The sequence below is a fragment of the Pseudomonas sp. LRP2-20 genome (assembly GCF_024349685.1).
Taxonomy (GTDB): Bacteria; Pseudomonadota; Gammaproteobacteria; order Pseudomonadales; family Pseudomonadaceae; genus Aquipseudomonas.
This window is the reverse complement of sequence record NZ_AP025944.1, coordinates 5,904,856-5,959,512: the sequence shown is the minus strand read 5'-3', so window position 1 is coordinate 5,959,512 and position 54,657 is coordinate 5,904,856. Positions and strand designations below refer to the sequence as shown.

At 63.5% G+C, this 54,657-nt stretch carries 57 protein-coding genes and 1 pseudogene (2 of these 58 cut by a window edge); 28 read left to right on the top strand and 30 right to left on the bottom strand.

From position 1 onward, the window contains the following. From pstB to OCX61_RS26815, 4 genes are all read left to right on the top strand, one after another. Window positions 1–594, top strand: the 3' portion of a protein-coding gene (gene pstB / locus OCX61_RS26830; RefSeq protein ID WP_054884758.1) for a phosphate ABC transporter ATP-binding protein PstB. The gene continues 240 nt to the left of window position 1, outside the view; only the last 594 of its 834 coding nucleotides appear in the window; its start codon lies off the left edge, out of view; it ends in the stop codon at window positions 592–594. Between the two features lie 139 nt (window positions 595–733). Then, window positions 734–1,504, top strand: a complete 771-nt coding sequence (gene phoU, locus OCX61_RS26825; RefSeq protein WP_261942069.1) for a phosphate signaling complex protein PhoU — start codon at window positions 734–736, stop codon at window positions 1,502–1,504. A gap of 164 nt (window positions 1,505–1,668) precedes the next feature. Continuing rightward, window positions 1,669–2,571, top strand: a complete 903-nt coding sequence (locus tag OCX61_RS26820; protein WP_261942068.1) for a response regulator — start codon at window positions 1,669–1,671, stop codon at window positions 2,569–2,571. A 394-nt stretch (window positions 2,572–2,965) separates the two neighbouring features. Beyond that, entirely contained in the window at window positions 2,966–3,868 is a 903-nt protein-coding gene (locus OCX61_RS26815; protein ID WP_261942067.1) for a M23 family metallopeptidase, read from the top strand. A gap of 2 nt (window positions 3,869–3,870) precedes the next feature. Here OCX61_RS26815 and OCX61_RS26810 read toward each other — a convergent pair whose 3' ends face one another. The 3 genes from OCX61_RS26810 to phoB form a co-directional block, all read right to left on the bottom strand. Beyond that, entirely contained in the window at window positions 3,871–5,211 is a 1,341-nt protein-coding gene (locus OCX61_RS26810) for a hemolysin family protein (RefSeq protein ID WP_027917047.1), read from the bottom strand. 128 nt (window positions 5,212–5,339) lie between these two features. Continuing rightward, window positions 5,340–6,647: a phosphate regulon sensor histidine kinase PhoR gene (gene phoR / locus OCX61_RS26805; protein ID WP_261942066.1), complete on the bottom strand. Its 1,308-nt coding sequence runs from the start codon at window positions 6,645–6,647 to the stop codon at window positions 5,340–5,342. 48 nt (window positions 6,648–6,695) lie between these two features. After that, window positions 6,696–7,385, bottom strand: coding sequence for a phosphate regulon transcriptional regulator PhoB (gene phoB / locus OCX61_RS26800; RefSeq protein WP_003253341.1), 690 nt, complete (start codon window positions 7,383–7,385; stop codon window positions 6,696–6,698). 174 nt (window positions 7,386–7,559) lie between these two features. Between phoB and OCX61_RS26795 the strand changes: the two genes are divergently transcribed. Beyond that, entirely contained in the window at window positions 7,560–7,928 is a 369-nt protein-coding gene (locus OCX61_RS26795) for a COG4315 family predicted lipoprotein (RefSeq protein WP_027917045.1), read from the top strand. Window positions 7,929–8,031: 103 nt separating this feature from the next. On the opposite strand, the gene ubiA is transcribed toward OCX61_RS26795, so the two are convergent. Both ubiA and OCX61_RS26785 read right to left on the bottom strand, forming a co-directional pair. Continuing rightward, a complete protein-coding gene (ubiA, locus tag OCX61_RS26790; RefSeq protein WP_261942065.1) occupies window positions 8,032–8,922 on the bottom strand; it encodes a 4-hydroxybenzoate octaprenyltransferase in 891 nt (296 codons plus the stop codon). After that, a complete protein-coding gene (locus tag OCX61_RS26785) occupies window positions 8,922–9,479 on the bottom strand; it encodes a chorismate--pyruvate lyase family protein (protein ID WP_261942064.1) in 558 nt (185 codons plus the stop codon). The genes ubiA and OCX61_RS26785 overlap by 1 nt, the downstream gene beginning before the upstream one ends. Before the next feature lie 113 nt (window positions 9,480–9,592). On the opposite strand from OCX61_RS26785, the gene OCX61_RS26780 reads away from it, so the two are divergent. From OCX61_RS26780 to OCX61_RS26765, 4 genes are all read left to right on the top strand, one after another. Beyond that, window positions 9,593–9,760 carry a rubredoxin gene (locus tag OCX61_RS26780; RefSeq protein WP_054884848.1) on the top strand — a complete coding sequence of 56 codons (168 nt, stop codon included), beginning with the start codon at window positions 9,593–9,595 and terminating at the stop codon, window positions 9,758–9,760. Between the two features lie 16 nt (window positions 9,761–9,776). Beyond that, window positions 9,777–10,925 (top strand): NAD(P)/FAD-dependent oxidoreductase, encoded by a 1,149-nt coding sequence (locus OCX61_RS26775; protein WP_261942063.1) that lies wholly within the window; start codon window positions 9,777–9,779, stop codon window positions 10,923–10,925. 187 nt (window positions 10,926–11,112) lie between these two features. Next, complete coding sequence (locus OCX61_RS26770; protein ID WP_050707543.1) at window positions 11,113–11,409, top strand: HU family DNA-binding protein; 297 nt, start codon at window positions 11,113–11,115, stop codon at window positions 11,407–11,409. 145 nt (window positions 11,410–11,554) lie between these two features. Continuing rightward, window positions 11,555–11,929 carry a helicase gene (locus OCX61_RS26765; RefSeq protein WP_027917039.1) on the top strand — a complete coding sequence of 125 codons (375 nt, stop codon included), beginning with the start codon at window positions 11,555–11,557 and terminating at the stop codon, window positions 11,927–11,929. A gap of 45 nt (window positions 11,930–11,974) precedes the next feature. Here the strand turns inward: OCX61_RS26765 and OCX61_RS26760 are convergent, their stop codons facing one another. The 6 genes from OCX61_RS26760 to exbB form a co-directional block, all read right to left on the bottom strand. Further along, a complete protein-coding gene (locus OCX61_RS26760; RefSeq protein WP_261942062.1) occupies window positions 11,975–13,378 on the bottom strand; it encodes an aminoacyl-tRNA deacylase and HDOD domain-containing protein in 1,404 nt (467 codons plus the stop codon). Window positions 13,379–13,456: 78 nt separating this feature from the next. Further along, window positions 13,457–15,535 (bottom strand): ATP-dependent DNA helicase RecG, encoded by a 2,079-nt coding sequence (gene recG / locus OCX61_RS26755; RefSeq protein WP_261942061.1) that lies wholly within the window; start codon window positions 15,533–15,535, stop codon window positions 13,457–13,459. 3 nt (window positions 15,536–15,538) lie between these two features. Beyond that, window positions 15,539–16,465: a hydrogen peroxide-inducible genes activator gene (locus tag OCX61_RS26750; protein ID WP_261942060.1), complete on the bottom strand. Its 927-nt coding sequence runs from the start codon at window positions 16,463–16,465 to the stop codon at window positions 15,539–15,541. 94 nt (window positions 16,466–16,559) lie between these two features. Beyond that, on the bottom strand, window positions 16,560–17,291 hold the full coding sequence (locus OCX61_RS26745) for an energy transducer TonB (RefSeq protein ID WP_261942059.1): 732 nt from the start codon (window positions 17,289–17,291) through the stop codon (window positions 16,560–16,562). Then, on the bottom strand, window positions 17,288–17,716 hold the full coding sequence (gene exbD, locus OCX61_RS26740; protein WP_012274837.1) for a TonB system transport protein ExbD: 429 nt from the start codon (window positions 17,714–17,716) through the stop codon (window positions 17,288–17,290). The genes OCX61_RS26745 and exbD overlap by 4 nt, the downstream gene beginning before the upstream one ends. A gap of 3 nt (window positions 17,717–17,719) precedes the next feature. Further along, window positions 17,720–18,673, bottom strand: coding sequence for a tonB-system energizer ExbB (exbB, locus tag OCX61_RS26735; protein ID WP_261942058.1), 954 nt, complete (start codon window positions 18,671–18,673; stop codon window positions 17,720–17,722). Window positions 18,674–18,864: 191 nt separating this feature from the next. Here exbB and OCX61_RS26730 point away from each other — a divergent pair, with 191 nt between their 5' ends. Next, window positions 18,865–19,722: an SDR family oxidoreductase gene (locus OCX61_RS26730; protein WP_261942057.1), complete on the top strand. Its 858-nt coding sequence runs from the start codon at window positions 18,865–18,867 to the stop codon at window positions 19,720–19,722. 148 nt (window positions 19,723–19,870) lie between these two features. Here OCX61_RS26730 and OCX61_RS26725 read toward each other — a convergent pair whose 3' ends face one another. The 5 genes from OCX61_RS26725 to OCX61_RS26705 form a co-directional block, all read right to left on the bottom strand. Then, complete coding sequence (locus tag OCX61_RS26725; protein WP_261942056.1) at window positions 19,871–20,596, bottom strand: hypothetical protein; 726 nt, start codon at window positions 20,594–20,596, stop codon at window positions 19,871–19,873. A gap of 55 nt (window positions 20,597–20,651) precedes the next feature. Beyond that, a complete protein-coding gene (gene ridA, locus OCX61_RS26720) occupies window positions 20,652–21,032 on the bottom strand; it encodes a deaminase RidA (protein ID WP_009684531.1) in 381 nt (126 codons plus the stop codon). A 23-nt stretch (window positions 21,033–21,055) separates the two neighbouring features. Further along, entirely contained in the window at window positions 21,056–23,164 is a 2,109-nt protein-coding gene (spoT, locus tag OCX61_RS26715) for a bifunctional GTP diphosphokinase/guanosine-3',5'-bis pyrophosphate 3'-pyrophosphohydrolase (RefSeq protein WP_103448468.1), read from the bottom strand. 59 nt (window positions 23,165–23,223) lie between these two features. Continuing rightward, window positions 23,224–23,487 carry a DNA-directed RNA polymerase subunit omega gene (gene rpoZ, locus OCX61_RS26710; RefSeq protein WP_016394025.1) on the bottom strand — a complete coding sequence of 88 codons (264 nt, stop codon included), beginning with the start codon at window positions 23,485–23,487 and terminating at the stop codon, window positions 23,224–23,226. A gap of 261 nt (window positions 23,488–23,748) precedes the next feature. Beyond that, window positions 23,749–24,621, bottom strand: coding sequence for a LysR family transcriptional regulator (locus OCX61_RS26705; RefSeq protein ID WP_261942055.1), 873 nt, complete (start codon window positions 24,619–24,621; stop codon window positions 23,749–23,751). A gap of 206 nt (window positions 24,622–24,827) precedes the next feature. Here OCX61_RS26705 and OCX61_RS26700 point away from each other — a divergent pair, with 206 nt between their 5' ends. From OCX61_RS26700 to OCX61_RS26690, 3 genes are all read left to right on the top strand, one after another. Beyond that, complete coding sequence (locus OCX61_RS26700; RefSeq protein WP_261942054.1) at window positions 24,828–26,210, top strand: glutamine synthetase family protein; 1,383 nt, start codon at window positions 24,828–24,830, stop codon at window positions 26,208–26,210. A gap of 4 nt (window positions 26,211–26,214) precedes the next feature. Then, the gene (locus OCX61_RS26695; protein WP_261942053.1) at window positions 26,215–26,970 is read left to right on the top strand and encodes a gamma-glutamyl-gamma-aminobutyrate hydrolase family protein; all 756 of its coding nucleotides are present in this window, start codon (window positions 26,215–26,217) and stop codon (window positions 26,968–26,970) included. A 118-nt stretch (window positions 26,971–27,088) separates the two neighbouring features. Next, entirely contained in the window at window positions 27,089–28,627 is a 1,539-nt protein-coding gene (locus tag OCX61_RS26690; RefSeq protein WP_261942052.1) for an APC family permease, read from the top strand. 133 nt (window positions 28,628–28,760) lie between these two features. Here OCX61_RS26690 and gmk read toward each other — a convergent pair whose 3' ends face one another. After that, entirely contained in the window at window positions 28,761–29,417 is a 657-nt protein-coding gene (gene gmk, locus OCX61_RS26685) for a guanylate kinase (protein WP_261942051.1), read from the bottom strand. Window positions 29,418–29,430: 13 nt separating this feature from the next. Beyond that, entirely contained in the window at window positions 29,431–30,294 is an 864-nt protein-coding gene (locus OCX61_RS26680; RefSeq protein WP_085676482.1) for a YicC/YloC family endoribonuclease, read from the bottom strand. Window positions 30,295–30,499: 205 nt separating this feature from the next. On the opposite strand from OCX61_RS26680, the gene rph reads away from it, so the two are divergent. Both rph and OCX61_RS26670 read left to right on the top strand, forming a co-directional pair. Continuing rightward, window positions 30,500–31,222, top strand: coding sequence for a ribonuclease PH (rph, locus tag OCX61_RS26675; RefSeq protein WP_085621521.1), 723 nt, complete (start codon window positions 30,500–30,502; stop codon window positions 31,220–31,222). 23 nt (window positions 31,223–31,245) lie between these two features. Continuing rightward, entirely contained in the window at window positions 31,246–31,614 is a 369-nt protein-coding gene (locus OCX61_RS26670; RefSeq protein WP_261942050.1) for a DUF4870 domain-containing protein, read from the top strand. Between the two features lie 27 nt (window positions 31,615–31,641). Here OCX61_RS26670 and crc read toward each other — a convergent pair whose 3' ends face one another. Continuing rightward, window positions 31,642–32,421, bottom strand: coding sequence for a catabolite repression control protein Crc (crc, locus tag OCX61_RS26665; protein ID WP_008091582.1), 780 nt, complete (start codon window positions 32,419–32,421; stop codon window positions 31,642–31,644). Window positions 32,422–32,501: 80 nt separating this feature from the next. Here crc and pyrE point away from each other — a divergent pair, with 80 nt between their 5' ends. Next, window positions 32,502–33,143 (top strand): orotate phosphoribosyltransferase, encoded by a 642-nt coding sequence (pyrE, locus tag OCX61_RS26660; RefSeq protein ID WP_103448476.1) that lies wholly within the window; start codon window positions 32,502–32,504, stop codon window positions 33,141–33,143. 167 nt (window positions 33,144–33,310) lie between these two features. Here the strand turns inward: pyrE and argB are convergent, their stop codons facing one another. The 4 genes and pseudogenes from argB to coaBC form a co-directional block, all read right to left on the bottom strand. Beyond that, a complete protein-coding gene (argB, locus tag OCX61_RS26655; protein ID WP_261942049.1) occupies window positions 33,311–34,219 on the bottom strand; it encodes an acetylglutamate kinase in 909 nt (302 codons plus the stop codon). A gap of 30 nt (window positions 34,220–34,249) precedes the next feature. Further along, window positions 34,250–35,623: pseudogene (locus OCX61_RS26650) on the bottom strand (phosphomannomutase/phosphoglucomutase); the annotation flags it as partial. A 137-nt stretch (window positions 35,624–35,760) separates the two neighbouring features. After that, entirely contained in the window at window positions 35,761–36,216 is a 456-nt protein-coding gene (gene dut / locus OCX61_RS26645) for a dUTP diphosphatase (protein WP_261942048.1), read from the bottom strand. 5 nt (window positions 36,217–36,221) lie between these two features. Then, window positions 36,222–37,433 carry a bifunctional phosphopantothenoylcysteine decarboxylase/phosphopantothenate--cysteine ligase CoaBC gene (coaBC, locus tag OCX61_RS26640; RefSeq protein WP_027917018.1) on the bottom strand — a complete coding sequence of 404 codons (1,212 nt, stop codon included), beginning with the start codon at window positions 37,431–37,433 and terminating at the stop codon, window positions 36,222–36,224. Between the two features lie 128 nt (window positions 37,434–37,561). On the opposite strand from coaBC, the gene radC reads away from it, so the two are divergent. Then, window positions 37,562–38,242, top strand: a complete 681-nt coding sequence (gene radC / locus OCX61_RS26635; protein ID WP_261942047.1) for a RadC family protein — start codon at window positions 37,562–37,564, stop codon at window positions 38,240–38,242. Window positions 38,243–38,535: 293 nt separating this feature from the next. Here radC and OCX61_RS26630 read toward each other — a convergent pair whose 3' ends face one another. Continuing rightward, window positions 38,536–40,125 (bottom strand): ABC transporter substrate-binding protein, encoded by a 1,590-nt coding sequence (locus OCX61_RS26630; RefSeq protein WP_261942046.1) that lies wholly within the window; start codon window positions 40,123–40,125, stop codon window positions 38,536–38,538. Between the two features lie 361 nt (window positions 40,126–40,486). Between OCX61_RS26630 and rpmB the strand changes: the two genes are divergently transcribed. Together rpmB and rpmG are read left to right on the top strand one after the other, a co-directional pair. Next, entirely contained in the window at window positions 40,487–40,723 is a 237-nt protein-coding gene (gene rpmB / locus OCX61_RS26625; protein ID WP_003258972.1) for a 50S ribosomal protein L28, read from the top strand. Window positions 40,724–40,733: 10 nt separating this feature from the next. Then, complete coding sequence (rpmG, locus tag OCX61_RS26620) at window positions 40,734–40,889, top strand: 50S ribosomal protein L33 (protein WP_003253507.1); 156 nt, start codon at window positions 40,734–40,736, stop codon at window positions 40,887–40,889. 67 nt (window positions 40,890–40,956) lie between these two features. Here the strand turns inward: rpmG and OCX61_RS26615 are convergent, their stop codons facing one another. Together OCX61_RS26615 and OCX61_RS26610 are read right to left on the bottom strand one after the other, a co-directional pair. Further along, window positions 40,957–41,160, bottom strand: coding sequence for a hypothetical protein (locus OCX61_RS26615; protein WP_261942045.1), 204 nt, complete (start codon window positions 41,158–41,160; stop codon window positions 40,957–40,959). A gap of 82 nt (window positions 41,161–41,242) precedes the next feature. Continuing rightward, window positions 41,243–41,602 (bottom strand): cupin domain-containing protein, encoded by a 360-nt coding sequence (locus OCX61_RS26610; RefSeq protein WP_085676472.1) that lies wholly within the window; start codon window positions 41,600–41,602, stop codon window positions 41,243–41,245. A gap of 195 nt (window positions 41,603–41,797) precedes the next feature. Here OCX61_RS26610 and OCX61_RS26605 point away from each other — a divergent pair, with 195 nt between their 5' ends. After that, the gene (locus OCX61_RS26605) at window positions 41,798–43,291 is read left to right on the top strand and encodes an aldehyde dehydrogenase (protein ID WP_085676471.1); all 1,494 of its coding nucleotides are present in this window, start codon (window positions 41,798–41,800) and stop codon (window positions 43,289–43,291) included. A gap of 128 nt (window positions 43,292–43,419) precedes the next feature. Further along, entirely contained in the window at window positions 43,420–44,559 is a 1,140-nt protein-coding gene (locus OCX61_RS26600) for an MFS transporter (RefSeq protein WP_261942044.1), read from the top strand. Between the two features lie 2 nt (window positions 44,560–44,561). On the opposite strand, the gene OCX61_RS26595 is transcribed toward OCX61_RS26600, so the two are convergent. Both OCX61_RS26595 and OCX61_RS26590 read right to left on the bottom strand, forming a co-directional pair. Then, entirely contained in the window at window positions 44,562–46,118 is a 1,557-nt protein-coding gene (locus tag OCX61_RS26595; protein WP_261942043.1) for a phospholipase D family protein, read from the bottom strand. Between the two features lie 60 nt (window positions 46,119–46,178). Then, entirely contained in the window at window positions 46,179–47,609 is a 1,431-nt protein-coding gene (locus tag OCX61_RS26590) for an aminotransferase-like domain-containing protein (protein WP_261942042.1), read from the bottom strand. 179 nt (window positions 47,610–47,788) lie between these two features. Between OCX61_RS26590 and OCX61_RS26585 the strand changes: the two genes are divergently transcribed. Next, complete coding sequence (locus OCX61_RS26585) at window positions 47,789–48,019, top strand: DUF1127 domain-containing protein (protein WP_060507671.1); 231 nt, start codon at window positions 47,789–47,791, stop codon at window positions 48,017–48,019. Between the two features lie 197 nt (window positions 48,020–48,216). On the opposite strand, the gene OCX61_RS26580 is transcribed toward OCX61_RS26585, so the two are convergent. Next, window positions 48,217–49,509 (bottom strand): NAD(P)/FAD-dependent oxidoreductase, encoded by a 1,293-nt coding sequence (locus tag OCX61_RS26580; RefSeq protein ID WP_261942041.1) that lies wholly within the window; start codon window positions 49,507–49,509, stop codon window positions 48,217–48,219. A gap of 102 nt (window positions 49,510–49,611) precedes the next feature. Here OCX61_RS26580 and OCX61_RS26575 point away from each other — a divergent pair, with 102 nt between their 5' ends. After that, complete coding sequence (locus OCX61_RS26575; protein WP_261942040.1) at window positions 49,612–49,965, top strand: YkgJ family cysteine cluster protein; 354 nt, start codon at window positions 49,612–49,614, stop codon at window positions 49,963–49,965. Window positions 49,966–49,967: 2 nt separating this feature from the next. On the opposite strand, the gene dadR is transcribed toward OCX61_RS26575, so the two are convergent. Next, complete coding sequence (gene dadR / locus OCX61_RS26570; protein ID WP_003258963.1) at window positions 49,968–50,456, bottom strand: transcriptional regulator DadR; 489 nt, start codon at window positions 50,454–50,456, stop codon at window positions 49,968–49,970. A 153-nt stretch (window positions 50,457–50,609) separates the two neighbouring features. Between dadR and dadA the strand changes: the two genes are divergently transcribed. The 5 genes from dadA to OCX61_RS26545 form a co-directional block, all read left to right on the top strand. Beyond that, window positions 50,610–51,914 (top strand): D-amino acid dehydrogenase, encoded by a 1,305-nt coding sequence (dadA, locus tag OCX61_RS26565; protein WP_085676465.1) that lies wholly within the window; start codon window positions 50,610–50,612, stop codon window positions 51,912–51,914. 148 nt (window positions 51,915–52,062) lie between these two features. Further along, on the top strand, window positions 52,063–53,136 hold the full coding sequence (alr, locus tag OCX61_RS26560) for an alanine racemase (RefSeq protein ID WP_261942039.1): 1,074 nt from the start codon (window positions 52,063–52,065) through the stop codon (window positions 53,134–53,136). Between the two features lie 110 nt (window positions 53,137–53,246). Then, window positions 53,247–53,795 (top strand): type II toxin-antitoxin system RelB family anti-toxin, encoded by a 549-nt coding sequence (gene relB, locus OCX61_RS26555; RefSeq protein ID WP_261942038.1) that lies wholly within the window; start codon window positions 53,247–53,249, stop codon window positions 53,793–53,795. 136 nt (window positions 53,796–53,931) lie between these two features. Then, a complete protein-coding gene (locus OCX61_RS26550; protein WP_261942037.1) occupies window positions 53,932–54,354 on the top strand; it encodes a c-type cytochrome in 423 nt (140 codons plus the stop codon). Window positions 54,355–54,579: 225 nt separating this feature from the next. After that, a protein-coding gene (locus tag OCX61_RS26545) for an acetyl-CoA hydrolase/transferase C-terminal domain-containing protein (RefSeq protein ID WP_261942036.1) crosses the window boundary here: on the top strand, window positions 54,580–54,657 show its 5' portion. 1,779 nt of this gene lie beyond the right edge of the window; only the first 78 of its 1,857 coding nucleotides appear in the window; the start codon lies at window positions 54,580–54,582; the stop codon falls past the right edge of the window.

Genomic DNA, 54,657 nt, shown 5'->3' with positions numbered 1-54,657 from the left:
GACCTGGTCGACGGCTGCCGCGTGGAAGGCGCCATCAACCTGTATGGCAACAACATCTACCGCAAGGGCGAAGACGTGGCCGAGCTGCGTCGCCGGGTGGGCATGGTGTTCCAGAAACCCAACCCGTTCCCCAAGACCATCTACGAGAACGTGGTGTACGGCCTGCGTATCCAGGGCATCAACAAAAAGCGCGTGCTCGACGAAGCCGTGGAATGGGCACTGAAGGGCGCTGCCCTGTGGGACGAGGTCAAGGACCGCCTGCACGAGTCCGCCCTGGGCCTGTCCGGCGGCCAGCAGCAGCGTCTGGTGATCGCCCGTACCATCGCCGTCGAGCCGGAAGTGCTGCTGCTCGACGAGCCGTGCTCGGCACTGGACCCGATCTCGACGCTGAAGGTCGAAGAGCTGATCTACGAACTGAAATCCAAGTACACCATCGTCATCGTGACCCACAACATGCAGCAGGCGGCCCGTGTTTCGGACTACACCGCGTTCATGTACATGGGCAAACTGGTCGAATTCGGTGATACCGACACCCTGTTCACCAACCCGGCGAAGAAGCAGACCGAAGACTACATCACCGGTCGTTACGGCTAAGCGCTGCTCGTGATGAGCACCTGGCTTCTGTAGGAGCGGGTTTACCCGCGAAGCAGACGCCTCGGTGCCTGGCACCGGCTTCGCCGGTGATCGCGGGTAAACCCGCTCCTACACGGACGCGCTACCAAAGGACAAAACGATGATCAACAAAGAAAGCCTGACGCACCATATTTCCCAGCAGTTCAACGCCGAACTCGAAGAGGTGCGCAGCCACTTGCTGGCCATGGGTGGCCTGGTCGAGAAGCAGGTGAACGATGCCGTTACCGCACTGATCGAAGCCGACTCGGGCCTGGCCCAGCAGGTGCGGGAAGTCGACGAGCAGATCAACCAGATGGAGCGCAACATCGACGAGGAATGCCTGCGCATTCTCGCCCGCCGCCAGCCGGCGGCCTCCGACCTGCGCCTGATCATCAGCATCTCCAAGTCGGTGATCGACCTTGAGCGCATTGGCGACGAATCGACCAAGATCGCCCGCCGCGCCATCCAGCTGTGCGAGGAAGGCGAGTCGCCGCGTGGCTACGTCGAGGTGCGCCATATCGGCGACCAGGTGCGCAACATGGTGCGCGACGCCCTCGATGCCTTCGCCCGCTTCGACGCCGACCTGGCGCTGGCGGTGGCCCAGTACGACAAGACCATCGACCGCGAATACAAGACCGCCCTGCGCGAACTGGTCACCTACATGATGGAAGACCCGCGTTCGATCTCGCGTGTGCTCAGCGTGATCTGGGTGCTGCGTTCGCTGGAGCGGATCGGCGACCACGCGCGCAACATCTCGGAGCTGGTGATCTACCTGGTGCGCGGTACCGATGTACGCCACATGGGCCTCAAGCGCATGAAGGCAGAAGTCGAAGGCACTGCGCAAGAGGCGGCCGAAAACGCTAATGTTCCGGGCAAACCTGACGATAAATAAGATTGCTCGCGAGCATCGACGCCCGGCCTGTGCCGGGCGTTTTCGTGTGTGGCAGAGCAATCAGCAGGCACCCGCGAACGATGCGAAGAAGTCCCGGCGTGACCCTAGAGTTGGCAAGTGGCCACCATTGCGCGGTAGGCTAGTCGGGTTCAAGAGGAGTATCGATGAGTAAAGTCAATGTGCTGGTCGTGGATGACGCGCCGTTCATTCGTGACCTGGTAAGGAAGTGCCTGCGCAATGCCTTCCCGGGCATGGTCATCGAAGACGCGGTCAACGGCCGCAAGGCCATGGCCATGCTGGCCAAGGAGCCGTTCGACCTGGTCCTGTGCGACTGGGAGATGCCGGAGATGTCCGGCCTTGAGTTGCTGACCTGGTGTCGTCAGCAGCCCGAAATGAAGGACCTGCAGTTCATCATGGTGACCAGCCGTGGTGACAAGGAGAACGTGATCCAGGCCATCCAGGCCGGCGTCTCCGATTTCGTCGGCAAGCCGTTCACCAACGAGCAGCTGCTGACCAAGGTGAAGAAAGCCCTGAGCAAGATCGGCAAGCTGGAAAGCCTGGTGGCCGGTGCGCCAGCACGGGTGAATTCGGCATTCGCCAACGACTCGCTGAGTGCGCTGACCGGCGGCAAGCCTGAAGCGGCCAAGGTGGCGGCGCCTGCTGCCACAGCTGCCAAGCCGTTGCTCAATGCACCCAAGCCGCAGACTGCTGCGGCGGCTGCGGCCCAGGCCGGACGGGGGCAGGGCCAGCTGCGCCTGTCCAGCGGTACCCAGCCCTGCGTGATCAAGGCGCTGAGCCTCAAGGAAGCCTTGCTGGTGGTGCGTCGCAGCGCGGCGCTGCCACAGGTGCTGGAGGGTGCGGTGCTTGATCTGGAGCAGGGTGAGAACGCCGAAGTGGCGCGCCTGAACGGCTACCTGCACGCCATCGCCGCGCTGGAACCCAAACCGGAAAGCGACTGGCTGCAGCTGACCTTCAAGTTCGTCGACCAGGATGCGCAGAAACTCGACTACCTGTCACGCCTGATTGCCCGCGGTACCCAGCAGAAGCACTTCACCCCCGGCGCCTGATCAAGGCCACACACACAGGATTATCACCAGCTCCCAGGCATGCGCTGTACTTGTGGGAGCCGCGCTTGTCGTGGCGACGAACCGCGTCGATGGGCCGCGAAGCGGCCCCGGCAATTTATGCAACAACCTTGAAATCATGGGGCCGCTTCGCGGCCCATCGACGCGGTTCGTCGCCACGACAAGCGCGGCTCCCACAGGGATCGCGTCAGCTTCAGGCAATTGAGCAAAGACAGAATCTCCCACAGGGATCGCGTCAGCTTCAGGCAATTGAGCAAAGACAGAATCTCCCACAAGGTCCGCATCAACCTGCCGGGTTCTTCCGACCAGCTGCAATACCCCCCGCCAATCCCGCTGCTAGTCTTCGACAGACCAAACCTGTCAAAAAGCCACCATCATGCCAGCCGCCGCCCGCTTGCTGCTGTTCTGTGCCTTGCTTTCGGCCTCGGCGTCGAGCATGGGCATGACTATCTACAAGACCGTCGACAACACCGGCGTGGTCTCGTACTCGGATCGCTACAGCCCGGGGGCGAAAACCTTCGAGCTCAGCGAGCCGATCCTCGATCGCATTGATGGCAAGGTGCGCCTGCAGGCCGAAACCTTCCCAGGCGGCGTGCGCTTCATGGTGCGCAACGAATTGTACGTGCCGATGCAGGTCGAGCTGCGAATCGACAAGCTGAGCAACGCCTTTGGCGGCAACCAGCCGCGCAGCATCCGCACCGTGGTGGGGCCGCGCTCCAGCAAGGTGTTGAGTTCAGTGCTGGCTGCGCCTGGTGGCCAGCTGCAATATGCCACCCGTTTCCAGTACGCCATGGGCGATCCTGGTCAGCGCTCATTGGCTTACCGCTACCCGTTTCCCTGGAAGGGTGGGCCATTTCGCCTGACCCAGGGCCCCAACGGCCGTTTCAGCCACTTCGGCCCCAGAAGCCGCTATGCGATGGACATCGCCATGCCGGAGGGCACGCCGATCATTGCCGCGCGCGGCGGGATGGTGGTGAAGATCGAGAATGGCCAGAGTGGTCGGGGCACCAACCCGGGGGGTAATTTCGTACGGATCCTGCACCCCGACGGCACCATGGGTGTGTACCTGCACCTGATGCGTGGTTCGGTCTTGGTGCGCGAGGGGCAACAGGTGGTGGTCGGGCAGGCCCTGGCCAAGTCTGGCAATACCGGTAACAGCACCGGGCCCCACCTGCATTTCGTGGTTCAGCGCAATGTGGGGCTGGCGCTGGAGTCGATACCGTTCCAGTTCGACCGGCCGCTTGGCGGGTTGCCGGACTTCACCGCCGGCAACCCGTAGGGTCAGTCGAGTTTGAGCACCTTTGCCAGGACGATCTTCGGCCCTTTCATCTTCTTGATGATGATGCGCAGGCCTTCGACCTCCAGCACTTCCTCTTCTTCAGGCACGCGCTTGAGGGTCTCGTAGACCAGGCCGGCGAGGGTTTCTGCCTCGATGTGGTCGAGGTCGACACCGAGCAGGCGCTCGACCTTGAACAGCGGCGTATCGCCCCGTACCAGCAACTTGCCCGGCTGGTAGGCGAGGATGCCGCGTTCGGTCTTGCGATGTTCGTCCTGGATGTCGCCCACCAGCACTTCCAGCACGTCTTCCATGGTCAGGTAGCCGATCACCTTGCCGTCGGCTTCCTCCACCAGCACGAAGTGCGCGCCACCCTTGCGGAACTGCTCCAACAGCTGCGACAGCGGCATGTGCCGCGATACGCGCTCCAGCGGGCGGGCCAGGTCGTCCAGGTCGATGGTCTCGGGCAGGTGTTCGAGTTCGGCCAGCTCCAGCAGCAAGTCCTTGATGTGCAGCAGGCCGGTGAACTCCTCGCGCTCGGCGTCGTACACCGGGTAGCGGCTGAACTTGTGCCGGCGCACCAGCGCCAGGATCTCTTTGAGCGGCGCGTGGGCGTCGATGCTGACCATGTCCTCACGGGAGTTGGCCCAGTCCACCACTTCCAGTTCGCCCATCTCCACGGCCGAGGCAAGCACGCGCATGCCCTGGTCGCTCGGGTCCTGGCCACGGCTGGAGTGCAGGATCAGCTTGAGCTCTTCGCGGCTGTAGTGGTGCTCATGGTGCGGGCCGGGCTCACCTTGGCCGGCGATGCGCAGGATGGTGTTGGCGCTGGCGTTGAGCAGGTAGATGGCGGGGTACATGGTCCAGTAGAACAGGTACAGCGGCACGGCGGTCCACAGCGACAGCAGTTCGGGTTTGCGGATCGCCCAAGACTTGGGCGCCAGTTCGCCGACCACGATGTGCAGGTACGAAATGACGAAGAAAGCGACAAAGAACGAGACCGCTTTGACCAGCTCAGCGCTTTCCACGCCCAGGTAGGCCAGTAGTGGCTCGAGCAGGTGGGCGAAGGCAGGCTCACCGACCCAGCCAAGGCCCAGCGAGGCGAGGGTGATGCCGAGCTGGCAGGCCGACAGGTAGGCGTCGAGCTGGTTGTGCACCTTGCGCAGGATGCTGCCGCGCCAGCCATGCAGTTCGGCGATGGACTCGACGCGGGTGGCGCGCAGCTTGACCATGGCGAACTCGGCGGCAACGAAGAAGCCGTTGAGCAGCACCAGCAGGAAGGCAAAGATGATCATGCCGAAATCGGCGAATAACGAGGTGAGGCTGATACCAGGGGAAGGGTCCATGATGGAGTTTTTACGGGGTCCGTCTTTGAGATAGAGAGAAAAAAAGTGCCAGCTCTTGCTGGCACAGGGGATCCAATGTAGCGGCTGGTGCCACAAAAGCAAAGGGCTGCAAAGCAGCCCTCGGTACTTCAGGCCTTGCCGTTGGCCAATTGTGCCGGCCCAAAGTGACAGGTAAAGGTACTGCCATGCCCCGGCACGCTGCTGATTTCCAGCTTGCCGCGGTGGCGCATCAGCACGTGCTTGACGATCGCCAGCCCCAGGCCGGTGCCCCCGGTATTCGACGCGCGGCTGGAATCGACCCGGTAGAAGCGTTCGGTCAGCCGCGGCAGGTGCTTGGCGTCGATGCCGACCCCGGAATCCTGCACAGACAGGTGCGCGCCGTGTTCGTCGCCCCACCAGCGGATGCGGATGCTGCCTTCATCCTGGGTGTACTTGACCGCGTTGAACACCAGGTTGGAGAAGGCGCTGCGCAGTTCCGACTCGCTGCCTTTCAGGCGCAGGCCCGGCGCGGCATCCAGGGTGATTTTCTGCTTCCGCGGACCGGACAGTGCCTGGGCATCGTTCTTGATCGCGGCGAGCAAGGCATCGACCGCCACGGGCTGGTTGTCCGACGGGTAGTCGGTGGCTTCCAGCTTGGCCAGCAGCAGCAGGTCGTTGAGCAAGGTCTGCATGCGCGAGCCTTGCTGGGTCATCTGCTGCAGCGCCCGGGCCCAGCGCGGGTTCACGTCCTCGACGTTGTCCAGCAAGGTTTCCAGGTAGCCGGTGATCACCGTCAGTGGCGTGCGCAACTCGTGGGAGACGTTGGCGACGAAGTCCTTGCGCATTTGCTCGAGCTGGTGGATACGGGTGACATCGCGCACCAGCATCAGGTGCTCGTTGTTGCCGTAGCGGGTGATGTGCAGTTGCACGCGCAGGCGGTCGTTGATCGGTGAGGGGATTTCCAGCGGTTCGACGTAGTTCCCCGCCTCGAAGTATTCCTTGAAGCGCGGGTGGCGCACCAGGTTGGTCACCGGCTGGCCGCCGTCCTGTGGGGTCTTGAAGCCCAGCAGCGTTTCTGCGGCGCGGTTCCACCACTCCAGGTTGCCGTCGCTGTCGAGCATGATCACCGCATCTCGCAGTGCTGCGGTGGATTCCTGGACGCGGTCGATGACTGCCTGCAGGCGACCGCGCACGCGCTGGTCGCGGCGTTGCAGGTGGTAGATGCTGTCGAACACCTCGCCCCACAGGCCGTAGCCATCGGGCGGTGCTTCGTCGGGTTGGTGGTTGCGCAGCCAGTCGTGCAGGCGCAGCAGCTGCTTGAGGGTCCAGCCCAGGTAGAGCGCCAGGCCGATGGCCAGGCTCCAGCCGTAATAGCCGCTGACCAGGCCGCCGATCAGGCAGACGGTGATCAGCAGCAACAGGTGGCGAATCAGGGTCGCGTGCCAGTTCTGGTTCAATTGACGGTCCTTGTACAACGACTTGCAGCTTGGCGCTTGTAGGCTCGATCAGCTCTTGGTCGAGAAGCGGTAGCCAGTGCCCCGGACGGTTTGTACCAGATTTTCGTAGGCTTCACCCAGTGCCTTGCGCAGGCGGCGGATGTGCACGTCGACGGTGCGCTCCTCGACATAGACGTTGCCGCCCCACACTTGGTCGAGCAGCTGGCCGCGGGTGTAGGCACGCTCCTGGTGAGTCATGAAGAACTGCAGCAGGCGGTATTCGGTAGGGCCCATTTCGGCTGGTTTGCCGTCGATGGTCACGCGGTGGCTGATCGGATCGAGCAGCAGGCCGCCAACTTCGATCGGCGCTTCGCTGTCGCTCGGGCCGGTGCGACGCAGCACGGCCTTCAGGCGGGCGACCAGCTCGCGGGGCGAGAACGGCTTGGTGATGTAGTCGTCGGCGCCGACTTCCAGGCCCTGGATTTTGTTGTCCTCTTCACCCTTGGCGGTGAGCATGATGATCGGAATGTCGCCGGTCAGCTCGTCGCGCTTGAGGCGGCGTGCCAGCTCGATGCCAGAGGTGCCAGGGAGCATCCAGTCGAGCAGGATCAGGTCCGGTTTGCGGTCGACGATGATCGCGTGGGCCTGCTGGGAATTCTCCGCTTCGAGGCAGTCATAGCCGGCCATTTCCAGGGCAACGGCGATCATCTCGCGAATAGGTGCTTCGTCGTCGACGATCAGAATGTTTCTGCCAACCATGCTCAAAACCTCTCCCAGGAATCGTGTCTTGGCCCGCATTAGATAACGGAATTATTGCAGCTGTGTGACAGGGTGTTGGCCGTTCTGGCGACATTGCGTGACTGGGCTAGGCTTCACAGGGCCGCTGCGGCGGTAAACAGAATGCATTCCACCCCCGAATTCATGGTGATTCCAATGACACGACATACGCTGAGCTGGATGGCCCTTTTCGCTGCACTGGCGCTGCCGGGGGTGGCGTCTGCCCACCATGCCATGGAAAAAGACGGCATGTGGGTCGATCATGCCGGGATGACGTTGTACACCTTCGACAAGGACGCCAACGGCAAGTCGATGTGCAACGGCGATTGTGCGACGAACTGGCCTCCACTGATGGTCAAGGACGGTGAGAAGGCCGAAGGCAAGTGGACGCAGATCAAGCGTGACGACGGCAAGATGCAGTGGGCCTATGACGGCAAGCCGCTGTACACCTTCGTCAAGGACAAGAAGGCCGGGGACATGACCGGTGACGGCATGAAGGACGTCTGGCACGTCGCCAAGCCGTAAAGGCTGACACTTGACCCTGTGGGAGCGGGCTCACCCGCGAATGCTGCGGTGGAGCCACCCTCGCATTCGCGGGTGAACCCGCTCCCACGGGGGGAGGCAAGGGTCAGCGCAAGGCGTAATCCAGCACCACCCCGATGAACACCAGCATCCCCGCCCAGTGATTGTGCAGAAACGCCTTGAAGCATGACTCGCGGTCCAGCTTGCGCGTTGACCAGTATTCCCAGGCAAAGCACGCCGCAGCCCCCAGCAAGCCCAGGTGGAACCAGCCACCCAGCTCGAAACGGCTGCCCGCCAGCAGCAGGCAGCCCAGCGACAGCAGCTGCAAGGTCAGGATGATTGCCCGGTCCGCGTCGCCGAACAGGATCGCAGTCGATTTCACCCCGATCTTCAGGTCGTCATCGCGGTCGACCATGGCGTAGTAGGTGTCGTAACCCACCGTCCACAGCAGGTTGGCGATGTACAGCAGCCAGGCACTGGCCGGCAGCTCGCCGCCGGCCGCGGTGAAGGCCATGGGAATGCCCCAGGAATACGCCGCACCCAGCACCACCTGCGGGTAGTAGGTGTAGCGCTTCATGAACGGGTAGCAGGACGCCAGCGCCACCGCGCCGAACGACAGCCACACGGTACGGCTGTTGGTGCACAGCACCAGCAGGAAGCTGACACCCACCAGGATGGCGAACAACGCCAGCGCCTCGCGCGATCTGACCCGGCCACTGGCAAGCGGGCGGTCGGCGGTACGTTTGACGTGGCCATCGACCTTGCGGTCGGCAAAATCGTTGATGCAACAGCCGGCGGCGCGCATCAGCACCACGCCCAGGCCGAAGATCAGCACGTTGGCCAGGGTCGGCGAGCCGTGCCCGGCGATCCATACCGCTGACAGAGTCGGCCACAGCAGCAGATAGATGCCGATCGGCCGGTCCATGCGGCTGAGTTGGACGAAGTCCCAGGCCCGAGGGTGCAGGCGATTGAGCGACTTGAGCAGTTGCAGGTACATCAGCGGTTCTCCTCCTTGGCCGCTTGCCACAGTGTAGGCAGGAAAACCTCGGCCACCAGCAGGTCGAGGCCGTCACGCGCGAAGCGCGAGCGGCGCCCCCACAGACCGTCTTGCGCGGCATGGGCGGGCAGCCACGCCTGTGGGTAACGGCACACTTCGATCGGGTGGCGGATGAACGCCTGGTCGCAGAACAGCAATTCACCCAGCGAGCGGCTGCCCAGGGTTTCCAGGTCCAGGCCACCTCGTTCCAGGGCGCTGCGGCTGGCCACGCTGCGGGCGAACACCCAAGGTTCACCATGCCCACGCAGGAACACTTCGCGCACCCAGCCTTCGGCGCCTGGGGCGATGTTCAGGGCCAGGCATTCATCTTCGCGCAGCGGTTGCCAGCCTTCGAACAGGGGGGTGACACTGAAGTGGTGCTGGGACAGCTGGGTGAGGCGGCGAGTCAGGGAGCCTTCGTCGAACAGCCAGCCCAGGGTTGGCTGGTCGATTTCAGTGGTCAGCTGTGAATACGGCAGCCACGCGACAGCGGCTGCTTGCGGGGATTCGTACGACACGTCGGTATGCTTGATTACAGCCAGAGAGGCGGCGAGCTTAGCATGATTGCCCCGACTGCTTGCATAATGCCGGGCTACAACAAAACCTGTGCGACACCGAGGAAAATGACCTGATGAAAAAGTGGCAGTGTATTGTCTGTGGCCTGATCTATGACGAAGCCGAAGGTTGGCCGGACGATGGCATCCCGCCGGGTACCCGCTGGGAAGACGTGCCGGCAGACTGGCTATGCCCTGATTGCGGTGTGGGCAAGAGCGACTTCGAAATGATCGCCATCGGCTAAAAGAGGAAAGCAGCGCATGACGCTCCCCGTGGTGATTATCGGTACCGGCCTGGCCGGCTATAACCTGGCCCGTGAATTTCGCAAGCTCGATGGCGACACGCCGCTGCTGCTGATTACCGCCGATGACGGCCGCTCCTACTCCAAACCCATGCTCTCCACCGGCTTTGCCAAACAGAAGGACGCCGATGGCCTGTGCATGGCCGAACCTGGCGTGATGGCCGAGCAGCTCAAGGCCGAGATCCGCACCCATACCCGCATCAGCGGCATCGATCCGGGCCACAGGCGCCTGTGGGTCGGTGAAGAGGCGATCGAGTATCGCGACCTGGTGCTGGCCTGGGGCGCGCAGACCGTGCAGGTGCCGATCGAAGGCGAGGGTGCCGAGCGGGTGTTCCCGATCAACGACCTGGAAGACTATGCGCGCTTTCGTGCCGCTGCCGAGGGCAAGCAGCGGGTGCTGATTCTCGGTGCCGGGCTGATCGGCTGCGAGTTTGCCAACGACATGCGCCTGGGCGGCTTCCAGGTCGATGTGGTGGCACCTTGCGAACAGGTCATGCCGACCTTGTTGCACCCGGCTGCCGCCGCAGCCGTGCAAGCCGGCCTGGAAGGGCTGGGCGTGCGTTTCCACCTCGGCCCGGTGCTGACTCGCCTGCAACAGGCGGGTGAAGGGCTTGAGGCCCACCTGTCCGATGGGCAAGTGATCGCCTGCGACCTGGTGGTGTCAGCCATCGGCCTGCGTCCACGGACCGACCTCGCTGCCGCCGCCGGGTTGCAGACCAACCGCGGCGTGGTGGTGGACCGCCAGCTGCGCACCTCGCACAGCAACATCTTCGCCCTGGGCGACTGCGCCGAAGTCGACGGCATCAACCTGTTGTACGTGATGCCGCTGATGGCCTGCGCCCGTGCCTTGGCCCAGACCCTGGCCGGCAACCCGACCCAGGTCAGCTATGGGCCGATGCCGATCACTGTGAAGACCCCGGCTTGCCCGCTGGTGGTTTCACCGCCGCCAGCAGGCCGCGAAGGCAATTGGCAGGTCGAAGGGCAGGGTAGCGACCTGAAAGTGCTCTGCCACGCCGCCGACGGGCAGTTGCTCGGCTATGCCCTGACCGGCAGCGCGGTCATGGAAAAACTCGCGCTCAATCGGCAGTTACCCGCCCTGATGGCGTGAATGGCGGGCGTTCTGTCGGATTTATCCTGTTGTTGCCAACACAATGGCCGCCCAGATACTGGCGCGGCCTCGGTGGGCGTGCCATTCTCAGTTCCGTCTGCCGCAGATTAGAGCCTGCGGTGCCTTGAACGCTGCTTCAATGGCAGCACGGCATAACAACAAGAAATCCCGTCAAAGAGGCTTCACTATGCGTAAACCAGAACTCGCCGCTGTCATCGCCGAAAAGGCCGACCTGACCAAGGAAAAGGCCAACCAGGTGCTGAACGCCATTCTCGACAGCATCACCGGTGCCCTGGACAAGGACACGGTCACCCTGGTCGGCTTCGGTACCTTTGAAAAACGCCATCGTGGTGCCCGCACTGGCAAGAACCCGCAAACCGGTCAGCCGGTGAAGATCAAGGCCAGTAACACGGTTGCCTTCAAGCCTGGCAAGAACCTGCGCGACAGCGTCAACGCTCCCGCCAAGCCTGCCAAGAAAAAGTGATCGACTGCTGTCCCCCAGTACATCCAAGCGGGCGCCCCAGGGCGCCCGTTATGCATTCTGGAGGGGAAGTGTTGCGAACTTGCGTAATTAGTTCAGGAAAAGGATAAACTGCGCGCTTCAGTCATTTTTCATTCGAGGCGCGTTGATGAAGTTTCGCTTTCTTCTCTGGGCCATGGGGCTGCTGATGGCCAGGGCCAGCCGCAACAACCCGGCGTTCCAGCAGCAACTCAAGGACAAGGACCTGGTGTTCCAGATGCAGACGCTGGACGGCAAGGTGGCGCGGCACTTCATCGTCAGCGGCGAGCGCATCAGCAGCAAGGGTGGCAGCCATCCGCAGCCGGCCTTTGCCATTGCCTTCAAGGACGCGGCTTACGGCTTTGCCACGATGCAGGCGGGCAACAAGCAGCTGGCATTCATGCAGGGCATTCAGGACAAGAACATCCAGATCAAGGGCAATCCGGCACTGGTGATGTGGTTCCAGGGGCTGATGAAGTACCTGAAACCCAAGAAGAAAGGCTGATGCATTCCCTGGGTTGATCCGGGACCTTGTGGGAGCGGGGCCGCCTTAATGGGGGGCGTTGAGCTGCGAAGCCAGGTCCCGCAGCAAGGCCTCGGCCTCGAGCACTTTGTTCACCACATCCTCGGCCTTGTCCCGGGTGATCCCCACACGCTCCAGCAACTCATCCGGAATCTGCTCCTGTGGCCCCGAGCCGATACCGCGCGAGCGCAGCAGGCGGGTCGCCAGGCATACCAGGTTGGGGTAGGCCGAAAACTCACCGTCATACGCCGGATCATGCTGGAAGCGCAGTGCGGTCGACAGTTCTTCGGGCATGTCCCACAGCTTCATCAGCCAGGCGCCGATCTGCTCGCGGCTGATGCCCAGCAGGTGCTGTTCCACGTAGGTATGGCACAGGTGCGGGTTGACCTCCAGATGGCGGCAGATCAGCGAGAAGTGTGGCGGGAATACATGCGCCAGCAGCAGGTAGCCGAAGTTGTGCAGCAGCCCGGCCAGGTAGGTCAGGCCTGCCTCCGGGCGTTCGGCACGGGGCATGGCGCGGGTCAGGCCTTCGATGATGGCGGCGGTGTAGATCGACTGCTGCCAGTACGGCGTGGCCTGCTGCGGATGGTCCTTGGGCAGGCTCAGGGTCTTGCCCAGCGCCAGGCCCAGGGCCAGGTTGATCACCAGGTCGAAGCCCAGTACGCGGACGATGGCATCTTCCACCGAGCGGATCTTGCCGGGTGAGGCGTAGTAGGGCGAAGCGGCCCAGCTGACCACCTGGGCGGCCAGGGCCGGGTCGGTTTCGACCACGCCGGTGATGTCGTCGATGCTGGCGTTTGGGTCGACCCGCAGCTTGATGATCTTCTGCGCGGTGTCAGCCAGTGGCGGAATCTCGATGGTCTCTTCCAGGCGTTTCTGGATACGCCGGGCCGTGAAGGCCTGGACCGCCTGGGTGATCTCCTTGGGGTCGTCATCCGGGCGATCGAGGTTGGGGCGGATGTCGCGCACGGGCTGGCCGAAACTGCCGGCGCTGGCCTTGGCGAGCATGCGTTTGAAATCATCTCGGTGCACTTTCAGCAGCAGGCCGGCTTCGCCGGACTGGATGTGCAGGTGTTCGGCCTCCAGCAGCTTGCCTTCGTACAGGCAGGGCGAGCTGGTCAGCGCCGGAATGGCCGGCAAGGCCTTCAACTGGTGCTTGTCGAGCATTTGCTTGAGGCGGGGCAACGGCACGGCCTTGAGCTTGCGACCGGTTAGCTCTTCGAGGCGGTTGAGGTCCAGTAGCTTGCTCTGCGGGAACAGCACCAGCAGGGCGCCGATCTCGTCATCGAGCAGGATCGCCTGCACCCGAGACGCGGCTGGCAGCTCTGGATGTTCCACCACCTCTTCAAAGGCAACATGCAGTTTTTCAAGCAACAGCCGGATGACAGACGGTGCGTGTGGGGTTGCGGTGTCCAGGGCAACTTCAGTCATGGTCTGTATCCACAAGTTCTTTTAAACGCGAAGTATAACCAGTCTGGTGGCAAGACTGGATCCGTTCTGGGACTAACGTCACACTTGGCCATATTGCTGGCCATGACGCAGCCATCGATCGAGCAGCGGGCTGACATGATCCGGCCAGCGTGCCAGCAGTGCCTGTGCCGCATCGCGTACCGCGGGCAGCAGGTCGGCATCGCGCATCAGGTCGGCGACCTTGAATTGCAGCAGGCCGGTCTGGCGCGTGCCGAGCATTTCCCCAGGCCCGCGCAGCTCCAGGTCTTTTTCGGCAATGATGAAGCCATCGTTGGTTTCTCGCATGATCCCCAGGCGTTCCCGGCCGATCTGCGACAGGGGGGGGTGATACAGCAGCACGCAGTGGCTCACAGCGCTGCCCCGGCCAACCCGGCCACGCAGCTGGTGCAGCTGGGCCAGGCCCAGGCGCTCGGGGTTCTCGATGATCATCAGGCTGGCGTTGGGCACGTCCACGCCGACTTCGATCACCGTGGTGGCAACCAGCAGCTGCAGGTTGCCTTGCTTGAACTCGGCCATGACCTCGGCCTTTTCTGCAGGCTTCATGCGGCCGTGGATCAGGCCCACGCGCAGTTCGCCGAGCGCGCTGCCAAGCTCTTCGAAGGTGCTCTCGGCCGCCTGGCAGGTCAGCTCTTCGGATTCTTCGATCAGCGTGCACACCCAATAGGCCTGGCGCCCCTCGGCGCAGGCGGCGCGGACCCGCTCGACCACTTCGAAGCGGCGGCTGTCGGCGACCAGCACGGTATTCACCGGCGTGCGCCCTGGCGGCAGCTCGTCGAGCACTGAGGTATCGAGGTCGGCATAGGCGCTCATGGCCAGGGTGCGCGGGATCGGCGTGGCAGTCATGATCAGCTGGTGCGGGCACAGCTCGCCGGCCACGCCTTTCTTGCGCAGGGCCAGGCGTTGCTGCACGCCGAAGCGGTGCTGTTCGTCGATGATCGCCAGGGCCAGGTGCTTGAAGCGGACTTCTTCCTGGAACAGCGCGTGGGTACCAACCACCATGGGCGCGCCGCCGGCGATCTGCTCCAGGGCGCTGGCGCGGGCCTTGCCCTTGAGCTTGCCGGCCAGCCAGGCGACTTCGATGCCCAGCGGCTCCAGCCAGCGCTTGAAGGTGATGTAGTGCTGTTCGGCAAGGATCTCGGTAGGCGCCATCAGCGCCACCTGGTAGCCGGCTTCCAGGGCCTGCAGTGCGGCAAGGGCGGCGACCACGGTCTTGCCGGCGCCGACATCGCCCTGCACCAGGCGCATCATGGGCTCGTGCTGGCTGAGGTCATAGGCGATTTCGTTGGCCACCCGCTGCTGCGCCCCGGTCGGCTGGAAACCCAGGTTGGCCAGGTATTGCGCCTGCAGGCGCCTGGCCTTGGGCAGCACCGGCGCCCGCAGGCTGCGCAGGCTCTCGCGCAGGCGTTGCTGCGACAACTGGTGGGTCAGCAGCTCTTCGAAGGCCAGGCGGTGCTGGGCCCAGTGATGGCCTTCGGCGAGCTCGTCGAGGTCTGCGTCGGCTGGCGGGTTGTGCAGGTAACGGATGGCATCGTCCAGCGGCGCCAGCTGGTAGTCGCGGGCCAGCTCGTCGGGCAGCCAGTCTGGCAGGCTGCGCGGGCCAAGCATGCCCAGGCTCTGCTGGCAGAGCAGGCGCAAGCGTTGTTGGGTAAGGCCCTCGGTGGACGGGTAGATCGGTGTCAGGGTCTGCTCGACCGGAGGCGCCGGTTCGTCGCCATTCAGCGCACGGTATTCCGGGTGGTAGATCTCCAGGCCCGAAGCGCCGGGGCGGGCTTCGCCGTAGCAGCGCAGGTGGGTGCCTCGCTTGAGGCCTTCCTTCTGCGCATTGCTGAAATGATAGAAACGCAGGCTCAGCACGCCGGTGCCGTCACCCAGGCGTACCACCAGGCTGCGGCGCTTGCCCATGGTCACGTCGGCACCGCTGACCACGCCCTCGATCACGGCGTCCTGGCCCGGGCGCAGCTGGCCTATCGGTACCACACGGGTACGGTCCTGGTAGCGCAGGGGCAGGTGGAACAGCACGTCCTGGAGGTTCTCCAGGCCGACCTTGGCGAGCTTTTCCGCCATGGCATCGCCTACGCCCTTGAGCGCCGTGACCGAGACCTTCGACAGCTCAGTCATGGATCAGGCCGGTTGTTCCACGGCCGGCTTGGCCACCGAGCAGAGGCGGATCGAGTCGGCAAGGATCTCGATCGCCTTCGGCCGCGGGAAGCTGGCGCGCCAGGCAATGGCCACGGTGCGGAACGGTGCAGGCGGGGTCAGCGGACGCACTTCGATGACCCCTGGCGCATAGTGATGGCTGTGCACGGCCGACAGCGGCAGGATCGACACACCCAGGCCGGACGCGACCATGTGACGGATGGTTTCCAGCGAGCTGGATTCGACCGTGGTGTGCTTGGAGCCTTCGCCGCCCTTGTTCAGCGTCGGGCAGGCTTCCAGCACCTGGTCACGGAAGCAGTGGCCCTCGCCGAGCAGCAGCAGGCTCTTGTCGTTGAGCATGGCGGTGTCGATGGTCTTCTTCGCCGTCCACGGGTGGTCGGCCGGCATCAAGGCACAGAAGGGCTCGTCATACAGCGGCAGGGTCAGCACGTCGGCTTCGTTGAACGGCAGGGCGATGATCACCGCGTCCAGTTCGCCGTTGCGCAGTTTTTCGCGCAGCACGTGGGTGAAGTTTTCTTCGATGTACAGCGGCATCTGCGGCGCCACCCGATGCAACTGCGGGATCAGGTGCGGGAACAGATACGGGCCGACGGTATAGATGGCGCCGACCTTGAGCGGGGCGGTCAGCTGGTTCTTGCCGGCCTGGGCCAGTTCGCGAATGCCCTGGGCCTGCTCCAGTACCTTCTGCGCCTGAGCCACGATGCTTTCGCCGACCGGGGTCAGGCGCACCGCGCTCTTGCTGCGCTCGAAGATCAGCACGCCAAGCTCGTCCTCAAGCTTCTTCACCCCGACCGACAGGGTCGGCTGGCTGACGTGGCAGCGCTCGGCGGCATGGCCGAAGTGCTGCTCCTGGGCGAGCGTGACGATGTAGCGTAATTCTGTGAGGGTCATAACGTGCGTCCATGAAGTTGCGGGCCCAGCATAGCGGCTGCAATCGATAGACGCACGTTATCAGACTTGCCGATTTGTGACAGAAACAAAAGTATCAGCGACGGTCCAGCGAGTAGACGAACGGTGCCACTACTTCGATCGTGCCATTGGTCAGCAACTCGGCTGGCGGCTTAGGTACCGTACCGGCGCGGCGGATCATTTCCATGGTCGCGCGGTCCAGGGCCGCGCTGCCGGAGCCGCCTGCCATGGAGTAGGACACCACCTTGCCCTCGGCATCGACCACGAAGCGCAGGCGGTTGATACCTTGCAGGCCACGGCGGCGAGCGTCCTCCGGGTAGCGCTTGTACTTCGCCAGGTGGCGCAGCAGGTCGCTCTGCCAGGTTGGCAGCGCCTGGCTGTTGGCGGCGATGCTTGGCGCCGGTGCCGCCGACTTCTGCGGTGGCGTGTTGCTTGGTGGCGTGTCGGCTACCTGTTCCTTGGCCGGCTCATCCTTCGGCGGCTCAGGCTTCTTCTCAGGCTTCGGAGGCTGAGGCTTGGGCTTGGGCTTGGGCGGCTTGGCGATGGCGATCTTCGGTTTCGGTGCCTCGACCAGCTTCGGCAGCGGCGGTTCTTCGACCGGTGCCGGTGGCTGTGGGGCCGCTTTCGGTGGTGGTGGCGGCGCGGGCTCGGGCAGTGGTGCCAGCTCGACCATCATGGCTGCCGGGGGCAGTTCGATGGCCTGCGGTACCGACCAGTTGAGCGTCAGCAGCACGGCGACCACGTGCACGCCCAGCACGATCGCCAGGCTGCCACCGTAGCGCGCCACATTTGAGCGCGTTTTCGTCATTTCTTGGCTGCCGTCTCGAGACCTACCAGACCGACCTTGAGGTAGCCGGCCGCGCGCATGTTGTTCATCACTTCCATCAGGTCACCGTAATCCACGCCCTTGTCGGCCTGGAAGAAGATGGTGGTTTCCTTGTCGCCCTTGGTCTTGGCGTCGAGCATCGGGCCAAGCTGTTCAGGGGCCGCTACCTGATCGTCGCCGACATACAGCTTCTGGTCGGCCTTGACGCTGACGAACACCGGCTTCTCGGGCCTCGGTGCCGGCTTGGCAGTCGAGGCCGGCAGGTCGACCTTGATGTCGACCGTGGCCAGCGGGGCTGCGACCATGAAGATGATCAGCAGCACCAGCATCACGTCGATGAACGGCGTCACGTTGATTTCGTGGTTCTCGGCGAGGTCGTCGCCACCTTCGTTGAGATGCAGGCCCATGGTTTACCCCACTTTCACCATGTGCGGGGCGGCGCGGTCGCTGCCCTGGTGGTCCAGATCACGGCTGACCAGCAGCAGTACCTGGGCGGAGGCGTCGGACACCTGTGCCTTGTAACCGGCGATGGAGCGGGCGAAGACGTTGTAGATGACCACGGCCGGGATTGCCGCGACCAGGCCCAGGGCGGTGGCCAGCAGAGCCTCGGCGATGCCCGGGGCAACCACGGCCAGGTTGGTGGTCTGGGTCTTGGCGATGCCGATGAAGCTGTTCATGATGCCCCAGACGGTACCGAACAGGCCCACGAACGGCGCTGTCGAACCGATGGTGGCGAGCACGCCGGTGCCACTGCTCATGGTACGGCCGCTGGCGGCCACCAGGCGCTCCAGGCGGAAGCTGACGCGTTCCTTGATGCCTTCTTTCTCGCGGGTATTGGCCGACAGGCGCATCTCTTCGAGGGCATCGTGAACCAGGGTGTGGGCCAGGGTGCCTTCTTTATTGGAGACGGCGCTGGCTTCTTTCAGGCTGACCGACTTCTTCAGCGCGGCGATTTCGCCACGCAGGCGGCGCTTGGCGCCCATCAGCTCGAAGCCTTTGGCGATCCAGATGGTCCAGGTGATGATCGAGGCGATGGCCAGGCCGATCATCACGATTTTGACGACGATGTCGGCGTTCTTGTACATGCCCCACGGGGACAGGTCGTGGGCCATGCCCAGCGAGGTGTCTTCAACCAGTGCCTGAACAGCCGGATCGGCGGCGGCAGGTGCATCAACCGGGGCAGCGGCTTGGCCTTGGGCAGCAGCCGGGGTGGCCGGAGCGGCGGCAGCAGCCGGGGTGGCGGCTTGGGCGTTAGGCTCATCGGCCATGGCCACCGGGGCCAGCACCAGGCTGAACACCAGCGCGGCGATGGCGCGCCAGGCGCGCGACGGGTTTGGCGAAGCGGAAGGTTGAGTACGTGTCATGCTGGCCGGACCTGATGAAGAAGAAAGTGAGCGTTCTCCAAGGCCTCGAGATAGGCCGAGAACAGATAGGGGTGCCATTATTGCAAGTAATTCTTGTTAACAAAAGTAATCTTGTTGCTTTTTTCACCTACGGTCTAGCCGCCTATCGTGTAATACGGCTAGCCTGATCCTTTGGTCTAGGGAGTTTTGTGATGTCAGACCTTTCCGCAATTATCGTGGGATGTGGTGATGTAGGCGGCCGTTTGGCTCGCCAGCTGCTGGCTAAAGGCTGGCAAGTCAGCGGCCTGCGTCGCTCGACCGGGCAGTTGCCCGAGGGGGTCGCGCCCATCGCTGCCGACCTGTCCGACCCCGCCATGCCACAGGCCTGGCCACAGCGCTCGCCGGACTATCTGGTGTACTGCGTAGCCGCCAGCCAGCATGACGAGGCGGGCTATCAGGCCGCCTACGTCGACGGTTTGCGCCATGTGCTGGCGTGGCTTGCCGAGCGCGGCCAGCGTCCGCGGCGTTTGCTGTTCGTCTCCAGCAGTAGCGTGTTCGCGCAAAAGGATGGTGAATGGATCGACGAAACCGCCGTCACCGAGCCTGAAGGTTATTCCGGGAAGGTGATGCTGGAGGCCGAAAGGCTGGCGCTGGCGAGTGGCCTACCTGCCAGCGTGATTCGCCTGACCGGCATCTATGGCCCTGGTCGCGAGTGGCTGCTGAGCCAGGTGCGCCAAGGCTATCGGGTGGCCGAGGAGCCGCCGTTGTATGGCAACCGGATTCATGCCGAGGATGCTGCAAGCCTGATGGCGTTCCTGCTGCAGGCCGATGCCGATGGCGTGGCGCTGGAAGATTGCTATATCGGCGTCGATGACGACCCGGCGCCGCTGGCCGATGTGGTGGCCTGGCTGCGGGGGTACATGGGCGTTACCGAGTGGTCCGAAGATCAGCGGGTACGCCGTACCGGCAGCAAGCGTTGCAGCAACGCCAGGGTGCGGGCGTTGGGTTGGGCTCCGGAGTATCCGAGCTACAAGGAAGGCTATGCGGCCATCCTGGCAGGCAAGCACTGATTTCCGTGCCTTGAATGGATCACCTGTGGGAACTGTCTTGCTCAGTTTCTTGAAGCTGGCGCGTTACCTGTGGGAGCCACGACAAGCGCGGCTCCCACAAGTACAGCGCAGGCCCGGAAACCGGTGATAATCCCGTGGGGAGCGGGCTTCAGTCCCGCTCCAGCACCCACTGCTGGGTACCTGCCGCCAACTGCGGAATCTCGTCTGCCTGGGCAGTGTTTACCGCCTGGAAGATCGCCAGCTTGTCGCCATCACGCTTGAAGATGAACGGCGCGCCGCGCTGGTTGCGCTCAAGCCACAGGCTGTCGTTGTTGCCACCCATGCTGGCACAGTCGCCGGCCAGGCACAGGGCGAAACGGTCCGGGCCCGGCAGGCCGGTGACGTTGCCGGTATCGCTGAAGCGTACGATGGCGCCTTTGCCCTGGCCTTCGATGATCTTCCAGTCGCCACCCAGGTAAGCCTGGTACAGCGCCTTCTCGAAGCTACCGCCCAATGGCGCATTGCCGGGCTGCTTGGCGCGGACGAAGGTCTGCTCGACACCGCTCTGGGTGGTGGCTTTCAGTTCATCGCCATCAAGTTCGAGCTGTTCGGTCTGGCCGCCCTGGAAGTTGGCTTGCCATTGTTTCTGGTTGGCGCTCAGCTGGCCGTCGGCCGCTTCGAAGCCATTACTGTAGCTGGCCTGCTGGTTGGCGACATCGAGCTTCCACTCGAACACCGGACCATGCTCGTTCAGGGCCTGGCGCAGGCTGCCGCCTTTGCTGGCGGCCTTGATGGCGGCCTGGTTGATCCAGGTGCCGTTGAAATCTTCGGGTTTGTGGCTGGCGCAGCCGCCCAGAAGCAGGGCTGCCAGCGCGAGGGGCAGTGCTTGACGCATGACGGGATAACCTTGCAGAAGAGGGTGACGGGCAGGGCACCCGTCACCAGGGGCATCATTCGATGACCAGGATGGCGTCCATTTCGACCTGGGCGCCTTTCGGCAGCGCGGCTACGCCGATGGCGGCGCGAGCTGGGTAGGGCTGTTCGAAGTAGCGGCCCATCACCTCGTTGACCTTGGCGAAGTGGCTCAGGTCGGTGAGGAAGATGTTCAGCTTGACGATGTCCTTGAACGAGCCGCCAGCCGCTTCAGCCACGGCCTTGAGGTTCTCGAACACCTGAACGGTCTGGGCTTCGAAGCCTTCGACCAGCTCCATGGTCTTCGGATCCAGCGGGATCTGGCCCGACATGTAGACGGTGTTGCCGGCCTTGATCGCCTGGGAGTAGGTGCCGATAGCGGCAGGGGCCTTGTCGCTGTTGATGACGGTCTTGCTCATGATGACTCCTTGCGGTTGGCGGACTACGTACGCATGCGGGTGATGCGGACCACGCCGGTCAAGGTACGCAGCTTCTTGATCACACGCGCCAGGTGCACACGATCGTGCACGCTGACCACCAGTTGGACCACGCTGATACGGCCGTCGCGTTCGTCCATGCTGATCTTCTCGATGTTGCCGTCGGCAGCGTTGACGCTGCTGGCCAGCAAGGCGATCAGGCCGCGCTGGTGTTCAAGCTCGACACGCAGCTCGACGTTGAATTCGCCAGCGATGTCCTTGGCCCAGGAGAGCTGCACGCACTTCTCCGGGTTGTGGCGGATTTCGCTGATGTTGCGGCAGTTTTCCAGGTGCACGACCATGCCCTTGCCCGCTGACAGGTGGCCGACGATGGGGTCGCCCGGGATCGGTGTGCAGCACTTGGCGTAGCTCAGTACCAAGCCTTCGGTACCGCGGATCGCCAGCGGGCCTTCCGGCGCTGGCAGCTGTTCGCCTTCGGCCGACAACAGGCGGCGGGCAACCACGTAGGCCATGCGGTTGCCCAGGCCGATGTCTTCGAGCAGGTCTTCGATGAGCTCCAGGCGGTACTCGGCGAGAATGGCCTGGATACGCTCCTGAGGAATCTTCTCCAGGCTGCTGTCGAAGCCGGTCAGTACCTTGTTCAACAGGCGCTCGCCAAGGCTGATCGACTCGGAGCGGCGCTGCTGCTTGAGGGCGTGGCGAATATGCGTACGTGCCTTGCCGGTGACCACGAAGTTGAGCCAGGCCGGGTTCGGCCGAGCGCCCGGTGCGCTGACGATTTCCACTGTCGAGCCGCTTTGCAGCGGTTCGGACAGCGGTGCCAGGCGGCGGTTGATACGGCAGGCGATGCAGCTGTTGCCGACGTCGGTGTGCACCGCGTAGGCGAAGTCGACGGCGGTGGAGCCTTTGGGCAGCTCCATGATCCGGCCTTTGGGCGTGAACACGTAGACCTCGTCCGGGAACAGGTCGATCTTCACGCTTTCGATGAATTCCAGCGAGTTGCCGGCGCGCTGCTGCAGCTCGAGGATGCCCTTGACCCACTGACGCGCCCGGGCGTGGCTGCCCTTGGGTTGCTCGTCCTCGTTGGACTTGTACAGCCAGTGCGCGGCGATACCGTTGTTGGCCATCTCTTCCATCTCGCGGGTACGGATCTGGATTTCGATGGGTACGCCATGCATGCCGAACAGCGTGGTGTGCAGCGACTGGTAGCCGTTGGCCTTGGGAATCGCGATGTAATCCTTGAAGCGGCCGGGCAGCGGCTTGTACAGGTTGTGTACGGCGCCGAGCACGCGGTAGCAGGTGTCGACCTTGTCGACGATGATGCGGAAGGCGTACACGTCCATGATCTCGTTGAAGGCGCGGCGCTTGCCACGCATCTTCTTGTAGATGCCATAGAGGTGTTTCTGCCGGCCGCTGACCTCGCCCTCGATACCGTCGGCGGCCAGGCAGTTGGCCAGCGAGTGCTCGATCTTGGCGACGATCTCTTTGCGGTTGCCGCGTGCGCTCTTCACTGCTCGGTGGATCAGCGACGAACGCATGGGATGCATGGCCTTGAAGCCGAGGTCCTCGAACTCCACGCGTACGGTGTGCATCCCCAGGCGGTTGGCAATGGGGGCGTAGATCTCGAGGGTTTCCTTGGCGATGCGCCGGCGTTTTTCGCCAGACAGCACTTCCAGGGTGCGCATGTTGTGCAGGCGGTCGGCCAGCTTGACCAGGATCACGCGGATGTCGCGGGCCATGGCCATGGCCATTTTCTGGAAGTTTTCGGCCTGCGCCTCGGCCTTGGTCTCGAAGTTCATCTGGGTCAGCTTGCTGACCCCATCGACCAGTTCGGCCACGGTCTCGCCAAACTGTTGGCAGAGGGCTTCCTTGGCGATGCCGGTGTCTTCGATCACGTCGTGCAGCATGGCCGCCATCAGGCTCTGATGGTCCATGTGCATGTCGGCGAGGATGCTGGCCACGGCCAGCGGATGGGTCACGTAGGGCTCGCCGCTGCGGCGGCGCTGCCCGTCGTGTGCCTGCTCGGCGTAGAAATAGGCACGGCGAACCAGGTTGACCTGTTCGGGGCCCAGGTAGGTCGACAGCCGTTCGGCTAAGGCTTCTATGCCCGGCATGGTTTCACCTCTTGCCGAGGAAGAGGGCCTTGTGCCGCGCGACGTCGACAGGGCATCGATCAGACAGCCTCGTTGGACTCGTCCTCGAACGCGGCGAAGACCGGATCCTCGGTGACGATCTCTTCAGCGGCGATGAACTCAGGGGTCACGATACCTTCGGCGATTTCGCGCAGGGCGACCACGGTCGGTTTGTCGTTTTCCCATGCTACGCGTGGCTCTTTGCCGCCGGTAGCCAGCTGACGGGCGCGCTTGGTCGAGAGCATGACCAGCTCAAAACGGTTATCCACGTGTTCCAGGCAGTCTTCAACAGTTACGCGGGCCATGGTCTTCCTCAGTAGCAAATGCGGTAGGCGTGCAGCCCAATATGGGCAGGCGGACTCGATAGTTTAAAAAATCACCAGCCAATAGGGAAGCGCTGTTTTCTCCGGCGGTCACCTTCGAGCCCTGTGTCGGCTACTTCGCGGGTAAACCCGCTCCCACAGGAAACGCGCTGCCCTCAGGTACACCGCCGCACCCTGTGGGCGCGGCTTTAGCCGCGAAAGGGCCGCAACAGACGCCCTCGATACATGACCCTGACGATAACCTCAGAGCATCGCATCCCGCAACCGCGGCGTCAGTTCCTCGAACAGCGTCTGCACCGAACGCAATGCCCGGCAATCCGGCCGGGTCAGCAGCCACAGTTGCGTATCGCAGCCCGGCAATGGTCCGCTCAACGCCTCCACCCCCGGCAAGGCATCGACCATATAGTCAGGTAACGCTGCCACGCCCAGCCCAGTGCTCACCAGCTGGGCGATGGTCGACATGCCGCTGCACTGATAGCGCGGGCTCAGCCCCGGGTACTGCTGGTTGCGCCAGACCACGGTGGGGTGGTCCTGCATCGAGTCGTCCGGGGCGATCCAGGGCACGCTGCTGGCGGACTCGTTCAGGCGCTCGCGCCACTGCGGCTGACCGCAGATCACATAAGAGGTGGAGCCCAGGCAGCGCCCCACCAGATGTTCCGGCGGCGTGTTGGTCAGGCGCAGGGCGATGTCGGCATCGCGCCGGCTGAGGTTGGCGAAGGTGTTGGAGGTGCCCATTTCCAGCGACAACGCCGGGTAGTTCGGCATGAATGCCGCCAGCGCCGGTAGCAGCAGGCTGTGCATCACCGCCTCGGTGCAGGTCAGGCGCACGGTGCCGCTGACCACCTGCTCGCCGCTGGTCATGGCGATGCGTGCGGCATCCAGCGCCTGCTCGGCGCGCTCGGCCTGCTCGGCCAGGGCCTGGGCAGTGTCGGTTGGCAGGTAGCCTTTGCGGCTTTTCACGAACAGCGCGGTGCCTAGGGCCGATTCCAGCCGGCGAATCGAGCGGAATACGGTCGAAACGTCGACCTTGAGCAGTTCGGCGGCCTTGGCCAGTGAGCGGCCGCGTTCCAGTGCCAGGACCAGGGAGAGGTCGGCGTGGGTAATTTGATATTGCATTGGTGCACGCTCTGCTTGCCGAATTGCCAATGTCTGTTGCGTGAGGGCCATTTTATAGTGAAACGGCCCCCGGGAATCAATGCGCCCGGTCGGGTAACCAATCCCCACGATGGGAAAGTGAAAAGAACAACAGCTGCAACCATCGTCGCCCGTGAGGCGCCAGCCGTATCCCCCACATCGCCGCAGCAAATCATAGGATGTAAGCCATGACGTCGGTCACCCCGTGCGCCAGTACTTCCAGCGAGATGAATGACTTCCTTAAGGCCCATCCGGATACGCAGTATGTCGATCTGCTGATTTCCGACATGAACGGCGTGGTACGCGGCAAGCGCATCGAGCGCGCCAGCCTGCACAAGGTGTACGAGAAGGGCATCAACCTGCCGGCCTCGTTGTTCGCCCTCGACATCAATGGCTCGACCGTGGAAAGCACCGGCCTGGGCCTGGACATCGGCGACGCCGACCGCATCTGCTACCCGATTGCCGGCACGCTGTGCGACGAGCCGTGGCAGAAGCGCCCGACCGCGCAGCTGCTGATGACCATGCACGAGCTGGACGGTGAGCCGTTCTTCGCCGACCCGCGCGAAGTGCTGCGCCAGGTGGTGAGCAAGTTCGACGCCATGGGCCTGGATATCTGCGCCGCGTTCGAACTGGAGTTCTACCTGATCGACCAGGACAACCTCAACGGCCGCCCGCAACCGCCACGCTCGCCCACTTCCGGCAAGCGCCCGCAGTCGACCCAGGTGTACCTGATCGACGACCTCGACGAATACGCCGACTGCCTGCAGGACATGCTCGAAGCGGCCAAAGAGCAAGGCCTGCCAGCCGATGCCATCGTCAAGGAAAGCGCCCCGGCGCAGTTCGAGGTCAACCTGCACCACGTCGCCGACCCGATGAAGGCCTGCGACTACGCGATCCTGCTCAAGCGCCTGATCAAGAACGTCGCCTACGACCATGAAATGGACACCACGTTCATGGCCAAGCCCTACCCGGGCCAGGCGGGCAACGGCCTGCACGTGCACATCTCGCTGCTGGACAAGAAAACCGGCAAGAACATCTTCGCCCATGAAGACCCGCTGCAGAGCGACGCCCTGCGCCACGCCATCGGCGGCGTGCTGGAGACCATGCCGGCGTCGATGGCCTTCCTGTGCCCGAACATCAACTCCTACCGCCGTTTCGGTGCGCAGTTCTACGTGCCGAACGCGCCGAGCTGGGGCTTGGACAACCGCACCGTTGCCGTGCGCGTACCGACCGACAGCAGCGACAACGTGCGCATCGAGCACCGCGTGGCCGGCGCCGATGCCAACCCGTACCTGATGCTGGCGGCGATCCTGGCCGGTATCCACCACGGCCTGACCAGCAAGATCGAGCCGGGTGCACCGATCGAAGGCAACTCCTACGAGCAGCTGGAGCAGAGCCTGCCGAACAACCTGCGCGACGCCCTGCGTGCGCTGGATGACAGCGAAGTCCTCAACCAATACATCAGCCCGGACTACATCGATATCTTCGTGGCCTGCAAGGAAAGTGAGCTGGCCGAGTTCGAAGTTTCGATTTCCGACCTCGAGTACAACTGGTACCTGCACACGGTGTAAGCCCATGAGCGCAATTGCGGTCCCCTTGATCGGTATCAGCGCCTGCCGCCAGCAGGTGGGGAAGAACTCGTCGCACACGGTGGGCGACAAGTATGTGGAGGCCGCAGGCTTTGCCGGGTTGCCACTGATTCTGCCGGCCCGCGACGGCGGCAGCGACACCCAGGCGCTGCTGGCCCGGCTCGACGGTATTGTTTTTACTGGCTCGCCTTCAAATATCGAGCCGCATCATTACAATGGCGCCGCCAGCGCCGAAGGGACCCGGCATGACCTTGCCCGTGACCGGCTGACCCTGCCGTTGCTGCAGGCGGCGATTGCCGCCGGCGTGCCGGTGTTCTGCATCTGTCGTGGCTTCCAGGAACTGAACGTGGCCCTGGGCGGCAGCCTGCACCAGCGCGTGCAGGAACTGCCCGGCTACCAGGACCACCGCGAACCGGAGGATGCACCCCTGGAGGTGCAATACGGCCCTCGTCATCCCGTCAGCGTTGCGCCTGGCGGGTTGTTCGAGCGCCTGGGCCTGGCTGCGCAGTTCGAGGTCAACTCGTTGCACAGCCAGGGCATCGACCGCCTGGCCCCTGGCCTGCGGGTCGAAGCACGGGCCCCGGATGGCCTGATCGAAGCTGTGTCGATGCCTGATGCGCCGGGCTTTGTCCTTGGCGTGCAGTGGCACCCGGAATGGCGTTTCGCCGACAACCCGGTCTCCCGGAGCCTTTTCCAGGCGTTCCGCGAGGCCTGCATTGCCCATGCTGCACGGGAGGCCTGACAGCACGTCAGCCAAAAGTCCGGGATGACTCACCCCCGGCAGCGCGCTTTCAATGAGTGGAAGCAGGCCCTGGGGACAGGACCTGTGAAAACAATTCCAATAGTTACGGCAAAAACTCATGAGCAATTACACAGAAGCCGGCCGCCCACCCGACGTGGCCGACTCGGGCAGCACTCAGCGCAGCAAAGGCCTGGCCAAGGGCCGTCTTGGCCTGCTGGCCAGCGTGGTGCTGGGCATTTCCACCATCGCCCCGGTCTACACCCTGACTGGCGCCCTTGGCCCGACCGTGCGTGAGGTCGGTGCTCATCTTCCCGCCGTGTTCATCGTCGGCTTCCTGCCGATGCTGCTGGTTGCCCTGGGCTACCGCGAGCTGAATTCGGCGGAGCCGGACAGCGGCACGTCGTTTACCTGGTCGGCCCGTGCCTTTGGCCCGATGATCGGCTGGATCGGCGGCTGGGGGCTGGTCGTTGCCACCACCATCGTGTTGTCCAACCTGGCGGGTGTTGCCGTCGACTTCTTCTATCTGTTCCTCAGCCAGATCACCGGCCACCATGAGCTGGCGGCCCTGGCCGACAACCTGTTGATCAATATCACCACTTGTTGTGTGTTCATTGCCATGGCGGTGTGGATCTGCTGCCGAGGCATGGCCACCACCATGACCGTGCAGTACGGTCTGGTGGCGCTACAGCTCATGGTATTGCTCGGCTTTGCCATCGCAGCCTTCGGCGGCACCACCGCGCCGCCGCCGCTGGAGTTCGATTTCGCCTGGTTCAACCCGTTCGGTGTCGAGTCGTTCTCGGCCTTTGCAGCAGGGTTGTCACTGTCGATCTTCATCTTCTGGGGCTGGGACGTGTGCCTGACCGTCAGTGAAGAGTCGATTGGCAGCGACGAGGTGCCGGGCAAGGCCGCCACCTGGACCGTGCTGTTGATCCTGGGCCTGTATCTGGTCACTGCGATTGCCACCTTGCAGTTCGCCGGTATCAGCGAACAGGGCCTGGGCCTGAACAACCCGCGCATTCAGGAAAACGTCTTCGCGCACCTGGCCGGGCCGGTGATGGGGCCGCTGGCGATCCTGATGTCGATCGCGGTACTGGCGAGCACCGCAGCGTCGCTGCAGTCGACCTTCGTGTCGCCGGCACGCACGCTGCTGGCCATGGGTTACTACGGCGCGGTACCACAGAAGTTCGCCAGCGTCTGCCCGCGTTCGCAGACCCCGCGTTACGCGACCATCTGCGCTGGCGTGGCGGCAGGCCTGTTCTACGTGACCATGCGTACCCTGAGCGAGAACGTGCTGGCTGACACCATCACGGCGCTGGGCATGATGATCTGCTTCTACTATTCGCTGACCGCGTTTGCCTGTGTGTGGTACTTCCGTGACAGCCTGTTCGGCAGCCTGCGCCACTTCTTCATGCGCGGCCTTTGCCCGCTGGTGGGTGGGGTGATCCTGTCGGTGATCTTCGTGCGCACGGCCATCGACAGCGCCTCGCCGGACTTCGGCAGTGGCTCGCATGTGGCCGGGCTGGGGTTGGTGTTCGTGATTGCGGCGATCATTTCGGCACTGGGGATCGTGCTGATGATGATTTCGCGGATGCGGGCGCCGGCCTACTTCCTGGGGGCGACCCTGCGTCAGCAGGCCACCCTGCCACTTCAAGACTGACTATTGGGGGCCGTTTTGCGGCCCTTCGCGGGCAAGCCCGCTCCCACAGGTACTGCACAGGCCTCAAGGGCAGTGATTTTCCTGTGGGAGCGGGCTCGCCCGCGAAGGGCTGCAAAGCAGCCCCAATGGATCTTCAGCCGATCAATTGCTTCAGCAGTGCGGCGTGGCGCTGCTGCTGTTTCTCCAGCTTAAGTTCTTCGGCTCGTGCAACGACGGCAGAACCACCTTCACGGTTAGCCAGGAACACCGCCTTCAGGTCATCCAGCGCCACGTCGAAGTCGTCATTGATGATGACGTACTCATACTCGTCGTAGTGCACCATCTCGCTGACCGCTTCCTTCATGCGCCCGGCGATGATCTCCTCGCTGTCCTGGCCACGGCCGTCCAGACGCTCGCGCAGGGCCTGCTGGCTTGGCGGCAGGATGAACACCGAACGCGCCTCGGGCATCAGCTTGCGCACCTGCTGGGCGCCTTGCCAGTCGATTTCCAGGATCAGGTCATTGCCCTGGTCCAGCACCTCTTGCAGTGCGCTGCGCGACGTCCCGTAGAAATTGCCGAACACTTCGGCGTGCTCGAGGAAGTCACCCTTGGCGATCAGCCCCTTGAAATCGTCATGGCTGACGAAGTGGTAGTTCACGCCGTGCTGCTCGCCCGGGCGCATGGCGCGGGTGGTATGCGAGACCGAGACGCTGACGCGTGGGTCGGCCTTGATCAGGGCGGTGACCAGGCTGGTCTTGCCGGCGCCGGACGGTGCCGAAACGATGTAGAGGGTGCCGCTGCTTTGGTTCATGGTCGGGGTGGCCTTACTCGATGTTCTGTACTTGTTCACGCATCTGTTCGATCAACACCTTCAGGTTGACCGCCGCTTGCGTGCTGCGTGGGTCGAAGGCCTTGGAGCCCAGGGTGTTGGCTTCGCGGTTGAGCTCCTGCATCAGGAAGTCCAGGCGCCGCCCGGCGGCCCCCCCGGACTTGAGCACCCGGCGCACTTCGTTGACGTGGGTGCTGAGGCGGTCGAGCTCTTCGGCAACGTCGCTCTTCTGTGCCAGCAGTACCATCTCCTGCTCCAGGCGCTGTGGGTCGAGCTCGGCCTTGAGGTCGCCGAAGCGGTCGATGATCTTCTGCCGCTGGGCGGCGAGCATCTGCGGCACCAGGGCGCGTAGGGTGGTGACCTCGGTGGTCATGTTGTCCAGGCGTTCGTTGATCAGCCGGGCCAGTTCCTGGCCTTCGCGCAGGCGCCCGGCCTTGAGCTCGGCCAGGGCCTCGTCGAACAGCGCCACGGCTTCGGCGTTCAAGGCCTGAGGATCAGTGGCGTCGGCCACCAGCACGCCGGGCCAGGACAGCACTTCCAGCGGGTTGAGCGCAGCCGGCTGCTTGATCAGGCCGGCCACCTCTTCGGCGGCGGCGACCAGCTGCGCGGCGCGCTCGCGGTCGACCTTGAGCGGCTTGCCGTTGCTGTCTTCGTGCAGGCGCAGGGTGCATTCGACCTTGCCCCGCGACAGGCCCTGGCGCAGGCCTTCACGCACCGCGCCTTCGAGGTCGCGCAGGGCGTCCGGCAGGCGCAGGTGAGGTTCAAGGTAACGGTGGTTGACCGAGCGCAATTCCCAGACCAGGGTGCCTTGGCTGCCTGCGCGCTCGACACGAGCAAAAGCGGTCATGCTGTGCACCATGGGAAGGACCTCGCGTAAATGAATTGAAGGCGCGCGATTGTAGCGCAGTGCGCACGTGGCGCCCAATCCACCCATGTTACAGAGCGCGTGCCAGCGAGTGGGAAAAGGCGACAGGCTGCCGGGAGCGCGACAATAGGCATGTCCTCTGTGGGCGACGGGCTCTATAATGGCGGGCAGATTCAAAGTCCCAGTACAGGTATCCCAGATGAAACGTCCAAGTGGTCGCGCCGCCGATCAGCTCCGCTCGATCCGCATCACCCGCAACTACACCAAGCACGCCGAAGGGTCGGTACTGGTCGAGTTCGGTGACACCAAGGTCATCTGCACGGTCAGCGTCGAGAACGGCGTGCCGCGCTTCCTCAAAGGCCAGGGCCAAGGCTGGCTGACCGCCGAGTACGGCATGCTGCCGCGCTCCACCGGTGAGCGTAACCAGCGCGAAGCCAGCCGTGGCAAGCAGGGTGGCCGCACCCTGGAAATCCAGCGCCTGATCGGCCGGTCGCTGCGCGCCGCACTGGACATGAGCAAGCTCGGTGACATCACCCTGTACATCGACTGCGACGTGATCCAGGCCGATGGCGGTACCCGTACCGCTTCGATCACCGGCGCCATGGTCGCCCTGTGCGACGCCCTGGCCGTGATCAAGAAGCGCGGTGGCCTGAAGGCCGGCAACCCGCTCAAGCACATGATCGCTGCCGTATCGGTGGGCATGTACCAGGGCGAAGCGGTACTCGACCTGGACTACCTGGAAGACTCGGCGGCGGAAACCGACCTGAACGTGGTCATGACCAGCGCCGGTGGTTTCATCGAAGTACAGGGCACCGCCGAAGGCGCGCCTTTCCAGCCTGAAGACTTCAACGCCATGCTGGCGCTGGCGCAAAAGGGCATGAACGAAATCTTCGAACTGCAGCAGGCCGCGCTGGCCGACTGATCCCAGCCAAGGAGGTGCGGGGCATGAGCGATTCTGAACTGTCGGTCACCCCGCCCAATGCCGAGGTCCGGCAGTGGGCGATGTTCTGTCACCTTTGCGCGCTGCTTGGTCTGGTGGTGCCCCTCGGGCACCTGCTGGGTCCGCTGGTGCTGTGGCACCTCAAGCGCGAGCAGCACCCCTTCATCGATGCCCAGGGCAAAGAAGCGCTGAACTTCCAGATCAGCGTGACCATTGCCGGGTTCGTCTGCACCGCCCTGATGTTCGTGGCCATCGGTATCGTGCTGTTCCCGATCCTGATGCTGGCGGTGCTGATCCTGATCATCCTCGCGGCCGTCAGGGCCAATGAAGGCAAGGCATACCGCTATCCCTTCATCTGGCGACCGATCAAATAAAAAAAGGGCCGCTTTCGCGGCCTTTTTTCAGATGGTCAACGTCCAGTCATAGTCGACGATCAGCGGCGCATGCTGGGAGAAGCGCGGCTGACGCGGCAACCGGGCATTGCGCACGAAGCGGCGCAGGCCAGGGGTGAGGATCTGGTAGTCGAACCGGTAGCCCAGGTTGAGCATCTCGGCCTGTTCGTTGTCCGGCCACCAGCTGTACTGGTCGCCTTCACGGCTGACTTCGCGCAGGGCATCGACGTAGCCCATGTCGCCGGTGATCGCATCCATCCACGCCCGCTCTGGCGGCAGGAAGCCTGGCGACTGCTGGCTGTCACGCCAGTTCTTGATGTCGAGCTTCTGCTGCGCCACGTAAAACGAGCCGCAATAGATGTATTCACGACGCTTGCGACGCTGTTTGTCCAGGTACTTGGCGAAGTCGTCCATCAACTTGAACTTCTGGTTCAAGTCTTCGTCGCCGTTCATGCCCGAAGGCAGCAGCAGGCTGGCAATACTGACTTTGTCGAAATCTGCTTGCAGATAACGCCCGTAGCGGTCGGCTGTCTCGAAACCCAGGCCGGTGATGACTGCCTTGGGCTGCATGCGCGAGTACAGTGCCACGCCACCTTGGGCGGGTACCTCCGCGTCGCAGGCATAAAGGAAATAGCCATCGAGCTGGAAAGCTGGGTCGTCGAGTTCAAAGGCCGAGGCGCGGGTATCCTGAAGGCAGATGACGTCGGCATTCTGGGCTTGCAGCCAGCTGAGCAATCCACGCTCGGCCGCAGCCTGAATGCCATTCACGTTCACACTGATGATCCGCATAAATGGCCCCAAAAATCTCGTGCGTGTATGATACCCGAGCTCAACCCATTTAGCTAAATCCGTGGTGTCCGGGACCTTACATGCAGCCGTATCAGCGCGACTTCATCCGTTTTGCCATCGATCGCGGCGTGCTGCGCTTCGGTGAATTCACCCTGAAATCGGGCCGTACCAGCCCGTATTTCTTCAATGCCGGCCTGTTCAACACCGGTTCCGCCCTTGCGCAACTGGGCCGTTGCTACGCGGCAGCCATCGTCGACAGCAAGATCCCGTTCGACGTGCTGTTCGGCCCAGCCTACAAGGGTATCCCCCTGGCGGCGGCGACTGCCGTGGCCCTGGCTGACCAGCATCAGCTCGATGTGCCGTGGTGCTTCAACCGCAAGGAAGCCAAGGATCACGGCGAAGGCGGCAGCCTGGTTGGCGCACCGCTGGCCGGTGATGTGCTGATCATCGACGACGTGATCACCGCCGGTACCGCCATCCGTGAGGTGATGCAGATCATCAACGCCCAGCAGGCCAAGGCCGCTGGCGTACTGATCGCGCTGAACCGCGAAGAGCGCGGCAATGGCGAGCTGTCGGCGATCCAGGAAGTGGAGCGTGATTTCGGGATTCCGGTGGTCAGCATCGTTTCGCTGACCCAGGTACTGGAGTTCCTGGCTGACGATCCGCAGCTCAAGCAGCATCTGCCGGCAGTGGAAGCCTACCGGGCGCAGTACGGGATCTGATCCTGGCCTGGTAACGAAAAAAGGCGACCTTCGTGAGAAGGTCGCCTTTTTTGTGTCGCCTGTTCCGACCTGTTCGCGGGTGAACCCGCTCCCACAGAATCTCCACGCCGCCAAAGGCGGTGCTATCCCTGTAGGAGCGGGTTTACCCGCGAAGAGGCCTGAACCGGTTAACCGTGACGCTTGCGGTTGGTGATCAGGGTGCCGACGCCGCTGTCGGTGAAGATCTCCAGCAGCACCGCATTCGGCACGCGGCCGTCGACGATGTGCGAGCTGTTGACGCCGCCCTGGACCGCTTCCAGCGCGCACTTGATCTTCGGCAGCATGCCGCCGTAGATGGTGCCGTCGGCGATCAGCTCGTTGACCTGCTCAGTGGTCAGGCCGGTCAGGACCTGGCCCTGTTTGTCCATCAGGCCGGCGATGTTGGTCAGCAGCATCAGCTTTTCAGCCTTCAGCGCTTCGGCCACCTTGCCCGCCACCAGGTCGGCGTTGATGTTGTACGACTCACCGTTGGCACCCACGCCGATCGGCGCGATTACCGGGATGAAGTCGCCTTTCACCAGCATGTTCAGCAGGTCGGTGTTGACGCTGACCACTTCGCCGACGTGACCGATGTCGATGATTTCCGGCTGGGTCATCTCCGGGGTCTGGCGGGTGACGGTGAGCTTCTTCGCACGAATCAGCTCGGCGTCCTTGCCGGTCAGGCCAATGGCGCTGCCGCCATGGCGGTTGATCAGGTTGACGATGTCCTTGTTGACCTGGCCGCCGAGCACCATTTCCACCACGTCCATGGTCGCGGCGTCGGTGACGCGCATGCCATCGATGAAGTGGCTCTCGATCGACAGGCGCTTGAGCAGGTCGCCGATCTGCGGGCCGCCACCGTGCACGACCACCGGGTTGATGCCCACGGCCTTCATCAGCACGATGTCACGGGCAAAGCCGGTCTTGAGCTCTTCGCTCTCCATCGCGTTGCCGCCGTACTTGATCACCAGGGTCTTGCCGACAAAGCGGCGGATGTAAGGCAGTGCTTCGGACAAAACCTCGGCTACATGGGAAGCGGCATCGCGATCGAGGGTCATGCAGGGCTCCTGTAAGGAACAGATAGTCGGTCAGAACGGCAGTTGCAGCTCAGGGGCAACCCGCAGCAACTGGGCGCGGAAAACATCCTTGATACGTTGCAACTCGGCGGCGCTTTCGGCCTCGAAGCGCAGCACCAGCACCGGTGTGGTGTTGGAGGCGCGAACCAGGCCCCAGCCTTTCGCGTAGTCGACCCGCACACCGTCGATGGTGGTCAGGTTGGCATCGCCCCATTCGGCGTCGCGTTGCAGTGCATCAATGATGCTGAATTTACCCTCGTCGGTCACATCAATATTGATTTCCGGCGTGGAAATATCGTTCGGGAAGGCGGCGAACAGGTCTTCGGCGTTCTGCGAAGCCTTGCTGAGGATCTCCAGCAGGCGCGCGGCACTGTAGATACCGTCGTCGAAACCGTACCAGCGTTCCTTGATGAAGATGTGCCCGCTCATCTCGCCAGCCAGCAGCGAACCGGTCTGTTTCATCTTCTTCTTGATCAGCGAGTGGCCGGTTTTCCACATCAGGGCGCGGCCACCGTGCTGCTCGATCAGCGGGGTCAGGCGACGGGTGCATTTGACGTCGAAGATGATCTCGGCGCCCGGGTTGCGCTCCAGTACGTCCTGGGCAAACAGCATCAGCAGGCGGTCAGGGTAGACGATGCTGCCGGTGTTGGTCACCACGCCAACGCGGTCACCGTCGCCGTCGAAGGCCAGGCCGATGTCGGCACCGGTTTCCTTGACCTTGGCGATCAGGTCTTCGAGGTTTTCCGGCTTGCCCGGATCCGGGTGGTGGTTGGGGAAGTTGCCGTCAACCTCGCAGAACAGCGGGATGACTTCGCAGCCCAGCGCTTCGATCAGCTGCGGTGCAATCACGCCAGCGGCGCCGTTGCCACAATCGACCACGACCTTGAGCTTCTTCGCCAGCTTCACGTCGCCGACGATCTGCTGGAAGTAGCGATCGAGGATCTCGACCTTCTGCACGCTGCCTTCGCTGCGTGGCACGTCATTGGTCTTCAGGCGGGTCAGCAGGGCCTGGATCTGCTCGTTGGCCAGGGTGTCGCCAGCGATGACGATCTTGAAGCCGTTGTAGTCCGAAGGGTTGTGGCTGCCAGTGAGCATCACGCCGGACTTGCCGGCCAGCACGTTGGCGGCGAAGTACAGCGCCGGGGTGGGCACCAGGCCGACGTCGCTGACCTGGCAACCGGCATCGACCAGGCCTTTGATCAGTTGCTCGACCAGCATCGGGCCCGACAGGCGGCCATCGCGGCCAACGGAAATCTGAGGTTCGCCCTGGGCGATGGTCTGCGCGCCGATGGCGCGGCCGATCCAGTAGGCGGTTTCGCCGTGCAGGGTCTTGCCGACCACGCCGCGGATGTCATAGGCGCGGAAGATGCTTTCCGGCAGTGCCGGTACCAGGTGGGCCATGTCGTTCATCTCGAGAAACTCCATTAATCAAAGGCTTTTTCTGGGCAGGCGCAAACTGAACGCTTGGACGGTGGAATCGCCAGAGAGTTCGCCATCCTTGGCCTGAACGATCGTTGGTCGGCTCAGTGACTACCGGAATGGCCGAAACCACCCGTGCCACGCTGGCTTTCGTCGAAACTATCGACGATGTCGAAATGCGCTTGTACCACAGGCACCAGGACAAGTTGTGCAATGCGCTCGCCGACAGCGATGGTGAACGGCGTGTTGCCACGGTTCCAGCACGACACCATCAGCTCGCCCTGGTAATCCGAGTCGATCAGGCCGACCAGGTTGCCGAGCACGATGCCGTGTTTGTGGCCCAGGCCCGAGCGCGGCAGGATCATGGCCGCCAGGCCCGGGTCGCCGATGTAGATCGACAGGCCGGTAGGGATCAGCAGGGTCTGGCCCGGCTCGAGGACGGTGTCCTCTTTCAGCAGGGCGCGCAGGTCGAGGCCGGCGGAGCCCGGCGTGGCGTATTGCGGCAGCGGGAATTCGCTGCCCAGGCGTGGGTCGAGGATCTTGGCTTGAAGAGCGTGCATGTAACTTATTGAACCTGATTGAGCCGTTCGGCGATGAAGGCGACCAGTTGCCGGGCGATCTTGCCCTTGCTGGTCTGCGCGAAGAGGGTCTGGTGCTGCTGGCGGTCGATCACGGTCAAGGCGTTTTCCTCGCTGTTGAAGCCGATGCTGGGGTTGGCCACATCATTGGCGACGATCAGGTCGAGGTTCTTGTCCTTGAGCTTGCGCGTGGCGTAATCGAGCAAGTGTTCGGTCTCGGCGGCGAAGCCGACACTGAACGGGCGGTCGGCGCGGCCAGCGAGGGTGGCAAGGATATCGGGATTGCGCACCATCTGCAGCAGCATGCCGTCGCCGGTCGTAGGATCCTTCTTGAGCTTTTGCGGGGCGACTACCTCTGGGCGGTAGTCCGCAACCGCTGCGGAAGCGATGAACAGGTCGCACGGCATGGCGGCTTCACAGGCCGCGAGCATGTCCCGTGCGCTGACCACGTCGATCCGCTGTACGCGATCGGGGGTCGGCAGATGCACAGGTCCAGTCACCAGGGTCACCCGAGCACCGGCTTCGGCGGCCGCTTCGGCCAGGGCGAAGCCCATCTTCCCGGAGCTATGATTGGTGATGTAGCGCACCGGGTCGATGTTTTCCTGGGTCGGGCCGGCGGTGATCAGCACGTGCTTGCCGGTCAGCGCCTGGCGCTTGAAGCTTTCCGCCGCGCACCAGGCCAGGTCGGTGGCTTCGAGCATGCGCCCGAGGCCCACGTCGCCACAGGCCTGGCTGCCGGAGGCCGGGCCGAACACCTGGATACCACGGCTCTTGAGCAGTTCGAGGTTGGCCTGGGTGGCCGGGTCGCGCCACATTGCCTGGTTCATCGCCGGGGCCACGGCCACGGTGGCGTCGGTGGCCAGCACCAGGGTGGTCAGCAGGTCGTCGGCCATGCCTTGGGCAAGGCGCGCCATGAGGTCGGCGGTGGCAGGGGCGATCAACACCAGGTCGGCCCATTTGGCCAGTTCGATGTGGCCCATGGCCGCTTCGGCGGCCGGGTCGAGCAGATCCATGTGCACCGGGTGGCCGGACAGCGCCTGCAGGGTCAGCGGGGTGATGAATTCGGCACCACCACGGGTCATGACGACGCGCACCTGCGCGCCGTGCTCCAGGAGTCGGCGAATCAGCTCGGCACTTTTGTAGGCGGCAATGCCACCTCCGACGCCGAGAACGATGCGCTTGCGATACAGCCGCTGCATAGGCTTGCCTTTTTCCAGTGAGAGCGGGCGGCGACGTTTGAAAATGCCTGCGGCAGAACGTCGCATGTACGAGGCGAAATAGATTAACACAGGGCCGAAACGGGCCGCAGCAAGGGCAGGGAGCAGCGATGAATATCAGGGAGTGGCCGGCTGAAGAGCGGCCTAGGGAGAAGTTGTTGCAGCGCGGGGCTGCAAGCCTGACCGACGCGGAATTGCTGGCCGTGTTTCTCGGCTCTGGTGTGCGTGGGCGCAATGTCGTGGAGCTGGCCCGAGGCCTGCTGGTGAGGTTCGGCAGCTTGCGCCAGTTGCTTGAGGCCGACCGTGAAGCCTTCGTCGGAGAGCTGGGACTGGGCCCGGTAAGGTACAGCCAGCTGCAGGCATTGCTGGAGATCGGGCGCAGGCACCTGGCGACCGCTATCGAGCGCGAGTCGGTCATGGATAGCCCGATGGCAGTGCGACGCTATCTGAAATCCATGCTGCGCCATGAAGTGAGCGAGGTGTTCGGCTGCCTGTTTCTGGATACCAAGCACCGGCCGCTGGCCTTCGAGATCCTGTTCAGGGGCACGATAGACCGGGCGAGCGTCTACCCGCGCGAAGTGGTGCGCCGGGCGCTGCAGCACAATGCGGCGGCGCTGATCCTGTGCCACAACCACCCTTCGGGTAACAGCGAGCCGAGCCAGGATGATGTGCACCTGACGCTGTCGCTGAAGCGGGGGTTGGGGTTGATCGATGTGCGGGTGCTTGACCACATCATCATTGGCGACGGGGAGCCGCTGTCGATGGTCGAGCAAGGCTGGATCGTGGCCTAAGGTGCAGGCCTTGAGGTGTGTGGTGCCTGGGAGAACGAGCGCCGCCCGCGCGGCGCATCGCGAGCTGCGCTCGCTCCTACGTTTGTTTCGGGCCAGTAACGCCTGTGACAGGCGCGCGCGACCGCCTTGTTGGTACCACGCAATATCGAGTCATGCGCCAAGGCGTACGCACGCAAATCCCACAGAAAATATTGGCCAGAAACAAACGTAGGAGCGAGCGCAGCTCGCGATGCGCCGCGCGGGCGGCGCTCGTTCTCCCAGGCACCACACACCTCAAGGCCTGCACCTTAGACTCACCGGGTCACCGACACCTTGCTGAAATCCAGTCGTCCGAACGGGCTTACCTGATAACCCTCGACTCCCTGACGTAACAGCGTCGCTGCCGTCGGATGCGCCAGCGGCACCCACAGCGCCTGCTGCTGGATCAGTGTCTGCGCCTGCTGGTACAGCCGGCTGCGCACGCTCTGGTCATTGGTAGTGCGTCCGGCACTGATCAGCTGGTCCAGGCGGCTGTCGCAAAAGCGCGCGAAGTTGGTCCCCGATTGCACTGCAGGGCAGGAAAATTGCGGGCTGAGGAAGTTGTCCGGGTCGCCGTTGTCGCCGGCCCAGCCCATGAACAGCAGGTCATGTTCGCCCGCCTTGGCGCGGCGGATCAGCTCGCCCCACTCGATCACGCGGATCTCGGCCTTGATGCCGATCTTCGCCAGGTCGGCCTGGAGCATCTGTGCCCCCAGGCTCGGATTGGGGTTGAGCAGGCTGCCCGACGGGCGGGTCCAGATGGTGGTACTGAAACCGTCAGCCAGGCCGGCCTTGGCCAGCAGCGCCTTGGCCTTGGGCAGGTCCAGCGGGTAGCCGGGCAGGTCCTTGGCATAGCTCCAGGTGTTGGGCGGGTAGGGGCCATTGGCGGCGGTGGCGGTGTCTTCGAACACGGCCTTGAGGTAGGCCTGCTTGTCGAAGGCCAGGTTGATTGCCTGGCGCACCTCAGGCTTGTCCAGTGGCGGGTGTTCGCTGTTGATGGCGACGAAGGCGGTCATGAACGCCGGGGTGGTGGCGACCTTGAGGTTGCCGTCTTTGCCGGCTTCGGCGATGTCCACCGGCTTGGGCGACAGGGCCACCTGGCATTCGTTGCGCTTGAGCTTCTGCAGGCGCACGTTGGCGTCGGTGGTGATGGCGAAGATCAGCGGGTCGACCGCCGGCTTGCCGGCGAAGTAGTCCGGGTTGGCGCGATAGCGCACCACGGCGTCCTTCTGGAAGCGCTGGAACACGAACGGGCCGGTGCCGATTGGCTGGCTGTTGAGTTTTTCCGGGCTGCCTTCCTTGAGCAGCTTGTCGGCGTACTCGGCCGAGTAGATCGACGCGAAGCCCATGCTCAGGGTGGCCAGGAAGGTGGCGTCGGCGTGGCTCAGGGTGAAGCGCACGGTGTTGGGTTCCGGGGCCTCGATTGCCTTGATCAGGCTACCCAGTTGCAGCGATTGGGCGTGCGGATAACCGCCCGGGGCGGTCTTGTACCAGGCGTGGGCGGGGTAGAGCATGCGCTGGAAACTGAACAGCACGTCGTCGGCATTCAGCTCTCGCGTCGGCTTGAAGTAGGGCGTGGTGTGGAACTTGACACCCTCGCGCAGCTTGAAGTCATAGACCAGGCCGTCGGCCGAAACGCTCCAGCTCTGTGCCAGGCTGGGCACGACCTTGCCCTGGGCTGCATCGAACTCCACCAGGCGGTTCATCAGCACGTCGGCCGAGGCGTTGGTGGTGGTCAGCGAGTTGTACTGGACCACATCGAAGCCTTCGGGGCTGGCCTCGCTGCACACGGTCAGCGGTGCGGCCTGGGCAGCGCCTGCGGCAAGCAGGGAAGTAAACAATAAGGAAAGGGCGGCAGCACGCATCGTGGCTCCTTGGCTGGTCAGTGGCCCATCTGCCGGTGCAGTCTGGAAACGTCCTACCCTAGTGCGCGTTTTCGGAAATGACCACCTTCTTTTTCAGGTACTTGGCGACGAGCGGTCGACAGTGCGCCGGGCGAGTCGTTATGCTGCTCACGCGCGATTTTCAGCACATGGAAGCTCATCTTCTGTTGTTGCGGCGTAGTCTTTCTGGTATAAAGCAGCGCTCTTTTCTAGGGGCTCGGCCTGTCGCATCAGCGGATCCGGTCGATAAGACCTCCAGAATCACGGCGCCTGGCGCCAAAGACTGAGAGATTAAGCGGCCAACCCATGCCGGGTTGGGCATGTGGTTTTAGAGGGCTGAGTCATGTCGAGAGTCTGTCAAGTTACTGGTAAGGGTCCAGTAACCGGGAACAACATTTCCCACGCAAACAACAAAACCCGTCGTCGTTTCCTGCCGAACCTGCAGCACCACCGTTTCTGGGTTGAATCCGAGAAGCGTTTCGTGCGTCTGCGCGTATCCGCCAAAGGCATGCGCGTTATTGACAAGCGTGGTATCGACGTAGTGCTGGCCGAGCTGCGCGCTCGCGGCGAAAAGTTCTAAGGAGAACGTCATGCGTGAATTGATCCGTCTGGTTTCGAGTGCTGGCACTGGCCACTTCTACACCACCGACAAGAACAAGCGCACCACTCCGGACAAAATCGAGATCAAGAAATACGATCCGGTTGTTCGCAAGCACGTGGTGTACAAGGAAGCCAAGATCAAGTAATTGATCGGCGACCTGAAAAAAACCCGCCTCTGAAAGGAAGCGGGTTTTTTTATGCCTGAAGCGCAGGTCAGTTGAAGCTGAAGCCTTGGATCAAGCTGTTGGCATCGGTGGCGATGTGGATGCGCTGATCATCGTACTCATTGGTGCTAATTTCCTTCGGGCCGACCACACGGGCGCGGCCGGTGATCTCACTGATGGTAGCTTTCACCGAGGGCTCGTAAGGCGTGCCGATCAGGTGAGCCAAGGCGTGCAGTATTTCTTCGTTGTTCATGGTGATGACCTTTCAATGGAGGTTGACCCGAAATGGGCTGGGTCATCCTCGGTCAGGTCTGGAGGGGGCCTGCGCTACATAGTTATTTTTGCTCGAACATCACGTAGATCTTGCGGCAGGGCTCCAGCACTTCCCAGGTACCCTTGAAGCCTGCCGGGATGACAAACCGATCACCGGTACGCAGGGTCTTGGCGCCGCCATCCTGGTCGCGCAGCACCGAAACCCCTTGCACGATCTCGCAGTATTCATGCTCGGTGTAGTTCACCGTCCATTGCCCCACCTCGCCCTCCCAGACGCCTGCGGCAAACTGCCCGCACGGGCTGGAATAGTGGTTATAGACAGCCTGGTCCGGCTCACCCTTGAGGATTTTTTCTGCCGCCGGGCGGTAGCGTTCGGCCTCGGTGAGAACCTGGGCGAAGTCGATGATGCTGGCGATGCTCATGGTACGGCTCCTTTTTTGTTTAATAAAATGCACATCAGTAGGCTTTTGGGCCGTTGGTGTCAAATATATTGATACTTTACCCCGCCTGGTTTAGGGTATCGCTTGCCAGTGTGCGCTCGTCGCCCGGCCAGAATTCTGACAACGCCAGTGAGTCCTCAGTGCGGCGTTGCACCTAAACAAGAGGAGGAGTTTCGTATGACCACCCTGACCCGTGCGGACTGGGAACAACGTGCCCAGCAACTGAAGATCGAAGGCCGCGCCTTCATCAACGGCGAATACACCGACGCCGCATCCGGTGAAACATTCGACTGCCTGAGCCCGGTCGACGGACGCTTCCTGGCCAAGGTTGCCAGCTGCGACCTGGCCGACGCCAACCGCGCCGTGGAAAACGCCCGTGCCACCTTCGATTCCGGCGTCTGGTCGCAACTGGCCCCGGCCAAGCGCAAAGCCAAGCTGATTCGCTTCGCCGAGCTGCTGCGCAAGAACGTAGAGGAGCTGGCGCTGCTGGAAACCCTGGACATGGGCAAGCCGATCGGCGACTCCTCCAGCATCGACATCCCGGGCGCGGCGCAAGCCATTCACTGGACCGCCGAAGCCATCGACAAAGTCTACGACGAAGTCGCTCCAACGCCACACGACCAGCTCGGCCTGGTTACCCGTGAGCCGGTGGGTGTCGTCGGTGCCATCGTACCGTGGAACTTCCCGCTGCTGATGGCCTGCTGGAAACTCGGCCCGGCCCTGGCCACCGGTAACTCGGTGGTACTCAAGCCGTCCGAAAAATCCCCGCTGACTGCCATCCGCATCGCCCAGCTGGCAATCGAAGCCGGCATCCCGGCGGGCGTGCTGAACGTGCTGCCAGGCTACGGCCACACTGTGGGCAAGGCCCTGGCCCTGCACATGGACGTCGACACCCTGGTGTTCACTGGCTCGACCAAGATCGCCAAGCAGCTGATGGTCTATGCCGGCGAGTCGAACATGAAGCGCATCTGGCTGGAAGCCGGTGGCAAGAGCCCGAACATCGTCTTCGCCGACGCGCCTGACCTGCAAGCCGCCGCTGAAGCGGCTGCCAGCGCCATCGCCTTCAACCAGGGCGAAGTCTGCACCGCCGGCTCGCGCCTGCTGGTCGAGCGTTCGATCAAGGACAAATTCCTGCCGATGGTGGTCGAGGCCCTCAAAGGCTGGAAACCCGGCAACCCGCTGGACCCACAGACCACTGTCGGTGCCCTGGTCGACACCCAGCAGATGAATACCGTGCTGTCGTACATCGACGCCGGCCACAAGGACGGCGCCAAGCTGCTGGCCGGCGGCAAGCGCACCCTCGAAGAGACTGGTGGCACCTACGTCGAGCCGACCATCTTCGACGGCGTGACCAATGCCATGCGCATCGCCCAGGAAGAAATCTTTGGCCCAGTGCTGTCGGTGATCGCCTTCGACACCGCCGAAGAGGCCATCGCCATCGCCAACGACACCCCGTATGGCCTGGCGGCGGGCATCTGGACCTCGGACATCTCCAAGGCCCACAAGACCGCCCGTGCCGTGCGCGCTGGCAGCGTCTGGGTCAACCAGTACGACGGCGGCGACATGACCGCACCGTTCGGTGGCTTCAAGCAGTCGGGCAACGGCCGTGACAAGTCGCTGCACGCACTGGAGAAGTACACCGAGCTGAAGGCGACCTGGATCAAGTTGTAATCCGGTAGGCCTTGTTCGCGGGCAAGCCCGCTCCCACAGGTACGCCGCTGCGCTCAAGGCCAGCGGCGGGCTTGTGGGAGCGGGCTTGCCCGCGAATGGGCCTTCACAATTCTGCCTGGGAGGCTGCAATGCGTTGGGGAACCTACTTTGCCGTGCTGGCGTCGGTGCTCAGTGTCGGGCTCGCGCTCGGTGTGAGCATGCCGCTGGTGTCCCTGCGCCTTGAGGCCTGGGGCTACGGCGGGTTTGCCATCGGTGTGATGGCGGCGATGCCGGCACTGGGCGTACTGCTCGGTGCCAGCCTGGCCAGCCGCTTGGCCGGCTGGGTCGGGGTACCCTCGGCGATGCGCCTGTGCCTGTGGGGCGGGGCGCTGTCGATCGGCCTGGTCGCCCTGTTGCCAAGCTACCCGTTGTGGCTGGCCCTGCGCCTGCTGATCGGCATGTCGCTGACCGTGGTGTTCATCCTCGGTGAAAGCTGGATCAACCAGTTGGTGGTCGAGCAATGGCGCGGCCGCCTGGTGGCGCTGTATGGCAGCAGTTACGCCCTGAGCCAGCTGGCCGGGCCGCTGGTGCTGGGCTTCCTCGGTTCCGACGATGACTTCGGCTTCTGGGCCGCGACCGCGTTGTTGCTGCTGGCGCCCTTGCTGCTGCTCGGCCGTGGTGGCGCACCCAGCACCGAAGCCTGCAGCGTGACGTTCGGCGACCTGTTCGCCTTCTGCCGCCGCTTGCCGGTGATTGCCTGGGCTGTCGCCTTGTTCGCCGCCTTCGAGGCGATGATTCTTACCTTGCTGCCAGTGTATTGCCTGCAGCAGGGCTTCAGCACCGAAATCGCCCTGTTCATGGTCAGCACCGTGGTGGTGGGCGATGCCGTGCTGCAGTTGCCGATTGGCGCACTGGCCGACCATATGTCACGGCAGGCGTTGTTCACCGGTTGTGCGCTGACCTTGATGGTTTCCAGCCTGGCGATTCCGCTGCTGCTGGACACGCCGCTGATCTGGCCCCTGTGGGTACTGTTCGGGGCCAGCGCTGGTGGCCTGTTCACCTTGTCGCTGATCTTGATCGGCGAGCGCTACCGGGATGATGCGCTGGTGCGGGCCAATGCCCATGTCGCGCAGCTATGGGGCATCGGTTGCCTGCTTGGGCCGTTGCTGGCTGGCGCGGGAAGCCAGTGGATCAGCGGCCATGCGCTGCTGTGGCTGATGGCGGCGGGGGCGGCCGGCCTGGTGCTGCTGACCCGCAGGCGCGGCGCGTTCGAGCCCGCCTCGGTCTGAGCCTACAGCATCTTCTCCAGGCCAACCGCCTTGCTGATCCAGGCATTGAAGCGCCGCCAGATGCCCCCCGGCTCTGAGGTCAGCATGTGCCGTTGGCCATTGTCCTCGGTCGCCCAGACCAGTTTGTCACCCACCAGCTTGACCTGGTAACTCAACGCCGGCGCCATACCCTGCTGGGCCAGCTCGCGGGTGTATTCGGCGAGCTCCGGGCTGTCCACCAGCACGCCGACCTCGGTGTTCCAAAGTACCGAGCGTGGGTCGAAGTTGAACGAGCCGATAAAAGTCTTGCGCCGGTCGAACACGATGGCCTTGGTGTGAAGGCTCGAGTCCGAACTGCTGCCATGGAAGCTCAAGCGCGCGGGGGTCGGGTCACCTGGCTGACGACGCAGTTCGAACAGCTGCACGCCGTGTTCCAGCAGTGCCCGGCGATAGGGTGCATAGCCGCCATGCACTGCCGGCACATCGGTGGCTTGCAGCGAGTTGGTCAGCAACTTGACCGATGCCCCGGCGTCGGCCCGGCCGGTCAGATACAGCAAGCCCGGCTCACCCGGCACGAAATAGGCCGACATCAGGATCAGCTCGCGCTGCACGCTGGCCAGGTCTGGTGCCAGTTGCTGGCTCAGCAGCAGTTGCGGGTCCGGCTCATCCTCGGCCAGCACCTTGCTCGGTGCATCCCACAGTGCCTGGGCGTGGGCCCAGATCAGCTCGTTGCGCCATACATCCAGGCGCGGCTGTGACTGGTAGGACATGAGCCGGTCATACAGGGCCTTGCGCTGCACCCGCGCCTGGGCCAGGGACACCTCCAGGCGCTGGCGGCTGGCGCGCAGGTCGTCGGCATCCGGGGCACGCCAGAGGAAATCGGTGATCGGCCGGCTCAAGGCGCTGTTCCAGTACTGGTCGAAGCTGTGCCCCAGCTGCTCGGCCACCGGGCCGACCCCGAGCAGGTCGATGTCGGTGAAGTTGAGGTTGGGTTCGGCATCGAAGTATTCGTCACCCAGGTTGCGCCCGCCGACGATGGCCATGCTGTTGTCCACCAGGAACAACTTGTTGTGCATGCGCCGGTGTTGGCGCGACAGGTTGAACAGGCGGCCGACGGCACGCGTCACCCCTGTGCTGCGCCCCAGGTGCAAGGGGTTGAACACCCGGATCTGGATGTTCGGGTGGGCATCGAGGGTGCCCATGATGGTGTCCAGGCCATCGCTGGTGGTGTCGTCGAGCAAGATGCGCACGCGTACGCCGCGATCGGCTGCACGCAGCAGTTCGTGCACCAGGGCGCGGGTGCTCAAGCCATCGTGGACGATGTAGTACTGCAGATCGATGCTCGCCTGGGCGTTGCGAATCAGCTCGGCACGGGCACGGAAGGCCTCGTTGCTGTTAGGCAGCAGGCGAAAGCCCGAGCGCCCTTCGTAGGGCGCGGCCTGGCGCAGCACCGAACGGCCGAAGGCTGACTCGCTGGCGGGTAGTGCCTGGCTGGTTTCGCGGGGCGTGCCGATACTGGCACAGCCGTTGAGGCCGAGCAGCAGCACCAGCAGCAGAGGCAAGGCTCGCTGGAGTCTCAAGGGTGGATCGTCCTGTACGGCAAAGCGCTAAGGGGTTGGACTACGAAAGGCGGCGCAAAGTTACGCCTCGTCCTCGTCTTCATCCAGTAGACGAAGGGCGGTTTCACCTACCTTGCGCACCGCTGCTTCAATCTGCGGCGTTGGCCGCGCGGCGAAGTTCATGCGCAGGCAATGGCGAAACTTGCCCGAGGCCGAGAAGATGCTGCCCACGGCAACTTGCACGCCCTGCTCCAGTAAAGCGCGGTTCAGCCGCAGCGTATCGAAATGTTCGGGTAATTCCACCCACAGCATGAAGCCGCCCTGGGGCCGGCTGACCCGGGTTCCGGGTGGGAAGTAACGGGTTACCCAGTCGCTCATCAGGTCACGGCCGCGCTGGTACTGGCTGCGCATGCGCCGCACATGGGGCTGGTAGTGGCCGGCAGCGATGAAGTCGGCAATCGCCAGTTGCGGCTGGCTGGCGGTGCTGCCGGTGCTGATGTATTTCATGTGCAGCACCCGCTCCAGGTAGCGGCCGGGAGCGACCCAGCCGATGCGCAGGCCGGGGGCGAGGGTCTTGGAGAACGAGCTGCACAGCAGCACGCGGCCGTCGTCGTCGAACGACTTGAGGGTGCGCGGGCGTGGGTAGGTGTAGGCCAGGTCGCCATACACGTCGTCTTCGAGGATCGCCACATCGTAGCGCTGGGCCAGGCTCAGCAGGGCCTTCTTGCGGGCCTCGGGCATGATGTAGCCAAGCGGGTTGTTGCAGCTTGGGGTGATCTGGATGAGCTTGATCGGCCACTGTTCGAGCGCCAGTTCCAAGGCTTCGAGGCTGATGCCGGTGATCGGGTCGGTGGGGATTTCCAGGGCCTTCATGCTTAGGCCCTTGAGGGTCTGCATGGCGCCGTGGAAGCTCGGCGAGTCGACCGCGACGATATCGCCCGGTTCGCACACTGCGCGAATGCTGCACGACAGCGCCTCGTGGCAGCCGGTGGTCACCACCAGGTCGGCAGGGCCCAGCCGGCAGCCGGAGTCGAGCATCAGCCGGGCGATCTGTTCGCGCAGGGCCAGGTTGCCGTGAATGTTGTCGTAGTACAGGCCCGGCATGTCCTGGCGCCGGCTCAACTGGGCGAGGCTGCGCAGCAGCGGCTTGAGGGTCGGGCTGTCGATGTCGGGCATGCCGCGGCCGAGCTGCATCACGTCCTTGCGCGGGGTACTGCGCACCAGTTCGAGCACCTGCTCCCATTGCGAGATATCCACCGGGCGCTGGGCCGGGCGACTGACAGCGGGCAGGGCGGGGAGGTGGCGATGGTCGCTGACGAAATAACCGGACTTGGGCCGTGGCGAGACCATGCCGCTGTCTTCGAGCATGCGATAGGCCTGCTGCACGGTACTCAGGCTGACACCGTGTTCCACGCTCAGGGCGCGCACCGATGGCAGGCGCTGGCCGGGGCGGTAGAGGCCCTGTTCGATGCGCGCGCCGAGCAGTTCGGCGAGGTTCAGGTAAAGGGTCACGGCATACTCCTGCGCCTCCTGTAGGAAGCGACCAGTACAGTTGCGTTGAAAATACAGCATTCAGGCGTCAGACGACCAATTCTGTATGGGAATAATAAGCCTGTATTGGATCTGTATTGCCAGCGCTGTCATCGCGCATGCTTTCCCCACGGTTACACACTGAATGGGAGAAAGCAGCGATGGGTGGCATGAGCGATGTGCGCTTGCAACTGTTGGCCAAGGAACTGGACGCCGGGCAGCAGACCAAGGTTTTCAACGCACCGGCAGGGCTCGGGCGCTGGGGGCTGATGCTGCATCGCTGGCACACCCGCCGGGCCCTGTTGCAACTGGATGATGACCAGCTGCGGGATATCGGGCTGAGTTGGGAGCAGGCGCGTACCGAGGGGCGCAAACCCTTCTGGAAGGACTGACGCAGGATTTGAGGTTTTTCGCGGACCCTCTGTCGGGGCATCTTAAAGCTGGCGTGATCCCTGTGGGAGCCGCGCTTGCCGGCGATGGGCCGCGAAGCGGCCCCACGATTTAAAGGTTGTTGCATAAATTGCCGGGGCCGCTTCGCGGCCCATCGCCGGCAAGCGCGGCTCCCACAGGGATCGTGCAACCGCAGGTGTTAGACCAGCTCTTTGAGCCGATGCCAGAGCATCCCCAGGGCCAGTATTGGTGAGCGCAGGTGCTTGCCGCCGGGGAAGGTGACATGTGGCACCTTGGCGAACAGGTCGAAGCGCCCGCTTTGCTGGCCGCTGATCGCTTCACCCAGCAGGCGCGCAGCCAGATGCGTGGCATTGAGGCCGTGACCCGAGTAGGCCTGGGCGTAGTAAACGTTGGGTTGGCTGGCCAGGCGGCCGACCTGTGGCAGGCGGTTGGCGCCGATGCCGATCATGCCGCCCCACTGATAATCGATGCGCACATCCGCCAGCTGCGGGAACACCTTGAGCATCTTCGGCCGCATGTAGGCAGCGATGTCCTTCGGGTCGCGCCCTGAATAGTGGCAGGCACCGCCGAACAGCAGGCGACGGTCGGCCGACAGGCGATAGTAGTCCAGCGCCACGCGCTGGTCGCACACGGCCATGTTCCGCGGCAGCAACTGATGGGCGCGTTCTTCGCTGAGCGGCTCGGTGGCGATGATGTAGCTGCCGGCGGGCAGCACCTTGCCGCCCAGCTCGCGGTTGAGGTCGTTGTGATAAGCGTTGCAGCACAGCACCAAGGTCTTGGCGCGCACTCGGCCCTGGGCGGTGTGCACCTGCACTTCGGGGCCGTAGTCGATACGCGTGACCTCGGATTGTTCGAACAGCTTCACGCCCAGGCGACTGGCCACAGCCGCTTCACCCAAGGCCAGGTTGAGCGGGTGCAAGTGGCCCGAACCCATGTCGATCAGGCCGCCGACATAGCAATCGGAGCCCACCACGCTGTGCATGTCGTCCTTGCCGACCAGGCGCAGTTCGTGGCGGTAGCCCAGGCTGCGCAGTGCTTCGGCATCCTCGGCGAAACCCTTCAGTTCGTCGGGTTTGTTGGCCAGGTCGCAGTAACCCCAGGTCAGGTCGCAGGCGATGGCGTGGCGCTCGATCCGTTCGCGGACGATGTCCACGGCTTCCAGGCCCATCAGCCTCATGCTGCGTACGCCTTCCTCGCCGATCACCGGGAGAAACTGCTCCAGGCCGTGGCCGACCCCGCGAATCAGCTGGCCACCGTTGCGCCCGCTGGCGCCCCAGCCGAGCTTGCGCGCTTCCAGCAGGATTACCGAAAAGCCGCGCTCGGCCAGTTCGATGGCTGTGTTCAGGCCCGAGTAGCCACCGCCGACGATACACACGTCGGCGCTGTGTTCGCCTTGCAGGAAGGAATGGTCCGGGTGGGGCGCGCTGCTGGCGGCGTAGTAGGAGGCGGCGTGCTGCGCGCTGTGGATCATGGGCGAAGTCCTGTTGCTGTATTGAAAGTGGCAGAATAAGCCGTGGCCTGACAATTGGCCCTATAATTCAGCCTGATTTAAATTTCATTTGTTTATCCGGCCATGTCTTGCAACCGTCACAAGATCCACTTCCTGCGCGAACTCATTCCTTCATTCGAATGCGAGCCCGGCTGCCATGACTGCTGCGGCCCGGTTACCACCTCGTCGGAAGAGATGGCGCGTCTGCCGCGCAAGACCCAGGCCGAACAGGATGCCGCCCTGGAGCACCTGAACTGCGTGCACCTGGGCCCCAACGGCTGCACCGTCTATGAAGAACGGCCGATGATCTGCCGGCTGTTCGGTACCACGCCGCGCCTGGCCTGCCCGCGCGGCCGCGGCCCGGACCTGATGATCGAGCCTCAGGCCGAGCAACTGGTCCACCAGTTCATCGCCAGCACGCGTCAGGTGCTGGTCTAGCCTCAGTCAGGGATCGGCAGGCAGAGGCTCTCTTTCACCTCTTCCATCACGATGTAGCTCTTTGATTCGCGCACATGCGGCAGCTTCAGCAGGATGTCGCCGAGCAGCTTGCGGTACGAAGCCATTTCCGAGATACGCGCTTTCACCAGGTAGTCGAAATCGCCGGATACCAAGTGGCACTCGAGCACATGGGGCAGCTTGAGTACCGCGCGGCGGAACTCCTCGAAGGTGTCGCCGGACTTGTAGTCCAGGCTGATTTCCACGAACACCAGCAGGCTGCCCTTGAGGTGCTGCGGATTCAGCCGGGCGTTGTAGCCCATGATGATGCCCTCGCGCTCCAGGCGGCGTACGCGCTCTGTGCAAGGGGTGGTGGAAAGCCCAACTTTCTCGCCCAGTTCGGTGAAGGAAATACGCCCGTCGTTCTGCAGGATACGCAGGATGTTACGGTCGATCTTGTCCAGTTCACGCTTGCTCTGGTGCTGGGTTCTCATAGGGGATGCCCCTCCGTGAAAGGCGATTTTGCCGAGAATTCTCGCCAATAATAGGCTTTTATATAGTGAATTGCACTGGGCTGAGATTCTTATACTGCGCGCATCCATGCCATATCAACAAAATAGCGGTGCGCCGCGTGCGAGGGATGAACGATGCGAGTATTGGTACTTGGTAGCGGTGTGATCGGTACCGCCAGTGCCTACTATCTGGCCCGGCAAGGCTTCGAGGTGACCGTGGTCGACCGCCAGCCGGCAGTGGCCCTGGAAACCAGCTTTGCCAACGCAGGCCAGATCTCGCCCGGCTATGCCTCGCCCTGGGCCGCCCCCGGCGTGCCGCTGAAAGCCATCAAGTGGCTGCTGGAGCGCCACGCGCCCCTGGCCATCAAGCTGACCGGTGATGTCGACCAGTACCTGTGGATGGCACAGATGCTGCGCAACTGCACCGCCAGCCGCTACGCGGTGAACAAGGAGCGCATGGTGCGCCTGTCCGAGTACAGCCGCGACTGCCTGGACGAACTGCGTGCCGAAACCGGCATTGCCTACGAAAACCGTAGCCTGGGTACCACCCAACTGTTCCGCACCCAGGCTCAGGTAGACGCCGCGGCCAAGGACATCGCCGTGCTGGAACAGTCCGGCGTGCCTTACGAGCTGCTCGACCGTGATGGCATTGCCCGTGTCGAGCCGGCCCTGGCTGGTGTCAAAGACATCCTCGCCGGCGCGCTGCGCCTGCCCAACGACCAGACCGGCGACTGCCAGCTGTTCACCACCAAGCTCGCCGAGATGGCCGTCAATCTGGGTGTGGAGTTCCGCTTCGGCCAGGACATCCAGCGCCTGGATTTCGCCGGCGACCGCATCAATGGCGTGTGGATCGATGGCAAGCTGGAAACGGCCGACCGTTACGTGCTGGCCCTGGGCAGCTACTCGCCGCAGATGCTCAAGCCACTGGGCATCAAGGCTCCGGTGTATCCGCTCAAGGGTTACTCGCTGACCGTGCCGATCACCAACGCCGACATGGCGCCGACCTCGACCATTCTGGACGAGACCTACAAGGTCGCGATCACCCGTTTCGACAACCGCATCCGCGTTGGCGGCATGGCTGAAATCGCCGGTTTTGACTTGTCGTTGAACCCACGTCGACGCGAAACGCTGGAGATGATCGTCAACGACCTTTATCCTCGCGGCGGCGACCTGAGCCAGGCCAGTTTCTGGACCGGCCTGCGCCCGGCGACTCCAGACGGTACGCCGATCGTGGGCGCAACTGCATTCCGCAACCTGTTCCTCAACACCGGCCACGGCACGCTGGGCTGGACCATGGCATGCGGCTCCGGGCGCCTGCTGGCCGACCTGATTGCGCGCAAGAAGCCGCAGATCAGTGCCGAAGGCCTGGACATTTCGCGGTATGGCAACAGCCCGGAAGTTGCCAAGCAAGGCCAGACCACGCCTGCCCATCAGCAGTAAGGTCGCCTGTACCGGCCTCTTCGCGGCTAAAGCCGCTCCCACATGGACCGCATGATCCTGAATATTGTGCGGTTCCCTGTGGGAGCGGCTTTAGCCGCGAAGAACCCGACACCGTTTTCAACCTGTGAATCACCATAAGGCAGCCGCCATGCGTCCCGCCCGCGCCCTGATCGACTTGCAAGCTCTCCGCCATAACTACCGCCTGGCCCGTGAACTGTCTGGGGCCAAGGCCCTTGCCGTGGTCAAGGCCGATGCCTACGGCCACGGCGCCGTGCGTTGCGCCCTGGCCCTGGAGCCCGAAGCCGACGGCTTCGCCGTGGCCTGCATCGAAGAAGCGCTGGAGCTGCGCGCCGCCGGCATCAAAGCTCCGGTGCTGCTGCTCGAAGGCTTTTTCGAAGCCAGCGAGCTGGCGCTGATCGCCGAGCACGACCTGTGGTGCGTGGTGCATTCGCTGTGGCAGCTCGAAGCCATTGAGCAGACTCAGGTGCACAAGCCGCTGACCATCTGGCTCAAGCTCGACAGCGGCATGCACCGCGTCGGCCTGCACCCCAAGGACTACCACGAGGCTTACCAGCGCCTGCTGGCCAGCGGCAAGGTTTCGCGCATTGTGCTGATGAGCCACTTCGCCCGCGCCGACGAGCCGGAGGCCGACGCCACCGCTCAGCAGATCGCCGTGTTCAACGCCGCCCGTGAAGGCCTGGCTGCCGAATGCAGCCTGCGCAACTCGCCCGGCGTGCTGGCCTGGCCGCAGGCCCCGAGCGACTGGGTGCGCCCAGGCATCATGCTGTACGGCGCCAGCCCCTTCGAAGCCGAGCAGCCCCAGGCCGCCCGCCTGCAGCCGGTAATGACCCTGCAATCGCGGGTCATCAGCGTACGCGAGCTGCCCACTGGTGAGCCTGTGGGCTACGGTGCCAAGTTCGTCAGCCCGCGGCCGACCCGCGTTGGCGTGGTTGCCATGGGCTACGCTGACGGCTATCCGCGCCACGCGCCCACCGGCACCCCGGTGATGGTCGCCGGCAAGCGCAGCCAGCTGATTGGCCGCGTGTCGATGGACATGCTCTGCATCGACCTCACCGACGTGCCCGAAGCCACCGTCGGCAGCCCGGTCGAGCTGTGGGGCAAACAGGTGCTGGCCAGTGATGTAGCGATGCAGGCCGGGACCATTCCGTACCAGATCTTCTGCAACCTGAGACGCGTGCCGCTGGACTATTACGGCGAATAAGGCGCCGAAGCGGACAGCTTGAGGGGCGGTGTGTTGTAAATACTGAACGGCATTGCCATGATATCGTTCACATTCACCCCGCCATCTCACCGTTTCAGGAGGCTCCAGCTTTGGACGTCGGCGAACGACTGCAAGCCATCCGCAAGCTCAAGGGCCTGTCCCAGCGGGAACTCGCCAAGCGCGCGGGGGTGACCAACAGCACCATCTCGATGATCGAGAAGAACAGCGTGAGCCCCTCGATCAGCTCGCTGCGCAAGGTGCTCAGCGGCATTCCCATGTCGATGGTCGAGTTTTTCTCGGTCGAACTGGAGGCCGAAAGCCCCGCGCAGATTGTCTACAAGGCCCACGAGCTGATCGATATCTCCGACGGTGCGGTGACCATGAAGCTGGTGGGCAAGTCGCACCCCAACCGCGCCATCGCCTTTCTCACCGAGGTCTACCCGCCGGGGGCCGACACCGGCGCCGAGATGCTCACCCACGATGGTGAAGAAACCGGCATCCTGCTCGAAGGCAAACTCGAGCTGGTGGTGGGCAACGAGATCTTCATCCTTGAAGCGGGTGACAGCTACTACTTCGAAAGCACCCGCCCGCACCGTTTCCGCAACCCGTTCGACGTGCCGGCACGGCTGATCAGCGCGGCGACGCCTTCGAACTTTTGATCCAGCGCAGTGCATTGCTTCGGCAATACCCCTTTCCTGAGTAGGGTCGTTCCACGGTTTCCGGGTTCCCGCTATACTTTTCAACGCTCGCATTACCGTGGCCGCGGGCGTGATTAGCCACCATGAGGGTGTTCGCGTGAACCAAATCAAGAAGATGCTGGCCGTACCAGCAGCCGTATTCGCCCTTTGGGCAATCAGCGCAACCGCAGCGACCAACGACGAGCTTGCCAAGCGCCTGGAGCCTGTGGGCCAGGTGTGTGTGCAGGGCCAGGAATGCAAGGGCATGGAAGTGGCTGCCGCAGCCGGGGGCGGCGGGGCCAAGACGCCCGATGACGTGATTGCCAAGCACTGCAACGCCTGCCACGGCACCGGCTTGCTGGGCGCGCCGAAGATTGGCGACGGAGCCGCATGGAAGAAGCGCGCTGACGAACAGGGTGGGGTGGACGGGCTGCTGGCCAAGGCCATCACCGGCCTGAATGCCATGCCGCCGAAGGGTACCTGCGCGGACTGCTCGGATGATGACCTGAAAGGGGCCATCAAGAAGATGTCCGGGCTTTGAGCCGAAGATGAATTGCACCAGGCCCGCCATTTCTGGCGGGCCTTGTTTTTGTATTGCCTGCTCCGGCCCTTTCGCGGGCAAGCCCGCTCCCACAGGTAAAGCAAAATGCTGCCAATTTGCGGGGTCTGTGGGAGCGGGCTTGCCCGCGAAAGGGCCGGTACTGGCAACCAACCCGCTTGAGCCCATGTCCAACCCCTGACCCCATGGATGATTCAGGAGGCCCCGATGCACCTCTGCTCCATCGACCAGGCCGTCGAGCAGGTTCTCTCCCGGCTGCCAGCGCATATCCACATGGGCCTGCCG

Coding starts and splice junctions, on each gene's coding strand:
- OCX61_RS26775 (WP_261942063.1), top strand. CDS start 9,777: ATGACGCTCCCCGTGGTGATTATCGGTACCGGCCTGGCCGGCTATAAC.
- OCX61_RS26705 (WP_261942055.1), bottom strand. CDS start 24,621: ATGCAATATCAAATTACCCACGCCGACCTCTCCCTGGTCCTGGCACTG.
- OCX61_RS26820 (WP_261942068.1), top strand. CDS start 1,669: ATGAGTAAAGTCAATGTGCTGGTCGTGGATGACGCGCCGTTCATTCGT.
- OCX61_RS26605 (WP_085676471.1), top strand. CDS start 41,798: ATGACCACCCTGACCCGTGCGGACTGGGAACAACGTGCCCAGCAACTG.
- gmk (WP_261942051.1), bottom strand. CDS start 29,417: ATGAACCAAAGCAGCGGCACCCTCTACATCGTTTCGGCACCGTCCGGC.
- OCX61_RS26630 (WP_261942046.1), bottom strand. CDS start 40,125: ATGCGTGCTGCCGCCCTTTCCTTATTGTTTACTTCCCTGCTTGCCGCA.
- exbB (WP_261942058.1), bottom strand. CDS start 18,673: ATGACACGTACTCAACCTTCCGCTTCGCCAAACCCGTCGCGCGCCTGG.
- OCX61_RS26795 (WP_027917045.1), top strand. CDS start 7,560: ATGACACGACATACGCTGAGCTGGATGGCCCTTTTCGCTGCACTGGCG.
- rpoZ (WP_016394025.1), bottom strand. CDS start 23,487: ATGGCCCGCGTAACTGTTGAAGACTGCCTGGAACACGTGGATAACCGT.
- OCX61_RS26770 (WP_050707543.1), top strand. CDS start 11,113: ATGCGTAAACCAGAACTCGCCGCTGTCATCGCCGAAAAGGCCGACCTG.
- OCX61_RS26760 (WP_261942062.1), bottom strand. CDS start 13,378: ATGACTGAAGTTGCCCTGGACACCGCAACCCCACACGCACCGTCTGTC.
- dut (WP_261942048.1), bottom strand. CDS start 36,216: ATGCACGCTCTTCAAGCCAAGATCCTCGACCCACGCCTGGGCAGCGAA.
- OCX61_RS26700 (WP_261942054.1), top strand. CDS start 24,828: ATGACGTCGGTCACCCCGTGCGCCAGTACTTCCAGCGAGATGAATGAC.
- OCX61_RS26750 (WP_261942060.1), bottom strand. CDS start 16,465: ATGACCCTCACAGAATTACGCTACATCGTCACGCTCGCCCAGGAGCAG.
- OCX61_RS26580 (WP_261942041.1), bottom strand. CDS start 49,509: ATGATCCACAGCGCGCAGCACGCCGCCTCCTACTACGCCGCCAGCAGC.
- ridA (WP_009684531.1), bottom strand. CDS start 21,032: ATGAGCAAGACCGTCATCAACAGCGACAAGGCCCCTGCCGCTATCGGC.
- coaBC (WP_027917018.1), bottom strand. CDS start 37,433: ATGCAGCGGCTGTATCGCAAGCGCATCGTTCTCGGCGTCGGAGGTGGC.
- OCX61_RS26610 (WP_085676472.1), bottom strand. CDS start 41,602: ATGAGCATCGCCAGCATCATCGACTTCGCCCAGGTTCTCACCGAGGCC.
- OCX61_RS26600 (WP_261942044.1), top strand. CDS start 43,420: ATGCGTTGGGGAACCTACTTTGCCGTGCTGGCGTCGGTGCTCAGTGTC.
- alr (WP_261942039.1), top strand. CDS start 52,063: ATGCGTCCCGCCCGCGCCCTGATCGACTTGCAAGCTCTCCGCCATAAC.
- argB (WP_261942049.1), bottom strand. CDS start 34,219: ATGACCCTCGATCGCGATGCCGCTTCCCATGTAGCCGAGGTTTTGTCC.
- crc (WP_008091582.1), bottom strand. CDS start 32,421: ATGCGGATCATCAGTGTGAACGTGAATGGCATTCAGGCTGCGGCCGAG.
- OCX61_RS26745 (WP_261942059.1), bottom strand. CDS start 17,291: ATGACGAAAACGCGCTCAAATGTGGCGCGCTACGGTGGCAGCCTGGCG.
- phoU (WP_261942069.1), top strand. CDS start 734: ATGATCAACAAAGAAAGCCTGACGCACCATATTTCCCAGCAGTTCAAC.
- exbD (WP_012274837.1), bottom strand. CDS start 17,716: ATGGGCCTGCATCTCAACGAAGGTGGCGACGACCTCGCCGAGAACCAC.
- phoB (WP_003253341.1), bottom strand. CDS start 7,385: ATGGTTGGCAGAAACATTCTGATCGTCGACGACGAAGCACCTATTCGC.
- rpmG (WP_003253507.1), top strand. CDS start 40,734: ATGCGTGAATTGATCCGTCTGGTTTCGAGTGCTGGCACTGGCCACTTC.
- dadR (WP_003258963.1), bottom strand. CDS start 50,456: ATGAGAACCCAGCACCAGAGCAAGCGTGAACTGGACAAGATCGACCGT.
- OCX61_RS26725 (WP_261942056.1), bottom strand. CDS start 20,596: ATGCGTCAAGCACTGCCCCTCGCGCTGGCAGCCCTGCTTCTGGGCGGC.
- OCX61_RS26670 (WP_261942050.1), top strand. CDS start 31,246: ATGAGCGATTCTGAACTGTCGGTCACCCCGCCCAATGCCGAGGTCCGG.
- dadA (WP_085676465.1), top strand. CDS start 50,610: ATGCGAGTATTGGTACTTGGTAGCGGTGTGATCGGTACCGCCAGTGCC.
- OCX61_RS26690 (WP_261942052.1), top strand. CDS start 27,089: ATGAGCAATTACACAGAAGCCGGCCGCCCACCCGACGTGGCCGACTCG.
- OCX61_RS26810 (WP_027917047.1), bottom strand. CDS start 5,211: ATGGACCCTTCCCCTGGTATCAGCCTCACCTCGTTATTCGCCGATTTC.
- ubiA (WP_261942065.1), bottom strand. CDS start 8,922: ATGTACCTGCAACTGCTCAAGTCGCTCAATCGCCTGCACCCTCGGGCC.
- OCX61_RS26695 (WP_261942053.1), top strand. CDS start 26,215: ATGAGCGCAATTGCGGTCCCCTTGATCGGTATCAGCGCCTGCCGCCAG.
- radC (WP_261942047.1), top strand. CDS start 37,562: ATGAATATCAGGGAGTGGCCGGCTGAAGAGCGGCCTAGGGAGAAGTTG.
- OCX61_RS26815 (WP_261942067.1), top strand. CDS start 2,966: ATGCCAGCCGCCGCCCGCTTGCTGCTGTTCTGTGCCTTGCTTTCGGCC.
- recG (WP_261942061.1), bottom strand. CDS start 15,535: ATGACTGAGCTGTCGAAGGTCTCGGTCACGGCGCTCAAGGGCGTAGGC.
- pyrE (WP_103448476.1), top strand. CDS start 32,502: ATGCAGCCGTATCAGCGCGACTTCATCCGTTTTGCCATCGATCGCGGC.
- OCX61_RS26615 (WP_261942045.1), bottom strand. CDS start 41,160: ATGAACAACGAAGAAATACTGCACGCCTTGGCTCACCTGATCGGCACG.
- OCX61_RS26730 (WP_261942057.1), top strand. CDS start 18,865: ATGTCAGACCTTTCCGCAATTATCGTGGGATGTGGTGATGTAGGCGGC.
- OCX61_RS26780 (WP_054884848.1), top strand. CDS start 9,593: ATGAAAAAGTGGCAGTGTATTGTCTGTGGCCTGATCTATGACGAAGCC.
- OCX61_RS26765 (WP_027917039.1), top strand. CDS start 11,555: ATGAAGTTTCGCTTTCTTCTCTGGGCCATGGGGCTGCTGATGGCCAGG.
- OCX61_RS26585 (WP_060507671.1), top strand. CDS start 47,789: ATGGGTGGCATGAGCGATGTGCGCTTGCAACTGTTGGCCAAGGAACTG.
- OCX61_RS26680 (WP_085676482.1), bottom strand. CDS start 30,294: ATGGTGCACAGCATGACCGCTTTTGCTCGTGTCGAGCGCGCAGGCAGC.
- rpmB (WP_003258972.1), top strand. CDS start 40,487: ATGTCGAGAGTCTGTCAAGTTACTGGTAAGGGTCCAGTAACCGGGAAC.
- OCX61_RS26575 (WP_261942040.1), top strand. CDS start 49,612: ATGTCTTGCAACCGTCACAAGATCCACTTCCTGCGCGAACTCATTCCT.
- rph (WP_085621521.1), top strand. CDS start 30,500: ATGAAACGTCCAAGTGGTCGCGCCGCCGATCAGCTCCGCTCGATCCGC.
- spoT (WP_103448468.1), bottom strand. CDS start 23,164: ATGCCGGGCATAGAAGCCTTAGCCGAACGGCTGTCGACCTACCTGGGC.